Origin of the sequence: Actinopolyspora sp. BKK2 (genome assembly GCF_011291845.1) — a bacterium.
Lineage (GTDB): Bacteria > Actinomycetota > Actinomycetes > Mycobacteriales > Pseudonocardiaceae > Actinopolyspora > Actinopolyspora saharensis.
The window spans coordinates 1-56,059 of the sequence record NZ_JAANTE010000014.1; the positions used below are offsets into that span (position 1 = coordinate 1).

A 56,059-nucleotide genomic window follows, 5' to 3' on the forward strand; every position below is an offset into this window, starting at 1 on the left:
CCTGAAACATCTGCAGACCCTGCTGGCGGTCTGGACCGGCGCTTGCCCCACCTGCCACCAACCCCCGCCAGCCAGCTGGAACTTCCCTGACCAGCAACGATTACCCACTTAACAAAGCCCTACTAGGATGTGGTGCATGGCTGGCACCAATGGAACGCCGAAAGCCAAAGCGCTTGGGGCACGACTCAAGGAAGCCCGCAAGGCGGCTGGATACACCGTGCGAGGGCTTGCGGATCAACTCGGTCTGTCGCACAGCGCGATCTCTCGGTGGGAGACGGGAGCGCGTTCGCCGGAGACTGAAGACGTCGCGTCCGTACTCGCCGTCACCGGAGCCAGCAGCGCCGACCGCTCCGAGTTGCTGGAGATGGCGCGCGGCACCAACGATCCTCAGTGGCTGTCGGTACAGAGCGGCGATCGCGAGCGCCAGATGGCGGCACTGCTCGAGTTCGAGCGCGATTCCAGCCACATCACCGATGTGTCTCCGCTGCTGATTCCCGGACTGCTGCAGACGGCCGACTACGCCCGAGCAATCATGATCGCGGGTGAGGTTCCGCCGTCCGAGGTAGAGACTCGTGTGGCCGTGCGCGTGGGACGTCGAGAAACCTTGACCCGCCGCAACCCGGCGCAGTTGCTCGCCTTGGTCGGTGAAGCGGCGATCAGGCAGCAGATCGGTGGCAGAGAAACCGTGGTCGACCAGCTGAATCATCTGCTGAACGTTGCCGAGATGCCCAACGTCGATCTGCGCGTTGTTCCCGCCTCCGCAGGATGGACCCCTGCTCTCGAGGGGCCCTTCGTGCTGATCGACTTCGACAACGACACCCCGATAGTTCACCTCGAAAACCGCAGAGCAGCCCTGTTCTTCCACGAATCGGCCGATGTGGACGCGTACCGAAGCGCCGTGGATAAGGTGAAGCAGGTTGCGATGACACCAGCGGATTCCACCGCGCTCATCGCCAACGTCATTACTGAGCTGGAGACGACGACATGACCACAGCAGCACCAACCCACTGGCGTAAATCGAGTCGGAGCAGCACGCAGACGAACTGCGTCGAGGTCGGTCGTACTGCCGAGGGTGCGGCCGTGCGGGACACCAAGGATCGTGCGGCTGGGTACTTCGCGGTGTCCGGTCCGCAGTGGCGGGCGTTCGTGGCCGCACTCAAGGCCGACCGGTTCGGCTGAGCGCGGCTCGGCCTAGCGAGTCCACTTGAGGCCTGCTGGACTCACCCGGTGTGGTGATTCCAGTTTTAGGCAAAACTGGCACGATCCACTCTGGAGGGAAAGCCGGGGTGGACCGTGCCGGTTTCGTGCGGGCTTCTCGCGCGAGGTGGCGACGGTCGATCGCGCCCGTTTCGCGAGCTTTTTTTCGATCTCGGCTCAACCCGCTCCGGATCTCGTGCGTCACCGGGGGTGAAATACGGAAAGCGACGAACCGTGCGATCGGTCCCGGGGCTAGCGGAGAGCCGATCGCACGGCCGAAAGGAGCGAACCGCTTTGCGCACCACTCGCACGAGAACCGGCCTGACCGGACTGGTTGGCACCGGAATCGCCGCGGCTGCTCTGGTGGTCGGCGCGCCGTTGGCCGCGGCCGCGCCTGCCCAGGACCAGCCTACCCTCTCGACGGCGGCGGACGAGCAGAACCACGTGGAAGGAACCGCCGGGCCGGACGGGCTGCACGGCACGTCGGGTGAGGACGTGATCAAGGGACGTGGCGGCTACGACGTCATCTTCGGCAAGGCCGCCCACGACAGCCTCTTCGGCAACTCCGGCATGGACGTCATCCGGGGCGGTTCCGGGGACGACTTCCTCCACGGTGGACAGGGCGGCGACTACCTCTACGCCGGCGCCGGCGACGACACCGTGATGTCCGACGAGGTCGGCTCCGACGACGAGGCCGACGTGGTCGACTGCGGCCCCGGCGTCGACCGGTACAACGCCGACCTCGACGACAAGGTCGTCAACTGCGAGATCCCCTACTACGGCAGGGGCTGACGCAGCTCGCAGGCTCGTCGTGCCGTCCCGGAGCGCCGGGGCGGCACGACCCCTCCGGCAGCGCCCTCGACTTCACCGGGACGTCGCGTCTCGGCGAGGTCCGCACGGCGACCGAACCCGGCCGGTCAGTCGAGGTGCTCCGGCAGCACCTTCTCGACGACCGCGTCGAGCACGGCCAGGTCCTCCGCCACCGGCCGGTGCTCGCTCGGCACGCCGCCGTAGGTGTCGAGCAGCACGTGGGTGGCGCCGAGCTCGGCCAGCCCGTCGAGGTCGCGCCGGATCTGATCGAGGGTGCCCTGACCGGCCAGCCTGCTCTCCTCGTCGAGCGGGCTCTCGCTGGTGCGCAGCTGGATGCGCGGGGCGAACTCCGGGACCGGGCGGTGCTGCTCGGCGGCGATCCGGTGCAGCGCGGGAACGCCTTCCGCGCGCAGCCACTCCATCCGCTGGTTGACCGGGTGCCACGCGTCCCCGACCCGCACGGCGCGGCGCAGCGCGGCCTCGCTGTGCCCGCCCACCCAGATCGGTGGCCTGCGCGTCGGCAGCGGGCCGGTGGCCACGTCGGTGAAGGAGACGAACTCGCCCTCGAAGGAGAACTTCTCCTCGGTCCAGGCCCTGCGGATGACGTCCAGGTACTCGTCGGCCATCGCCCCGCGCCGGTGGAAGGGCACTCCGAGCGCGGCGAACTCCTGACGGGGCCAGCTGACCCCGACGCCGAGCACGAGCCTGCCGCCGCTGAAGCGGTCGATGTTGGCCGCGATGCGGGCGGTGTGCAGCGGGTGCCGATACGGCAGGACCGCGACGGTGGTGCCGAGCTCGATCCGTTCGGTGCGGCCCGCCAGCCAGGCCAGGGTGGTGAACGGGTCGTAGAAGGGTGCCGGGTAGTGCTCGGCCACGTCGGGGGTAACGGCCAGGTGGTCGGAGATCATCGCGGAGTGCAGTCCGCGTTCCTCGGCGAATCCGGCCCAGCTCAGCAGGGAATCCGGGTCGGTTTCCGCCCCGAAGTTGAGGATATTCACTCCGAAGCGCATGTGCTCGGCTCCTGTTCGTGTCGGGGTGATCGCGTCCGAGACTACGGGAGCGGCGCGGGCGCGGTGCCCGCTTCGCCCGATCCGCTCCGGAGAGGTGTGACGCTCGTCCGAGGTTCGCCCGGCGACGGCGGGAAGCGCGCTCGAGCGGCAGACTGGTCCTCGTGGAGGCGTCCGGAGGTTCGTCCGGACGCCGGTCGAGTGGTCTGGAGGACGTATGCGGGTTCCGAAGGTCCCCGGTGATTTCGACGCGGGCGAGTTGCGCGGCTGGTTGGACGGCCGCTGGGGCGGGGTTCGACAGCGGGTTCGGAAGGTGCTGGAGGACGAGCCGCTGCCTCCCGGCGAGGGGCTGGACACCGAGTCCCACCGCGCCCGCACCCGCGAGCAGCTGGGCAGACTGGCGGGCAGCGAGATCACCTCGCTCGGTTTCCCCACCTCGCACGGAGGTGGGGGCGATCGCGGCGGTTCCGTGGTGTCGATGGAGATGCTGGCGGGCAACCTCTCGCTGATGGTCAAGGCGGGCGTCCAGTGGGGACTGTTCGGTGGCGCGGTGACCGCGCTGGGCACCGAGCACCACCACGACCGCTACCTGCGGTCCATCATGGACCTGTCGCTGCCCGGTTGCTTCGCGATGACCGAGACCGGTCACGGTTCGGACGTGCAGAACCTGGGCACCACGGCGACCTACGACCCGGAGGCGGGCGAGTTCGTGGTGCACACCCCGGACGAGTCCGCGCGCAAGGACTACATCGGCAACGCGGCCCGGGACGGGCGCGCGGCAGTGGTCTTCGCCCAGCTGCGCACCCCGAACGCGGACGGCTCCGCGGAGGGGCACGGGGTGCACGCGCTGCTGGTGCCGATCCGCGACGAGGACGGCGAGCCGATGCCCGGGGTGAGCATCTCGGACTGCGGGCGCAAGGCCGGGCTCAACGGGGTGGACAACGGGCGGATCGTCTTCGACCGGGTGCGGGTTCCGCGCGAGGCGCTGCTGAACCGCTACGGCGACGTCTCCGCCGACGGCACCTACACCAGCCCGATCGACGGGGTGAACAAGCGCTTCTTCACCATGCTGGGCACGTTGATCACCGGCCGGGTGTCGGTGGCGGGAACGGCCGGCGCGGCCACCAAGCTGGCCCTGGAGATCGCGCTGCGCTACGGCGACGTGCGGCGCCAGTTCGAGAACCCGAGCACCGGCGCGGAAACCCCGGTGCTGGACTACCGCGGGCACCAGCGCAAGCTGCTGCCGGCGCTGGCCACCTCCTACGCGCTGCACTTCGCGCAGGAGGAGCTGGTCAACACGCTGCACGAGCTGCACACCAACCCGGACAGCGACTCGGACGGGCGGGCGCAGCGCGAGCTGGAGTCCCGCGCGGCCGGGTTGAAGGCGGTGACCACCTGGCACGCCACCCGCACCGTCCAGGCGTGCCGCGAGGCCTGCGGCGGGGCCGGGTACCTGGAGGAGAACCAGCTTTCCACGCTGAAGGCGGACACCGACGTGTTCACCACCTTCGAGGGGGACAACACGGTGCTGCTCCAGCTGGTGGCCAAGGGGCTGCTGACGAACTACCGCGACCGGTTCGAGGAGCTGGGCACGTTCGGGATGGCCCGCTACGTGGCGGACCAGTTCGTGGGCACCGTCGTGGAGCGCACCGCGGCGCGGTCGCTGATCCAGCGGCTGGTGGACGCGGCTCCGAACCGGGACGAGGAGGACGTGCTGTTCAACCGGGGCTGGCAGCTGCGGATGTTCGAGGAGCGCGAGCAGCACGTGCTCGACGGGCTGACCCGCAGGATGCGCAGGGCCGGTACCGGCGATGCGGACCCGTTCGAGGTGTTCAACGACGCGCAGGACCACGTGCTGCGGGCCGCGCGGGTGCACATCGACCGGGTGGTGCTGGAGGCCTTCGTCGCGGGGATCGACCGCTGCACCGATCCGGCCTCGGCCGGGGTGCTGGAGCGGCTGTGCGACCTGTACGTGCTGTCCAACATCGAGGAGGACCGGGGCTGGTTCCTGGAGCACGAGCGGATCAGCGCGAGCAGGGCGAAGTCGGTGACCGAGGCGGTCAACGCGCTGTGCGCGCAGCTGCGTCCGCACGCCGTCGAGCTGGTCGAGGCGTTCGGCGTTCCGCGCCAGTGGTTGACCGCGCCCATCGCCACCGGGGAGCAGCCGGGCACGCGGTGAGGTGGTGCCCGGCGCGGTTCCCGCGGGCCGCGCCGGGCACGTTCCGCGCGAAACGTTCGAAAGTGCCCGGGTGCTCTCGCACCGCCACTCGACCATCACTCGACCGCCGCGACAGCCGAGCTTCCGGCGGTCGTTCACCAACCGAGGCGGTGGCGGCCGATGTGTCCGGGTTCCGGGGCGTAGCTGTCCGGGTGGGCGGCGATGCCGAGCAGGGCGGCGAGGTCCTGTTCGGCGAGGCTGGGGACGTGGGGGGACTTCGTGGACCGGCTCAAGGACGGCGGCTGCGACCGCGCGTGAGGAACGCGGCTGTTTGTCCACTGTGCTGCTCGCTGTCGGCTCGTGGCTGAGATCGTGAGCAGTGTGGACGTCGTTCTTCGAAGCCGCCGGAAGGTGATCATGGGGAGCAGCAGTGGGGTGCGGCGTGGCGCCGCTGCCGTGAGTGGCTTGGTGCTGAGCGTCGTGCTGGCGGCGTGCTCCGGAGGTTCCGGGGCTGACTCCGGGGCGCCGTCGAGTCAGAGCCGGTCGGCGGATGCGTCCGGTTCGCAGGGTTCTTCGGGGGTGGACATCGCCAATCCGAAGGAAGCTGCGGCTGTGGATGTTTGCAGCTTGCTCCCCGAGCAAGCTGCTTCTTCTCTCGGACTGCAGAACGAAGGAGAGAAGCAGTCCAATGGTCTTGGTCCAAGCTTGCCAGATTCATGTGAATGGTCTACTGCTGAGAGCATAGGAACTTCTGTATCTCTGAGTGTTGTGGGAGACCGTTCAATTCAGACATACTTCGACAACAAGTCTTCGTACAGCGACTTCGAGGGATTTGAGATATCGGGAAATCCTGCTGTCAGGGCAAACAAGGATGATCCGATGACTGGAGGTAGTTGCGCTGTATTCTTGGCCACCAAGAAGAATCAGGTGGTTAAATCGTTCTCAACTATTCCAGCTAGGGATGTTGGGAAAGTCAATCCTTGTGATTTGTCGAAGAAGGCGTTGAAGCTTTCGGTCTCGTCGTGGCCCGCGGCGGAGTGAGGCTTGAGGGCTCGGGTGAGTTGCGAGGTTTGTCGGGAGGCAATGTAAGTCTTCCGAGGGGGTTGTTCCGCGCAGCTACGGTCGACTCATGACCAGGGAGCTCCTGCCGGATGTGTGGCACGTGTCCAGTTGCAGCGCCAACGACGCGCACTGCGTCGAGGTCGCGTTGACCGCCGAGGCGGTCGGCGTGCGGGACACCAAGGACCGGAGCGGCGGCACGTTGGTGCTGGTGCCGGAAGTGTGATCGTCCTTCGTGGACCGGCTCAGGGAGGGTGGCCACGCCCGTTCGTGAGGGACATGTGCGCGGTGTGCCCAGGGTGAGCTGATGATTGCTCCGTTCGAGTGATCGAAGTGCGGTATGGGCACCACGTTAGGGTGTCGATCGTCATAGTGCTGACGAGCCGATTCCGCTGACGCCGGGTGTGGTGATCGGGCAGGATGTGGCTCGGTTTCGGACCACAACCTTCGTGGGGGAGGTACGGCGTGACCCAGGGCGGGTTCCAGGTCGACAAGGAGGGCCTGAGCAAGGCCATCGAGCAGCTCGAAGACGCTCGCGACAAGGCGCAGCAGCTCGCTCGTGAGGCGAACAATATGGTCCCCGGCGAGCTCACGGCCAAGGACGAGACCACTGGCCAGGCACGTGAGGTATTCAAACAGCGCATTAGCGGACCTGAGGGGTCGCTGTGGTTCGCGGCGAGCGATATAGGGAAAAAGCTTCAGGAGAAGATCGACTCGTACAAAGCGGTCCTGGGGGAGTACGAGAAGGCCGAGGACAACGCGGACGCCGCCACCCGGAACACCGAAAGGCAGAGCTGACCGTCATGACCTTCAGCAGCGGATTCCGTCGCAGTGCCACCGTCGTGGGTGGTGTGGTGTTGAGCGTCGTGCTGGCTGCGTGCTCCGGTGGCTCCGGGGCTGACTCTGGTTCGCCGTCGAGTGGGAGTCGGTCGGCGGACGCGTCCGGTTCGCAGGGCTCTTCGGGGGTGGAGATCGCCAATCCGAAGGATGCTGCTGCTGCGGATGTGTGCAGTCTGTTGCCTGCTGAGGCTGCTTCGCAGCTCGGGCTCAAGACTGAGGGTGAAAAGAAGTCCAGCATGACCAATCCTGAGGCATCTGATGCCTGCTACTGGGAGAGTCCGGACGGTGGTGCGACCAAGAACTCGTTCGCGGTGTCCGACGGGCGGTCGATCCAGCAGTACTACGACAATCCTGATTCCTTCTACGATTTCGAGAAGATGACAATTGCAGGATACCCAGCTGTGCGGGCCAACAAGGGTGATCCGATGAGCGCGGGAAGCTGTGGAATATTCCTGGCGTCCAAACAGGATCAGGTTGTTCAGTCTTTTTCGAGTCTCAATGCCGAGGACACGGGCAAGGTCGACCCGTGCGTTCGGGCGAAGAAGGCGCTGAAGCTGTCGGTGTCGTCGTGGCCGGCGGCGAAGTGAGAGGTGGGGGAAATGTCTTCCGTTCCGCAGATGTGCTACATAAGCCAGGCGCTGCAGCTCCGCGCGAACATGGCCGGTTCTTCCGACGCGGCGAGCCTGCCTTCTCCGCTCAAAAAGGGCGCTGAGCAGGTGCGCAACTCGGCGGGCGTGTTCCGGGACCTGATGGACGAGATCGAAACCGCGCTGAAGAAGGCGGAGGAGTCCCACACCGGCCGGGCCGCCGAGGCCGCCAACGCGTCGATCGCCGAGATCAAGCCGATCGCCGAGAACGCCGCGAAGACGGCTGAGGACGTCAGCGGCAAGCTGACCGAGCAGAACCAGAACCAGCACGAGACCTTCAACTCCCTGCCCGCAAAGGGGAGCAAGCTCTCGGACGGGCGCCCGACGCAGATGGAGCCGCCCGAGAAGAACTGGGCCGAGCGCAACGGCGTGGACAACATCCCCGGCTTCGGCTGGAGCAGCCACTACGAGGAGAAGCAGGCGCGCTTCCAGGCCACCAACGACGAGGCCGAGCAGGCGATGAGCCGCTACAACTCGCAGACCGCCAACACCACTCAGGCGGTTCCCGAGTTCAAACCGCCGGACGACTCCGGCCGCACCGGCAGTGACCAGGGCGACTACGGTCAGGGCGCAGGCGAGATCATGGACGGCACCTCCTACGGCAGCGGCTCCGGCTCGGCCGGAACCAGCTCGGCCTGGGCCTCCGCCCCGAGCGGCGCCGGAGCGGGTGCCGGCGCGGGCGCGGCTGGCTCCTACGCCTCCTCCGGATCGAACGCGGCAGCGAGCCCGGCCGGAACCGGCTCCGCCTGGTCCACCCCGCCGGGAACGGTGCGCGGCCCGGACGGCACCCTCTACCGCCAGGGCCCCGACGGCAGCTGGCAGCGGCAGAACCCCTACAACGGGCGCTGGGCCCCAGCCCCGCAAGGCCCTCCGGGAGGCGCGGCCTCGGGTGGCGGTGCTCGCGGCGGAGGCGCGGCCCCGCGCGGCGGCGCGAGCGCGGGCGGACGCGCGGGCGGCGGCTTCGGCCCCCGCGGCAGCGGTAGCTCGGAACTGGCCCCCGGCGGACGCTCCGGCACCGGCTCCTTCGGCCCCAAGGGCAGCGGCACCACCCCCACCACGGCAGGCGGCGGAGCCTCCGGCGGCGGTCGCGGCAACGGCATGATGCGCGGCGCGGGCGGCGCGGGCGGAGCCCAGCAGGGCGGCGAGGAAGAGGAGCACGAGCGTCCCAGCTGGCTGATGGAAACCGAGGACGTGTTCACCAACGACATGCAACGCGTCGCCCCGCCCGTCATCGGCGAAACCCCCTACGAGCAGGGCAACTGACGTGAGGACGTCGGCTCGGTCCGCGCGGCGGTGCGAGTTGCCGGGGCGGATGCTCCGGCGCCGTCGCGCCGAAGGACTGCTTCGGGCGGCCGGAGCGGACGACACCGGACGAAGCGGTGCCGATCACCGGCACCGCGAGCGGTCGGGCACTCCCCCGCGGCACGGCCGCTCGCCGTCCTCGCGGCGGGGACGACGCGTGGCAGGAACGAGCGGAAAAAGTGGAAAGTGATGGCGCGCAACCAGATCTCGATCAGCCCGGTGGCAGCGGCCTACCTGTGCGAGCGCTACGACATGCGCCCGCACCCGATGCTGCGCATCGGGACACTGCCCGGCGAGCCGGACGAGCAGCAGCGACGCGAAGCCAGTGACCAGGGGCGACGCGAACTCCAACAGCAGGGGATGATCGACACCGACGAGGTGCACCCCTTCCTGGACGACGCCTGGCACCTGCTGGCGCACCCACCGCTGGCGCTCGGGATCGCGGTGCTCGACCGCAGGCGCGAGAACTTCAACGCCGTGCTGGTCGAGCAGGGGCGCAACACCTTCCAGGCCTACCAGGTCGACGGGGAGGACGACGAGACACTGCACGACATCGTGCTCGCCCGGCACGACCAGGGCGGGGTGACCGGCAACGCGGTCAACCTGCTCGGCGAGCTCAAACTCGCCCCCGGCGGCTCGGCCAGCCTGCCCACGGAACTGCTGCAGCACGCGGGCGACCGCATGTCGGCCGACCCGAGCGGCAGCGCGCTGACCGCCCTGTCCGCCGCAGGGGTGCGCAGGGACGACGCCCAGGTGCTCGCCAAGGCGATCAGCGCGGAACGCCGCATGGAAGCCCTGATCACCGTCCGCCTCTTCGACCAGCGGGTCCGCCGGACGCACGCGCTGCCGTTCGGCCTGCAGGTGTTCACCACCGCGGACGGCTCCTACATGACCCAGCGCAAGCCCGGAGGCGACGGCCGCGAGTGGTACACCATGGCCCCCGCGGACGGGCGCAAGATCGCGGCCAAGATCGACGAGATGATCCAGCAGCTGCGCGCCTCCCTGCAGCGGTAGGCACCGCGACCGAGCGAGGCGGGGCGCCGAGCCGCGGAACCGAGCGGTCCCGGTCCGGTGGGGCGTTCACCAGCCGGAGCCACTCAACTGGGATTAAAGGACTTTCATCTCCGTTTCATCCCATCCCCGCCCGCACCGGTCCAGAGTGGTGAAACATGAGATCGACATCGCGGACCGCCCTGCTGGTTGCGGCCCTCGTGCTGCCCGCCGCGGCCGTGCTCGGCGTCTACGCGCTGAGCAGTTCGCCCAGGCAGCCCGAGGTGCCGGAACGGGTCCGCGTCGTCCACACCTCCACGGAAGCACCGTCGTCCCCCCCGAACTCCTCGAAATCCCCGAGCACCCGACCGACCTCGGGACCTGCCTCGCGGCCACCGCCCCCGCCGGAGGACGATGAACGCGGCGACGAGGACGAGCTCGGCCCACCCGTCCCCGACGACGATCGCGACGATGACGAGGAGTGAGTCGACACGCCGCCGCGGCCCCCGCATGCCCGCCCGGGTACGGATCATGGCGTGGCTGCTGCTGGTGCTCGTGGTGGTGCTCGGCACCGTTGTGCTGCTGGTGCGCCAGCACCTGCACAACCGGGCCACCGAACGGGTGACGACCTCCCTGGAGCAGGAGGTCGGCGAGTTCGCCAGGTTCGCCGCTGAGGGCGGCGCCGCGGCGGGCTCGTCTACCGATCCGGAGAAGCTGTTCCGGGCCTATCTGAGCAACCAGTACCCGGACGCCTCGGAAGCGCTGATCGGGGTGTGGCGGGGACAGGACGGTCCGCGAGCGCTTCCTCAGGCCCAGGACGGCGGGATCAAACGCATCGTGGGGGACCCGGCGCTGTTGCGGCGGATCACCACGAGTACCGCGAGCTTCGGAACGGAGCGAACCGAAGCCGGCCCGATGCGCTGGGCACGGGTACGTGCCCTGACCGGTGGACAACAGCGGGCCTGGTTCGTCGTCGCCAGGTTCACCAGCGAGGACACCGCGCAGGTCAACCGGGTAGTCCGGACGCTGGTGCTGGTCAGCGGCATCGGAGTCGTGCTGGCCGCCGTGGCGGCCTGGCTTGTCGCTGGGGCGATCCTCGCCCCGGTGCGCCAGGTGCGTCGACTCGCGGCCGAGCTGGGTGAACGGGACCTGACGCAGCGCATCCCCGTCGAGGGGCGTGACGACATCGCCGCGCTGGCCGAGCAGTTCAACGGGATGCTGGATCGCCTGCAGGAGGCGTTCGCCGCCCAGCGGGAGTTCGTCGACGACGCCAGCCACGAGCTGCGTACCCCGATCACGATTCTGCGCGGCAACCTGGAGCTGCTCGGTCCGGACCCCGAGGAGCGCGAGGAGGTGGTCCGGCTGTGCACCGACGAGCTGGACCGGATGGGTCGACTGGTGGAGGACCTGCTGGTTCTGGCCAAAGTGGACCGCCCCGACTTCGTCACCCCGGAGCGGACCTCAGTGATCGAGCTGATCAGCGACATCGACGCCAAGGTTCGAACTCTGGGCGATCGGCGCTGGATCCTGGAGCACATCGCCGACGGGGAGGTGCTCGTGGACCCGCAGCGGCTGACCCAGGCCGTGGTTCAGCTGGCGCAGAACGCCGTCCAACACACCGAGCAGGGCTCCGCGATACGGCTGGGCTGCGCGCTGAAAGCGGGCAGGCTGACGCTGTGGGTCAGCGACAACGGCCCCGGAATCGAGCGGACACAGCTCGCCCGGATCTTCGAGCGCTTCGCGCACGGCAGCGAGCGCAGCGGTGGTGCCGGACTCGGACTGTCCATAGTGCGCGCCATCGCCGAGGCCCATAACGGGCAGGTGCGCGTCCGTTCGGAGGACGGGGCGATTTTCGAGATCGAGATCCCCGTTACGACCCCGGACGAACGCAGTGAGGAGCCCTGTTCATGAGCAAGATCCTGATCGTCGAGGACGAGGACCGCATCGCGCGGTTCATCGAGAAGGGGCTCTCCGCCAACGGTTTCGCCGCCACGGTGGTCGGCGACGGGCAGAGCGCGCTGCACTACGCGATCACCGGTGACTTCGACCTGGTCGTGCTCGACCTCCGGCTGCCCGACCAGGACGGGTTCGTCGTGCTGCGCAGGATGCGGGACCAGCGCGTCAACATCCCCGTGGTCATCCTGACCGCGAGGGACACGGTGCACGACACCGTCGCGGGGTTGGAAGGTGGAGCCGATGACTACATGACCAAGCCGTTCCGGTTCGAGGAGCTGCTCGCGCGGGTCCGGCTGCGGTTGCGCTCCTCGGACGGCGCCGCCGAGACGACCGCGCTGAGCAACGGGGAACTCTCCCTGGACCTGCGCTCCCGGCGCGCCCGGATCGCGGACACCACGGTGGATCTCACGGCGCGCGAGTTCGCGATGCTGGAGCTGTTTCTGCGGCATCCAGGTCAGGTGCTCTCGCGGGAGCAGATCCTTTCGCACGTGTGGGGGTACGACTTCGATCCCGGATCGAACATCGTGGACGTCTACGTGCGGGCGCTGCGCCGCAAGATCGGGGCCGAGCGCATCGGAACGGTCCGCGGGATGGGCTACCGGCTCGGGAAGTGACCAACCGGGTGAAGACCCTTTCATCCCGGTTTCAGCCCTTCGTCAGGTCCGTGGCGGAGTCTCGTGGTTGTCGGCGCAAGCACGGAAGAGAAGGGGAAGACCTTGCGCAACAAGAAGCGGATTTGGGTCGTGGCCGCGGTGACGAGCGCGTTGGGAATCGGTGGTGCGGGGTTGGCCCTCGCCGCTGAGGGCGCTTCGAACGCACCGCGGCCCTCCGGAGGGCAGAACGGTGCTGTTACCAGGGACGACGACCGGGACGACCGTCGAGACGACCGAGATGACCGAGATGACCGGGACGACCGGGACGACCGGGACGACCGTCGAGACGACCGAGATGACCGAGATGACCGGGACGACCGGGACGACCGGGACGACCGTCGAGACGACCACGATGACCGAGATGACCGGGACGACCGGGACGACCGGGACGACCGTCGAGACGACCACGATGACCGGAATGATCAGGATGACCGTGATGATCGGGATGACCGTGATGACGGCCGCGACGACTGATCCGCTCCGGACCGCTGTCAAGTCGGTGTGACACCGGCCCGTCGGGGCAGGCGTGTACAGCGCCCCGGCGGGCCGACAGCGTCGAAACGTCTCGAGCAGGCCGGCCCGGTCAGGTCAGCCCGAGCAGGTCAGCCCGAGCAGGTCAGCCCGGATTCCCGGGCCAGCTCGACCAGCATCGACTCGAACAGCCTGCCCGCCTGGCTGACGTCGAAGGGGAACTGCTCGAACACCTCCAGCGCCACCTGCCCGTACAGCCGGGCCCACCAGCGCAGCAGCAGGTAGACGGCCTCGGCGCTGAGCGCCTCCCGCGGCATCTCGATGCCCTCGTTGGCGAAGGCCTCGGCCAGGTCCCTCCTGCTGTCGCCCAGCCCGTCCCGCAGCTCCTCGGGGATGTGCGCGGGGGGTGACTCGGCCACCCCCTCGGCCATCAGCGGCCCGGCCACCTTGAGGAAGACGCTGCCCAGCTCGTCGCGGCGGGGCGTCTCCTGCCCGCGGGTCGTGCCGTTCTCGCCGCGCCGTTCGCCGTTCGCCCGCTTGCGCGGTGCCTTGGCCGCGGGGGTGGCGAACACGAGGGCGAACTCGCGCGGGTGGGCCAGCGCCCACCACCGGAACCCCCGGCACACGGCGAGAACCTTGTTCAGGTGGTCCTCCGCCTGGGCGGGCATGCTCGCGGTGAGCTCCGCGGACAGGTCCCCGCAGATGTCCTCGCGGAGCCGGGAGAGCAGCTCCTCGCGGGAGGCGTAGTAGCGGTACAGCGCCGGGGCCGTGATGCCCAGCTCCCGCGCGATGGCGCGCAGGGTCACCGCTTCCTGCCCCTCCCGGACCAGCAGCTCGCGCGCGTGCCTGCGGATGTCTGACTCCGTGGCGGCTCGGGACTGCTCACGCCGAGTGACTTCGTTCATGGGTCACTCCATCGGGTGCTTGTAACGGCTGTCACCGTTACAGTGGTCGAAGTAAACGCCGTTAACTCAGGATCGGTGGCCGTGGCCACTGTACGGCCCGCACCACGTCGCCGGAGGTCCGCGTGTTCTCTTCCTGGGGATCCCTCGCCTACCGACACCGACTTCCCGTGCTGATCACGGTGCTGCTGCTCGTCGTGGCCGGTGGAATCTGGGGGCTCGGAGTGTTCGACCGCCTCGGGCAGGGCGGCTACGAGTCCCCGAACAGCGAAGCGGCTCGCGCCCAGGAGGTCGCCGCGGAAGCCCTCGGCCCCACCGGTGGCGACGTGGTCGTGCTCTACGACGTCGGTGACGGCGCGACCATCGACGACCCGGAGCTGTTCCACCGGATCCGGAGCAAGCTCGCGGAGCTGCCCGACTCCGCGGTCGACGGGATCACCTCGTACTGGTCCACCCCCCAATCGAGCCTGGCGAACGACGACAAAACGGTCGGGCTGGCCACCATAGACCTGTCCGGGGACGAAAGCGGCAAAACTGCCTCCTACGAACGCATCGAGGGGCGGCTCGACGTCGCGGGCGCGGAGACGCACGTGGCCGGGGACGTGCCGATGCAGGCCTCGATGAACCAGCACTCCAAGCAGGACCTGGCCGTGGCCGAGGCGGTCTCGCTGCCCGTGGTGCTGGTGCTGCTGGTGATCATCTTCGGCGGGGTGGTCGCGGCCGCGCTACCGGTGCTGGTCGGCGGAGCCGCCGTGTTCGGATCGCTGGGGCTGCTGCGCCTGATCTCGCTGCTGACCGAGGTCAATACCTTCGCGGTCAACGTCGCCAGCCTGCTCGGGCTCGGACTGGCCATCGACTACGGCCTGTTCCTGGTCGGACGCTTCCGCGAGGAGCTCGCCGCGGGCGCCGGGACCGGGCAAGCGGTCCGGCGCGGCGTCAGCACCGCGGGCCGCACCGTCGCCTTCTCCGCGACCCTGCTGGTGATCGCGCTGGCGAGCCTGCTGCTCTTCCCGCAGAGCTTCCTGCGCTCGCTGGCCTACGGCGGGATGTCCGCGGTGGCGCTGGCCGCGGTGATCTCGCTGACCGTGCTGCCCGCGCTGCTCGGCGTGCTCGGGCACCGCGTGGACAAGCTGGCGGTGCCGTGGCGCGGGAAGCGGCGGGAGAGCGGGAGCGCACCCGCCCGCGGCTGGTACCGCTTCGCCGCGGCCGTCATGAAACGCCCGCTGCTCACGGCGTTGCCGATCATCGCCGTCCTGCTGCTGCTCGGCGCGCCCTTCCTCGGGACCAAGTTCGGCACCCCGGACGAGCGCGTGCTGCCGCAGGACGACCCGGCCCGGCAGGGCATCGAGAAGCTCCGCGCGGAATTCCCCGCGATGAGCGGCGACAACGTCCGGATCGTCGTGGACGGCGGTCGAACCCCGCCCGCTCAACCCGAGCTGGACCGCTACGCGCAGCGGATCTCCGAGGTGCCCGGCATCGGAGAGGTCCGGCCCGCGGGCAGCGGGGAGGGCGTGGTCGTGCTCGAAGCGGGGCTGAACGGCGAACCGTTCGGCGAGCGCGCCAACGACGCGGTGGACGAGATCCGCTCGCTGAGCGCCCCCGCGGACAGCGAGGTGCTCGTCGGGGGGAAGACCGCGCTGAACCTGGACAGCCTGCGCGACACCGTCGACGTGCTGCCCTGGGTGGCGGCCCTGCTGGTCGGGGCCACGCTGGTGCTGATGTTCTTCGCCTTCGGCTCGGTGGTGCTGCCGATCAAGGCCGTCGTGCTCAGCGTGCTGAGCCTTTCGGCAACGTTCGGCGTGCTGACCTGGATATTCGTCGACGGGCACGGGGCGGGACTGCTCAACGTGACCCCGGCCCCGCTGTCGGTGGGCATCGTGGTGCTGATGGCCTCGGTCGTGTTCGGGCTGTCCACCGACTACGAGGTGTTCCTGCTGTCCAGGATGGTCGAGGCGCGCGAGGAGGGCGCCGCGACCCCGGATGCGGTGCGGGACGGGCTGGCCCGCACGGGCAGGATGATCACCGCGGCCGCCCTGCTGCTGATCGTGGTGACGGGTGCCTTCGCGTTCTCCAGCGTGACGATGATGCGGTTCATCGGCGTGGGGATGATCGTGGCCCTGGTGCTGGACGCCACCGTGGTGCGGATGGTCCTCGTCCCGGCGCTGCTGCGGCTGTTCGGCGACGCCTCGTGGTGGGCGCCGAGCTGGCTGCGGTGGAGGCGGCGAGCCGGCGCTTCCGGCGGTGATCCCGGAACCGACTCCGAGCAGCACCGTCCGCGGGTGCCGCGCTGAACCCGGGCGGGGTTTTCCGGGCGCGGAGGTGGCGCGCATGCTCGGGGTGGCGGGACGTGTCGTCCGCCGAACCCGCCGGAGCGGTCCCGCCGAACGAGCACGTTCGCGCGCCTCGGGGACCATCGGGGCTTGCGGACCATCAGGGTGGGTCGTTGTGCGCGCGAGAGATGTCGGAGGTGTCCCCATGGCCGAGGAGCAGCCCAACCGGGAAGGTGCTGCCGAGCAGGAGAACGCGGGCGTGCTGGTCTACAGCCGTCCCGGTTGCCCGTTCTGCACGAGTTTGCGCGCCGGTCTGCGCAAGCACGGCGTGAGTTTCGACGAGGTCAACATCTGGGAGGACGGGCAGGCCGCCGCTACCGTGCGCTCGCTGGCCGCGGGCAACGAGACGGTCCCCACCGTGGTGGTCGGTTCGTGGTCGGGGGTCAATCCCTCCGCCGAGGAGGTGCGCGCGGCCGCAGCCGAGCACGCTCCAGCCGCGCTGCCCGCCAGCGAGCCCGGGCTGGTGGACGGGACGATGCGCGCCCTCGGGCTGCGGCGCGGCGATTCCTGAGCTCCCGACCTCGCGGCGGTGGCCGCAGGGGGAGCGTGAATCCCGTGCGGGCCTTTGCTGCGGCGACCGCGCGGCAGGCGAGTCGTGCGGGAGGCAGGCTCTGGGGCTGGGGCCAGCCGTACGGGGGGCATTACGACCGACCCCAGCGGTTGCGATCGTCGATGGCGCGATATCGACGAGCAGCAACCATCCCAGTGTGACGTGTAAGAACCCGAAAAGGATGCGGTTTTGCTCCGAATGACCCCCGATCGGGGGTGTATTCGGGAAACCACCGCCACGCAACAGGATGATCGTGTGAAAACTTCACCCGATCACGCCCGCGGCGTGCCCGGGCCACTGTGGAATCCACCGGGGGATTCATCGGGGAACCCCCGGGAAGCCCCCCGGGAAGCCCGCTGTGGAGCGCCGCCCCAGCCGAGAGCGGCCAGCGCGGTGCTGCCCGGCGGCACGACCGCGTCGGCGGTCTCGCCCGGGTTCTTCGGGGTGGGGCTTCTTCGCGCGAGTCGGTGCAGGTGCCCGCCTCCGGGATCCGTTCCGGAGGTATCGCGCTGGTGTCGACCGGTTCGCCGAGCACGATCCGCGGGATCGCGGCGCGCGGTTGCTCCGGAGGAGTGCCCTGGGGGGTGCTCACGTTTCGTCGTGTCATGCCTCCACCCTGCTGGTCGGAACAGGGGAGCGGGATCCGTGCGGCTACTCATGAGTTACCTATTGTCGGAGAAGCACTGCTCCGGACGAGTGAAGTAGGAACCCTTCAGTGGGGCGCCTTGTCGTTCGGTTCCGGTGGTGCGACGGTGTTTTCGAAGCGGGCGCTGGCCATCGCGGCGGCTCCGGAACGAAAGGTATGGTCTAGACCATGTTGCGATTGAGTGGTGTCGGCGTCAGCGGCGGGCAGGCCGCCGGGCCCCTCGTGCGGGTGGCCGAACCCCTGCCCGAACCGATCGCCACCCCGGCGGTCGAGAACCACGACGCCGAAGCGGCCCGGATCGGCCCGGCGGCCGAAACCGTGGCCAACGGCCTGTTCACCCGCGCCGCGGGAGTCGAGGGCGACGCGAAAGCGGTACTGGAGACCACGGCGGCCATGGCCATGGACCCGTCGCTGAGCTCCCGCGCCGAACAGCTCGTCCGCCAGAACTCGCTGCCCGCCCCGCGCGCCGTGCTGGAAGCCGCCGAGGAGTTCGCCGAGTCGCTGCGCGCCACCGGCGGCTACCTGGCCGAACGAGTGCGCGACGTGTACGACGTGCGCGACCGGATCATCGCCGAGCTGCTCGGCGTGCAACCCCCCGGCGTTCCGCCCCTGACGGAACCGAGCGTGCTGCTGGCCCGCGACCTCGCCCCCGCCGACACCGCCGACCTCGACCCCGAGATGGTGCTGGCCCTGGTCACCGAGGAAGGCGGCCCCACCAGCCACACGGCCATCCTCGCCCGCTCCCTGGGGATACCGGCCGTGGTCGCCGTGCGCGGGCTGCTGGCCGCGACCTCGGCCGTCGCGACCGAGGTGGACGGCGACGCCGGAACCCTGGAACTGTCCGAGGAGCGGATCGCGGTGCGCGCCCCCGAACGCGGCGGCGGGGAGAACTGGACCGGCACCGGCAGCACCTCGGACGGGCACCGCGTCAAGGTCCTCGCCAACGTCGGCGCGGCCACCGACGCCACCGCCGCCGTGGCCTCCGGTGCCGAGGGCGTGGGGCTGTTCCGCACCGAGTTCTGCTACCTGGCCGTGGCGGACGAGCCGGACGTGGCGACCCAGCGCGCCGCGTACGCGGAGGTCCTCGAACCGTTCGCAGGAAAACCCGTGATCGTGCGCACCCTGGACGCGGGCGCCGACAAACCGCTCGGATTCCTCGACACCGGCAGCGAACCGAACCCGGCGCTCGGAGTCCGCGGGCTGCGGATCGCCTTCGACCGCCCGGAGGTGCTGGACCGCCAGCTGGAGGCCATCGCCGGGGCCGCCAGGGACTCCGGGGCCGAGGTCTCGGTCATGGCCCCCATGGTGGCCACTGCCGAGGAGGCCGCCTGGTTCGCCGAACGGGCCAGAGCCGCCGGAATCGCCCGTGCCGGGGTCATGGTCGAGGTCCCCGCCGTGGCCCTGGCCGCGGAGGAGCTGCTCCGGGAGGTCGACTTCGTCAGCATCGGAACGAACGACCTGGCCCAGTACACCTTCGCGGCCGACCGGCAGCTCGGCGCGCTCGCCGCGTTGAACGACCCCTGGCAGCCCGCCCTGCTCCGACTCATCGGAACGCTCGGAAAGGCGGGGGTCGCGGCGGACAAGCCCGTCGGGGTCTGCGGGGAGGCCGCCGCCGACCCGCTGCTGGGCCGCGTGCTCGTCGGGCTGGGCGCGAGCAGCCTGTCCATGGTCGCCACGGCAGTGCCCTCCGTGGGCTCGGCACTGGCCGGAACGTCGCTGCGGAACTGCGAGCGGGCCGCCGAGGCGGCGCTGGCCGCCCCGGACGCGGGCAGGGCACGAGCCGCCGCCCGCGACGCGCTGGAGTGAACGAGCAGCCCGACGACCCCGCGGAACCGGTCCTCGGGCACCCCGCCGCGGGGTCTCGCGGGGTCCTCGGTGCCGCCGGTGCGTCCGGCGTATCCGACGCCGAGGGCCCCGTTCAGTCCTCCTGCTGGCCCTCCTGGTCGAGTCCGTGCTCGATCGCGTAGCGGGCCAGCTCGACGCGGTTGTGCAGCTGGAGCTTGCGCAGCGTGGACTGCACGTGGTTCTCGACGGTGCGGTGCGAGATCACCAGCTTGTTCGCGATCTGGCGCGCGGTCAGCCCCTTGGCGACCTGGCGCAGCACGTCGGTCTCCCTGTCGGTGAGCTGCGGCGGCTGCGGAGCGGAGTCGTCGGGGCTGACGGCCATCCTGCGGTACTCGCCGAGCACCAGCCCGGCCAGCCCCGCCGTGAACACGGCGTCACCGACCGCGGTGCGCCGCACCGCGTCCACCAGCTCCTCCACCGAAGCCGACTTGACCAGGTAGCCGGAAGCCCCGGCCTTGACCGCCTCCAGCACGTCGGCGTGCTCCCCGCTGGCCGAGAGCACCAGCACCCGGGTGCCCGAGATCTCCTGGGTGATCTGCCTGGTCGCCTCCACCCCGGAGGTGTCGCCGAGGTTGAGGTCCATCAGCACCACGTCGGGACGCACCGTCCGCGCGATCCGCAGCGCCGAGACGGCGTCGCCCGTGGTCGCGCCCACCTCGAAGCCGCGCTCGGTGAGGTCCCGTGCGACACCGTCCCGCCAGATCGGGTGGTCGTCGACCACCATCACCGAAGTCTCCGAGCCAGTCATGCCGTCGCTCCTCCGTGCTGCCCCCGTGCCCGATCCCCGTCGTGCGCGGAATCGCCACGTTTCGTTCCGGAGCGGGGGATGTGGATCTCCCACTCGGTCCCCTCGCCCTCGGCCGTGTCCAAAGTGATCGTCCCACCCAGACTCTCCACGCGGCCACGGATCGACTGGGCCACACCCATCCTGCCCTCGGAGGCGGCCCGCTCCAACCGCCCCTCGGGGATGCCCGGGCCGTCGTCGCGGATGCTGAGCACCACCTCGTCACCGAGGTCCTCCAGCAGCAGCCAGGCCTGGGCCTGCGCCCCGGCGTGCTCCTCGACGTTGTTCAGCGCTTCCCTGGCCGCGGAGAACAGCGCCGAGGCGTCGGCGGCGGGAAGGGCGACCTTCGTGGCGGGAACGGAGACGTTGACCCGGGCGCTGTCGAGCGCCCTCAGCTGCGCTGCCAAGTCCGTGCTCCCGTTCGAGGTCTCGGCCGGACCGGTGGAGACCAGCGCGCGCAGCGCCGTCTCCTGCTCACCCGCCAGCGCGGCGAGCTCGGCGGCCTCCCCGCCCAGCTCGCGCCCGCGTCCGCGCACCCGCGCGAGCACCTGGAGCACGCTGTCGTGGATGTCGCGGGCCAGCCGCTCCCGCTCAGCCGTGGCCGCCTCGGTGCGCAGGGCACGAGCCAGCCGTTCCGTGGAGATCCGCGCCGTGTCCGAGGCCAGTCCGAGCAGCAGCCCTATGGTCACGTGCAGGATCGTGTCCATCCACATGTTGGGGTCGATGTAGCCGCGCATGGCGAAGTTGGCTGCAGCGGCGACGGCACCGCTGAGCAGGCCGCGGAACGTTCCCCACTGCACCGCGGCCACCGTGACCATCGAGGCGTGCCAGATGGTGACCACGGTTGGCCTGCCGCTTTCCAGCTGCTGCTCGGTCAGCACCAGGTAGCACGCCGCGAACAGCGCCATGGTCACGACCTGGTCCACCGCGACGAGGAGGTCGGTCCGGCCGGAGGGTTTGCTGTAGCGCCAGAACGTGAAGCCGGTCCACAGGATCATCCCCGCCATGACCACCACCGCGAGCGCGGGGCGCTCGTAAGCGGGGAACATGATCACGAACCACACGAGCGCGTAGAGCAGCGCTATGACGCGGAGCCCGTTGTGCGCCCTCCACAGCGGGATCCGTCCGTCGGTGACCGTCTCCCCCGCCGCGGAATCCGAGTTCCCGGAAGCGGTCTCCGGGGTGCCGCGTGCCACGATCGTCCGTAACAACCCCGATTCCTCCTTCCGGGACGACTCACCGGTCGGCCCGCCCGTGTCCGTTCGACGACTGCCCACGCTGCCCACCTTCGGAAGTCCTTTCCGGTTGACTCGCCAAGGGCTCGCTCCCTTCGACGGTTGCGCTCAACCGTGCGTTCCACCGGCGCGGGACTCGTGGAGATCCGTGAGACATCCTGCCGCAGTGCCGGAAGGAACCGCGGAGAGCCCGCAACCGTCCACGGAGCAGGACACCTCGTGAAGTCGGTGGGCAACTCCGGCTCGCGGCCGGTGTGGCGCGTCGTGGAGCGGCACTCGGCACGGAAAGCGCTTCCCAAGAGGGGTGGCAGGGTTGGAGTGATTGTGCACACTGTCCCTCCGGGCGGTGTACGGAACTCGGGCCGCGTTCCCGGCCGGTGTTCGTACGAGGATTCCCGCAGAGGAGCAAGGGGAGGAAACCGTGGGGGAATGGCCACTGTGGAGACTTAGGCCGGCGGCCCTGTGGTACGTGCTCGCGGTGCAGCTCACGGCGGTCTTGTCGGTCGCGGTCGTGGTCGCGGTGACCGAACGCCCCACCGCGGAGAAGCTGCACGAATTCGGCCTGCTCGCCGTGACCGGGGGCGTGGTGATCGTGGGGACCTCGCTGTCGATCCACCTGCGGGACGGCATCAGACGCAACCCGTGGACCATCCACATCTGCTACCTCGTCGCCGGTCTGCTGGTCCTGCCCCCGAACCTGCTCGTGCTGCTGCTGCTCGGACCGGCGCTGCACGGGGTGCTCGACGCGCGGGAGGCTCCCCACCGCTGGATGTTCATCAACGCGGCCACCGTGCTGGCCACGTTCGCCGCACGAGCCGTGCTGGGCTGGGAAAGCCCACACTGGTCTCCCTGGGCGCTGCTCGCCGCAGGCGCCACCCTGCTGCTGACGCGCGCCGCGCTCGTCGCGGCCGGTTTACGACTACGCAGCCCGCGGGCCGACAAGTCCGATGTGCTCGGTGACCCCATAGACGTGCTGCTGGGCATCGTCGCGGTCAGCCTCGGGATGCTGATCGCCGTGGCGGTCGAGTTCCGCGCGGCGAGCGCGCTGCTCGCGGCCCCGCCGATGGCGCTGCTCGACCTCGCCGGTCAGCTCCCGCAGTGGCGGCGCTCGGCGCAACGGGACGGAAAGACCGGCCTGGTGAACGCGATGCACTGGGACAAGCTCGCCCGCGCCGAACTGGCCAAGGCGAGCTCGCGCGGCCAGGACGTCACCGTGCTGCTGCTGGACCTGGACCACTTCAAACGCGTCAACGACGAACTCGGGCACCTCGCGGGCGACGCGGCGCTGGCCTCGGTGGCGCTGATGCTGCGCGGCAGCGTGCGCAAGGGCGACCTGGTGGGTCGGTTCGGCGGGGAGGAGTTCGTGGTGCTGCTGCCCGAAGCCGACACCGATGCCGCGGGCGAAGTCGCCCACCGGATCAGGAGAGCCACCGCCTCGCTGTCCGTGCCGGTCAGGGACACGGCAGGTGTGCAGCACCGACTCGACGACCTGACCATCAGCATCGGAGTGGCCGGAACCGCGCGCCTCGGCTACGAACTGGGCGACCTGCTCGTGGCCGCCGACGCGGCGCTGCTGGAGGCCAAGGCGGCAGGCAGGAATGCCGTCACCCTGGCTTAGGAAGTTCTTCGGCGGTGCCAGAGTTGCTGAGGTGGCTGGTTAGCCGGCACGTGAGTCGGCGCCTTGCTGTGTTGGGCCGCTCTTGAGTAGCGACCTACGCGGCGAGCGGCCCGGCCTTGCAATGCATCCGACTCGCGCACCGGAGCTTCTCCTCCTGCCCAGGCTCGCAAGCACTTACCTTGGGCGGCTCCTGCTGCGTGGCGGTGCGGGTGGCGGAACCTCAGTCGGCGCCCGGCTCCGGGTGCCCCGACATCGGGTAGGAACTACACAACGTCGGGGCCGTCCTCGCCGGGCACTCGACTGAGAACCCGCGGCGGTGCCGACTGCTCGGGTGTGTGAGCGGCTGCGCCGCTCGGTGCATCCGACTCACGCACCGGAGCTTCTCCTCCTGGTCAGGCCCGCAAGCACTTACCTCGGGCGGCTCCTGCTGCGTGGCGGTGCGGGTGGCGGAACCTCAGTCGGCGCCTCGGGAGTGTTTGGCCGCTACGGACGCCGGAGCCGGCGTTCGCCAGCTCTCAACACCCCGGCACGGGACGGAACTCGTAGCCCTCGGCGCGCAACTCGGGCAGGGCGGTGCGCAGTGCCTGGATGGTTTTCTCGCGGTTGCCTCCGCCGTCGTGCAGTAGCACCACGGCGCGTGGGGAGGCCGCCTCCACCAAGCGGTCGGCGAGCGCCTCGGCATCCGGGCGCTTCCAGTCCTTCGGGTCGACGTTCCACAGGACCGACCGCAGGTCGTGTTCGGCGAGCGCATCCTGGACGGCATCGTTGGTGGCGCCGTACGGGGGGCGTATGCAGTCGCTGTCCGAGCCGACGGCACGCACCTCGTCCACGGAGCGCCGTAGCTGGCTGTCCAGCTCCGCGGGGCTGAGCTTGGTGAGGTTTCGGTGGTTCCAGGTGTGCGTCGCCACGACGTGTCCCTCGGCCAGCATGCGCTGAGCGAGCTCGTGATTCCCGGCCAGGTTCTCGCCGAGCGTGAAGAACGTCGCCCGGACGTCATTGTCGTTCAGCACGGTCAGGATCTCGTCGGTGTCGTTCGACGGCCCGTCGTCGAAGGTCAGGTACAGCGGTTTGGCATCGCTGTCTGCCTGTGTGGGCGCGACGCATCCGGCGAGCACAACGGCGCACAGGAGCGGGAGCAGTCCGGTAGCGACACGGCGCCACGACGTGGTCTTGGTCATGGAACCGAAGGTCCGCCACGACCTTGGCGATCCGGTCGTCGTGATGTCCCGATCGTGTCGCAATCAGGCCCCGCTCCCGCAAGAACGGTCCGTTTTCCCCGAAAATCGCGGTAATGGCGCAGATCTTGTTGATCGAGGACGATCAGTCCATCCGTACCAGCCTCGCGCTCGCCCTCGGCAGGCACGGGCACGAGACGCGCGAAGCGGGCACCGGAGAGGACGGTCTCCGCATGCTGGCCTCGGCGGAACCGGCTGTCGTGGTGCTGGATCTGATGCTGCCCGGAATGGACGGCTTCGAGGTGTGTCGGCGCATCCGCGCGAAGTCCGCAGTACCCGTCATCATGCTCACCGCGCGCGGTGACGACTTCGACGTGGTCGGCGGCCTCGAGGCCGGTGCGGACGACTACGTGATCAAACCCGTACAACCGAGGGTGCTCGACGCGCGCATTCGTGCGGTGCTGCGCAGGGGGACGTTCGCCGAGCAGACACAGTCCGACCGCTACCGCGACCTGACCATCGACCGCGCCGCGCTCACCGTCACCAAGGGTGATCAGCAGCTCGCGCTGACTCCGACCGAGCTGCGCGTGCTGCTGGAACTGTCCCGCTCGCCCGGTCAGGTGCTCAGTCGCATGCAGCTGCTCGAGCTGGTGTGGGAGTACGACTACCTCGGCGACTCCCGCCTGGTGGACAACTGCGTGCAGCGGTTGCGCGCGAAGATCGAGGACGAGCCCGCGCGGCCGGTGTTCGTGCAGACGGTGCGCGGGTTCGGCTACCGGTTCGGGCCGGTATGAGGAGACGTGCGTCGCGTGATGTGCGTGCGCCGCGGGTGCTGCGCGGGCTGCGCGCCAGACTGATCGCCGCGTGCGTCGCGGTTGCCGTGCTCGCAGCCGCGACGGCGTCCTTGGTGAGTGCGGCCTCGGCCGGCAACTCGCTGCTGCGGTCGACCCAACAGCGGATCGCGGACACCGCTGCGCGGCGGATCACCGACACCGCGCCTGCGCTCGTCTACCCGCCGGACACCGGTGACCTGCGCAAGATCCGGGATGCCCTCGACGGGCCTGTCGTGGTGACGTACGAGTCGCTGCGCGTGCACACCGGTGATACAGCGGCGATCACCGAGCAACTGCGCACCGCCGTACATGGCGGAGATCAACTCGCGCTGCAGCGGGTGGACTCCGCCACCGGGATGAAGCTGCTCATCGGCGTCCCGGTGCTGATCACCGGTGTGGACGGGCAGCAGCGGCCGTCCGGGATCGAGGTGTACCTGGTGCGTGACCTCGGTGACGTGGTGCGGGAGGCGAACGCGCTCACCCGGAACGCGATATGGACGAGCGCGCTCGCGCTGCCGGTCGCCGTGCTGCTGGCCCTGCTGGCGGCGCGCGGCGTGCTGCGGCCGGTGCGCGAGCTCCGCGGAACCGCGCGCAAACTGGCCGCGGGCGACCTCGACGCTCGGTTGCGGCCCAGCGGCGCCGACGAGTTGGCCGAGCTCGCCACCACGTTCAACGACACCGCGGCCTCGCTGCAGTCCTCCATCGGCGAGCTGGCCAGAATGGAAGCCGACTCCCGCCGGTTCGTCGCCGACGTGTCACACGAGCTACGCACGCCACTCACCACCCTGACCTCCGTTGCCGAGATGCTGGAAGAGGATCTGGAGCGGATGCCGTCCGACGCACGGGCCTCCATCGAGCTTGCCATCGCCGAGACCCGGCGGCTGGCGTCGCTCGTCGAGGACCTGATGGAGATCGCCCGGTTCGATGCGGGCGCCGCGCAGCCGCACCTGGAACGGGTGGACATGCCCGGTGTGGTGCGGGAGTGCCTGCGGTCGCGCTCCTGGACCGAGCAGGTGCGGCTGGACTCGCCGGAGGAGCTGGCCGCCGTGCTGGATCGGCGCCGACTGGATGTGATCGTGGCGAACCTCGTCGGCAATGCACTCCGGCACGGGGAACCACCGGTATTGGTGCGGTTGAGCGCGGACGAGCAGGAGGTGCACCTCGAGGTGATCGACAACGGCCCGGGACTGCCGGAGGAGGGCGCGGCGCAGCTGTTCGACCGCTTCTACAAGGCGGACTCCTCGCGCGGCCGGTCCGCGGGCAGCGGTCTCGGGATGGCGATCACCGCGGAGAACGTGTGGCTGCACGGCGGCACCGTCGAGGCGGGCGATGCCGACGGTGCGGGAGCCCGGTTCGCGGTCAGGCTGCCACGCTGGTCGGAGGAAACATGAAACGAACGGCCTCGGCGCTGTGCGTGCTGCTGGTTGTGCTGCTCACCGGATGCACGGTGCGTCCGAGCGAGGTGTTCAACGGGGGAGATGCGGCGACGGGCATCGCGAAGGGCACTCCCGTGTACCTGCTGGACTCCGAGGGGAACCTGGTGCTACGGCGACCGACGAGCAGCCTCGGCACCATCGGACAGGCCCTGCGGCTGCTGCTCACCGGAACGGATCCCGATGCGGGGTCCCTGCACTCCCGCGTGCATCTGGACTCCGTGCCTACTGCGCTGGACATTCCGGTGACCACTTCGGGCGACACGATCACGGTTCGGCTACCGATACCGCGCCGGAGGGTTCACGGGGCCAAAGGTATCGATCAGATCGTGTGCACCGTGCTCGCCGTACACATCCAGCGCGGTGGGGACCCCTCCAGCAAGGTGGTGCTGACGTTCACCACGGACAGGCCGACCGAACCGCGCACCTGTCCAGTACTGGGGCGGTAGCACCCCGCGAACACCCGGTTGCGACAAACCCGCGACATGACGCGGACGGCATCCTGACACGGGCACAGCACAGTGGATGCCATGACGAAGGTCCAACCGAGTACGGCTGCTCAACCGAAGGCGGGCAAGCCGTATCAACCCGCGCTGGACGGGCTGCGCGGCATCGCGATACTGGGTGTGCTGCTGTTTCACACCGACCACCTGCCCGGTGGTTTCCTCGGTGTGGACCTGTTCTTCGCGTTGTCCGGGTATCTCATCACCGAGTTGCTGCTGCGGGAAGTCGAGACAACGGGAACGGTGTCGCTGGTCGCCTTCTGGGGCAGGCGGATCCGCAGGCTGCTGCCCGCGCTCGCGACGGTGCTCGTCGGTGTCACCGTGCTGGTATGGCTGGTGGCAACACCCGGCACGGTGCGCACGACGCTCGCGGACGCCCCGTGGGTGCAGCTGAACCTGATGAACTGGCACCTGCTGGCGGAATCGGCCAGCTACTGGGACAGCTTCGGGCAGGAGCGGGTGTTCGAACACCTGTGGAGCATCGCGGTCGAGGAGCAGTTCTACCTCGTGTGGCCGGCGCTGCTGTTGCTCGTCACTCGGGGAGTCCTGCGGGTGGATCGCCGGGTCGCCGTGGTCGCTGCCGCGTGTTCGGTCATCTCCCTGGTGTTGATGATCGTGCTGGTCAGCCCGGTGGATCCGACGCGCGTCTACACCGGAACCGACACCAGGGCCTTCTCGCTGTTGCTCGGCGCCGTGGTCGCCACCCCGTGGGCGCGTGCCGTGCTGGCCCGCGCGGTCGGCCGTTGGGCGGGTGCCGCGCTGGTGGTGCTGGCGGTCGGAATCGGCGCCATATGGGCGCTTGCCGCCGGTAAGGAGTCGCTGTGGCTGTACAACGGCGGACTCTTCGCGCACTCCCTGGCCGCTGCCTTGCTGATCGGGCTGTGCGCGCGGACACCGCACGCGCTGCTCGCCAAGGTCCTCGCCTGGCAGCCGCTGCGATGGCTGGGGCTGATCTCCTACAGCCTGTACCTGTGGCACTGGCCCGTCATCGTGCTGCTGCCTCCGGAGCGGACCGGGCTCGACGGGTGGGCGCTGACCGCCGTGGTGTGCGCTGTCTCGATCGGCTTGGCCGCGCTCTCGAAGTACCTGATCGAGGACCCGATCCGATTCCGCGCCGAGTGGGCGAGGGGGCGCAAGGGGGTGGTCGCGTTCGTTGCGCTCATGGCCGGGATGGCGTTGCTGTGGCTGACACTGCCCACGCCCGATCCGTCCACGGTCGACGTCAGCAACCTGGACTGACGGGGCCCGGCGTGCCGCCGTCCGGCGGTGCGCCGGCCGCGACAGTCGTGGCGGCACGGACGAATGCTGCGACGGCGTGCGAGCGGGAGTCGCTGGGCCACGCCACGGACAGGGTGCTCGGTTCGAGATCCGTGACAGTTCTGTAGGCGATTCCCGTGCGCGGGTAGCGGTGTGCCAGCGAGGCGGGCGGGAACAGCACCATGTCGCCCAGTTCGACCAGACTGAAGATCTGGGTGAGGTCGAGGTGGTTGGTCCGGGTCCGGTCCTCCGGACCCGCCGACGGACCCTGTTCGGCCGGAGTGCCGTCGGGCAGTGCTCTGCCCGCCAAGTCGGCCAGGCCCAGGGAATCCCTGGCGGCCAGCGGGTCGTCCGCCGGTAATGCCACCAGGCGCGGTTCGGTCAGCAGCGGTTCTGCGTCCAGTCCCCGGTCGTCGAAGGGAGTCAGCAGCAGTGCGACGTCCGCACGGCCGTCGAGCAGCGCCGGTACCTGCTGCCCCAGCCCGCCCATCAGCAGCTCGACCGGCAGCGCCGCGTCGTCCCGTTCGTAGGTGGTGCGAATGCCGGGCAGCAGGCCCGCATCGCAGTCGGCCTTGAACGCGACCCGCAGCGTGGGCGTGTCCCCGCCCGCGTTCCGCGCTCGCCGAGCAGCCGCCGTGACCGCGTCGAGTGCGCTGCGTGCGTCCCGCAGGAATCCCTCCCCCGCTGGGGTCAACGTGACCTGTCGCGTGGTGCGTTCCAGCAGCCGCGCGCCCAGTTGGCGCTCCAGCTCGCGGATCGCCCGCGAGAGGGGCGGTTGTGCGATGCCGAGTCGGCCGGCGGCACGTCCGAAGTGCAGCTCCTCGGCGACGGCCACGAAGTACCGCAGCTGGCGCACATCCGGCTCGCCCATACCGACAGGGTATCAATATCGGCCGGATCGGTCCTTCACGCTGCCGAGCCCGCTGGGTTGACTGGGTGCTGCCGCTCGCGCTGCCAGGACAGCCCGCGAAGTCGGCTCGTCTCGCATGTACGACAACGACACCCAGCTGGAGAGTCTCTTGATCGTTATCACGGCACCCACCAGCCAGATCGGCCGCCAGGTCCTCGACGGGCTGCTCGCGGCGGACGAGAAGCTACGAGTGGTCGCACGCGACCCGTCACGACTACCGGACCGCGCACGGAACCGCGTCGAGATCGTGCAGGGTTCGCACGGTGATCCTGCGGTGGCCGACCGGGCGTTCGCGGGGGCCGACACCGTGTTCTGGCTGGCGCCCCCGAACCCGCGGGCGGACAGCGTCGAGGCGGCCTATCTCGACTTCACGCGGTCCGCGTGCGAGGCGTTCGCCCGCCACGGCGTTCAGCGGGTAGTCGGCATCTCCGCCCTCGGGCGCGGCACGCCGCAGGCCGAACACGCCGGGCTGGTCACCGCGTCGCTGGCCATGGACGACATGATCGCGAGCAGTGGCGTGCACTACCGCGCACTGACCATGCCGTCGTTCATGGACAACATCCTCAATCAGACCGACGTGTTGAACAGCGGTGTGCTCACCTCCCCGATGTCCGGAGAGCGCAGCGCTCCCGTCTGCGCCACGCGGGACATCGCCGGGGCGGCCGCCGCGCTGCTGGGCGACGACTCCTGGACCGGCAACGGCAGCGTTCCGGTTCTCGGGCCGGAGGACCTGTCGTTCCGTGACATGGCAGGGATCATCTCCGAGGTGCTGGCACGCCCGATCGACTTCCAACGGATCAGCGGGGAGGCACTCCGGGAAAACCTCAACGGGCACGGCATGTCCGAGGCAATGGCTCAGGGCATGATCGACATGATGCTGGCCAAGAACGACGGTCTGGACAACGCGGAACCGCGCACTCCGGAATCCACCACACCCACGAGTTTCCGCCAGTGGTGTGAGGAGGTACTGAAGCCCGCCGACACACGCTGAATGCGGCCAGGCATGCCGAAGCAGGAGTCACCCAGTCGTGGGCCGACTCCGCAGGTCGGTGCTGGATATCTTCCGACGATTCCGTCGGCTCCGCATGATTCCTGCTAGAAAACCATGGTGAAGCTGACGCGCGAATTCGGCATGTCGCGCACCGGGAGGTCAGTGCGCGACATGCCGAAAGCGGCACTCAGCAGCCAGTGGACGCGGCGGTCAGGCCCCGGTTTGGCAACCTTCGAACTTGGAATCGCCGGACCAGCCCGCGTTGGCCCAGGACTCGGGATTCGCGGCGGTGATCCCGCCGAACTGCTCGGCGAGCTCCCCCAGCAGCCAGTCGGTGAACTGAGCCGCTCCCTGCGGGCAGGTGTGGATGCCGTCGGACTTGCGGTAAAGTTCGCCGTCGCGCTTCTTCTGGAACTCTTCACCCCACACCTGTGCGCTGTCGAAGACCACGGCCTCGTCGTCCGAGCCCGCGGCCACCTCCTCGACCAATCGGGTGGTGCGCTCGAGCTCGTCCATGTGGTCCTCGTAGAAGTCATCGGGTTTGATCGGGGGCATCGTCACGATCGCGAGCTTCGCGCCGGAGTCCGCGACTGTCCTCAGTAGCTTTTCGTACGCCGCGCGCTGCTCCTTTTCGGTCCCCCAGTCGTACGTGGATACCTGGTAGGTCACCACGTCCGGGTTGTACGAGTCCAGTGCCTCGTTCAGGCGTTGAAATGTTGATTGCGTCAGTTTCTCGCGTCCCGACACGTTGCCGCCGCCCGCGGCGGCGATGGACTTGAACGGTAGTTCACTGGCCTCGGCGGCGGCGGTGAGCGGTTTCGCCAGCTGCGCTGCCACCGAGTCCCCGACCCACAACACCTTGGGCGCCTGCTCGGACGGGGACGTCCCGTCGGCAGCGGACGTGTCGGCTCGGTTGCTCTGCGCACACGCACCGACAGTCGCTAGCAACAGCGCACACGTCGCGGTCAGCAGCTTCGTAGCTTTGCTCATGCAGTCGACGTTCCCGAACCCATGTCCGAATGACATCCATGAAATGTCACCGTCGTGTCGCAGCCGGCAGCCGAGACGGCGACCGCTCGTGACACCAAGTGTCGAGGTCCGCAGCGGCAGCACGACGCGCTCGACTCGGTCCGGGTGCGGGTGTTCGCGGAAGCGATCAGCGGCACCAGCAAGGCCACCGACCGGACCGGCTTGCGTGACGCGTTGGATCACCTCCGCCCCGGCGACCTGCTCACCGTCCAAGAGGTCGACCGACTGGGAGGCAACCTCCTGGACGGGTTGCTGACGCCGTCCGAGCTGTTCCAGCGCGGCATCAGCGTCAAGGTGCTGGACGGCATCGCCGCCGGCGAGCACACCGAACGCTCCCCGACCTTGGAGCTAGCGCTCACGTTGGCCGAGGCTCGCCGTCGCGACATCTCCCGCAAAGCGAAGAACGGGCTGGACGGCGCGGCCAAGTGGCTGCTCGACGGGCGCGCTCCCGCAGCCGGGCGCCGACCGAGGTTCCGCCAAGCGACCGCCTACTCCGGCCGAGCCACCGACTCCTCCGCTTCCTCGTCATCCGCTTCGCCTTCCTCCTCCTCGGAGGAACCGGCCAGGGAACGCACGGCTGAGTTGAGCATCGCCATCACCGGAACGGCCAGCAGCGCCCCGATGATCCCCCCGGCTATGACGCCGACGCTGATCGCCAGCACCACCGCGAGCGGGTGCAGCCGCACCGCGCGCCCGATCAGCAGCGGCTGGAGCACGTTGCCCTCCAGCTGCTGCACCCCGAGCACCACGGCCAGCACCAGCAGCGCCGCGATGGGGCCGTTGGCCACCAGCGCGACGAGGATGGCGACGGCGCCGGAGGCCACCGCTCCGACGATGGGGATGAACGCGGCCAGGAAGACCAGTGCGGCCAGTGGAACGACCAGCGGGACCCCGATGATCGCGAGCCCGATGCCGATGCCGAGCGCGTCACCGACCGCGACCAGACCGGTGGCGCGGATGTAGCCGATCAGGGAATCGAAACCGCGCGAGCCGGCCAGATCGATCCGGGGGCGCACCGATTCCGGCAGCGGGTTTATCAGGAAGAGCCAGATCCTGCGCCCGTCGTGCAGGAAGAAGATCAGCGTGAACAGCATCAGCAGCAGCCCGGTCAGGAAGTTTCCCACCGTGGTCGCCGTGGCCAGCGCCCCGCTGGTCAGCTGCTGCTGGTTGTCCTCCAACCAGGTGCCCATCTGGTCGATGTACCTGTTGATCTGCTCCTGCCCCAGGTGCAGCGGGCCGCTGGACAGCCATTCCCGGATGGTGTTCAGGCTCGCGGTCAGCTGCTGCTGCAGGCGGGGCAGGCCGGCGATGAAGGCGTTGATGACGAAGGTCAGCACGCCGCCGACGGCCGCCAGCCCCCCGACGAGCACCACCGCCGTGGCCAACCCTCTGGGCACGCGCATTCGGGTGAGCAGCGACACCGCCGGAGCGAGCAGGGCGGACAGCAGGAGTGCGATCGCGACGGGGATCAGCACGACGGAAAGCTTGCCCACGATCCACCCGAGGGCGTACAGCATCCCGAAGATGATCAACATGCGCCAGCCGATGGCGGCGGTCAGGCGGATCGCGGGTGGGACCCGGGCGGCCTCGTCGGAATTCGTGACCTTGGTGGCACTCACACCGCAACCGTATCTGCGTTCCGGGGGCGGTTGGTACGACCAGTCGTGTTCGGACGTACTCGGGGCGCGTCCCCGCCCCGTCCGCGGGCCCGGGCGGGCGAGAGGACTCCGGAGTGAATGCTCGGAGTGCTGACCCACTCACACGATGTGAGTAACTCGGCGCGGAGTGGATGCGTTCCCCGGAGTCGTTTTGGAAGAGTGATCCTCGGTAATCCGCTTGGAACACCTCGCTTCCGTGAGGTTCCCACGGTCCGGAGAGAACAGTCCGGAGAAGAGCCGTGCGGAGCACGATCACGGGCCCGGGTGGCCGGACGGCAGCGTCCGGACTCGCTCGGCGGTGTTCCGGCGGGAACGCTCTCCGAAGGAGGCCGCGGAGTCCGATGTCCGTTGACGATCAGTCTTCGGCAGGTAACCGCCAACGGCGGTGGCTGTGCCGTGCGCTGATCGTGGTCGGTGGCACGGTGGCCGGCATATCGGCCGCCTGCTTGTTCGGATCCGCCCAGGCCGCCGCTTCCGGAACGGACTCCGTGGAGGACCGCGGAGCGCTCATTCGACTCGACAGCTCCTCCGTCGCGGAGGAGGAGAACCCCGAAGACGGCCGGCGGACCGATCGTGCCGACGGTCCGTTGCGGAACCTCGCGCGCACGCTGACCGGAAAGGACGGTGGGCAGGACCGTTCCGCCACGCGGGAGTCCTCCGCCCCGGACGGTCGGCAACCTGGTCCCGAGGCCGGCACGGACTCCACCGGCGCTTCCGGCGGGCAGCACCGGCACAGCAGTGACTCGAAGCGGGAGACCTCCCTGGATCCGGTGCTCGAACCCGTTTCCGAAGGAGTGGAGACGGTGCGGAGCGGAGCCGAGCCGGTGCTGCGGCCCGTCGGCCACGTCACCGGCACGGTGCTGTCCGGCGCGACCGGCGAGGAATCGGTGACCGGAGCCGTGGAGTCGGGTCTCGGCAGGGTGAACGACTCGCTGGGGGCGGGTGCGCCGGACAACGTGCCGTCCGCGGACGAGCAAACCCCCGAAGATCGCCCGCACGACGACTCCGAGCGGGCTCCGAGCCCGAACCCGAGCCTGAGCCCGAACCCGAGCCTGAACACCACTGCGGACCCCCGTCCCGACGCCCCCGAGCTCTCCGAGCGGGAACCGAACCTCGCGAAACGTTCGTTCACCGCCACGGCTGAGGACCGCGGTGCCGCCGACGCCGACGAGCGCGGTGGACAGGACCACAACTCCCCCCACCCCGGTGAGCTGCCCCCGTTCCCGTCCGGCGGTTGCGGCTGCGGCCCCGACGCGAGCACGCCGGGCGGCGGCAATTCCCCCGGATTCGGGCTGACCGGGCGGACGCCGGCCCTGCCGACCGACACGCAGGAATTCGACTCGCCGAGGATCGCGGGAGTCAACGCTCCCGTGGAGTCCGACGGCCCCCAACCGGGAACCACCCCCGACTGAACCCCTTCCGGCCGCCGAGGCGACGCGTCCACACGCGGTTCGTCCCCGGACGGGACATCCCGAGCCTTCCGGAGCGACGCACGCGTACGCCCGCGGCACGACCGAAGCCCGGAAAAGTCCGACAGCGGCTCGAGCACCGCGAGTGCTCCCCCAGTTGTTCACGCGATTTCAGCAGCAGACTTGCGTATCAGGACTCATTCCTGACGCGGGAGAAAAGTCCGAAGGAGAGTTTCATGCAGACTTGGGCCAGGCGAGGCGTGCAGGCAGCACTGGTCACCGGCGGAATGCTCGCGGCCGGTACCGGTGTCGCGTCGGCCTCGGGGGAGTGCCCCGATCGTCCGACCTCCCCGTTCGACGAGCCACTGACCCCGGCCGAGGCCTCGGGTGACGGCACCCCCAGCCGAAGTGGACTGTGCTTCGCGGGCGAGTTGTTCCCCGATCAGGAAGAAACGCGGATCCTGCCCGCGCTGGGGAGCGAGCGGGAGTTCGACACCAGAATGTCCGAGGCGGACACCCTGGTCGGCACCATCGCCCCGATCACCGACGAGCCCGTCGAGGCCGACAGCGAGCGGACGCTGCGGATCCCGCACATCACGGAGGAGCGGGCTGCCGACCCCGCGGCCGCGACCGAGCGGCAGTGGATCCCGCCCCAGGACCTTCCGCAGCCGCACCGCCCGCACGAGGCTCCCGCCCCGGGGCCGGCCCCCGCGGCAGCGGACTCCCCCGAGGCGACGTCCGCGCCCCACCTCACCCGCGGGCACGTGTCCACGGGCAAGCAGCCCAGGGAGAGGTCCCGCGGCAGGCACGCGGCGCACTCAAGAGAGCCGAAACCGGCCGAGGGGTTCCACCGCTCGCTGAGCTGGTCGGGTCCCCTCGGAAGCGTCTCCGAGGGCGCGCCCTCCGGCGAGGTGGAGAACGTCGACGGCGCCGAGCAGCGCGGTTCCGCCCTGGTGGTTCCGAGCACCGACCCCGCGAAGTCCCCCGGGCTCGCGGAGAACTCGGGAGGGCTCCTGTCGCTGTGGCGGCAGGCCAACTCGGAGGGGATGCTGGCCACAAGCGCGGTCGACCTGACCAGCGTGGGCTTCGAAACCGGCCCGGACCTGCGCACCGTTCCGGACGAGGTCTTCCGCGCGGCGCTGTCCTCCCGGAGCGACCGGCGGGCCGGTGCGGCCGGGGATTCCGCACCGCTCGAACTGCCCGGCGAGGTGCACCAGCGGGTGGAGGAGGTCCCGGCCGAGGTCGACCCGGAGCTGCTGTTCTCCGAACTCCCCGAGCAGTCCGCTGCCGAACCCGCCGGGGTCCCGGATACCGGGAACACCTTGCCCGGATTCGACGAGCTCAACACCCTGGGAGGAAATTCTGCGGCGGGCGAGCTCTCCAGGGTCGCCAGGGCCCTGAACGTCGAGGCTCCCGCCGACGAGCTGAGCGAGAACGACGCGGGGGAGGAAGTCCGGTTCTCCACCGCTCCCGAGCTCTCCCCGGCGACGGCGCTGCCGGTCGACGAGCTGGCCGCTGCCATGCCGGAGCGCAAACTGGTGGCCTCCAACCCGTTCCGGGAGACCACGACCACGCGGAACTCGGACGAGGACGCGCAGCGGGGTGCGAACGGGGGCATGGCACTTCCCGTGCTGGGGAAGGCGCTGAGCTTCCGAGCCGCCGAGGGCGTGACCATGCCGCTGCCCGCGCTCGATGCCAACGGCACGCCGAAGTTCGGCGCGCCGGACACCGCGGCGGTGCCGCGGGGTGCCTACGTCCGGGCCTGACCACACCGGACGTACGCACCCGCCCCGCGCGGCGGTGACCGTTTCGGCGATTGTCGGTCACCGCTTGCCGCGGGGTGCAGGCCCGGGGAGCAGTTCGCTGCTCCCCGGGCCTTTTTCGTGGCCAGTCCGGTGTGGTTCGTGCGACCGGTGCGAGTTGCTCGGTGGGATGAGCGGTTGGCACCGGTCGATCGGTCGGAGGCCCCGGCAACTTCGGGACGCGGTGGGCACGCCGCGCACGAACCGTCCCCACCGCGTGCCCCCGCTGGTGGTTGCGGTGCGCCGGGCCGGAGCGCTCAGCGACTCAGCCGGGCGAGAGCCGGCTACGAGTTCCGGGCGCTGGCCTGCTCGGTTGAGTCCAGCGGGGATGAATCCAGCGGAGGCGTGTCCGAGAGCCCGCCGGACTTCCGATCCACGAAACCGCGCCAAGCGTGGTACACGAGGAAGCCGAGCCCGAGGTAGACGTAGGAGTTGCCGATCAGGTGTTCGAAGAAGCCCCAGGTGAGCTCCTTGCCCTCGCCCTGCGGCACCGACCAGTGCGGGCCGATCACGTACAGTTCCGCGGCCAGCGCCGTGGCGATCAGCAGCGGCCAGTCCCGCCGCGCGTAGCCCTTGCCGAACAGCAGCACCAGTCCCGGAACGATCCAGACCCAGTGGTGCGACCACGAGATCGGCGAGATCAGCAGGCCGAACACGGCGTTGAGCACGAGCGCCGTGGGAAGGTCCCGCTTCCCCGTCCTGGGGGACAGCGCGGCCAGCATCCCGAAGACGGTCAACGCCGCTGCGAGCAGGATCAGCACGGCCAGCGCACCGGTCTGCCACGGCTCGGGGACGGCGAGCTTGGCAAGCAGGGAACGCAGCGATACGTTGCCCGCGTAGATGGACGCGTCGCCCTCGAACTGGGGGCCGAAGGAAACGTCTCTGCTGCTGAGGACCTCGTGGAGCCAGAACCTGCGCGCATCGTCGAAGGCGAGCAGGAACCCCAGCGCGACCGTTCCGAGAAAGCTCACCAGCGCGGTGACGATCGTGCGGACGTCCCGGCGCAGCAGCGGCAGCAGCAGGAAGACCGCGGGGGTCAGCTTGAGACCCGCGGCGATTCCGATCAGCAGGCCGCGCGGGTAGGGCAGTTTGCGCCGCCCGTCGATGCGCCACAGCGAGTCGATCGCCACCAGCGCCATCAGCACCAGGTTGATCTGCGCGTAGGTCAGTGTCTCGCGGACGGGCTCGAGGATCGTGGCCAGCGGCAGCACCGCCGCGGTGAGCAGCATGGTCCGCTCACGGCGGCGTGCGCTGAACGGCGCCGCCCGCAGCACCACGTAGAGCGTGCTCAGCAGCGCCAGGTGGCTGACGAGCATGATCGCGGTGACGGCCTTCGCCTTGGACACCAGCGCCAGCGGGGTGAACACGATCGCGGCGAACGGCGGGTAGATGAACGGCAGGCTCAGCCCCGACTGCGTGGGGGGAAGGTCCTGGTAGATGGGCATCCCGTCGAGCCAGGCCCGCGCCCCGAGCTGGTACACCTCCCCGTCTATGTGCGCGTGCGGGTTGATCGCCGAGACCATGACCAGGGCGAAGAACTCGCACAGCAGGATCACCGGGATGATCCTGCGGTGTTCGTGGATCAGTCTTGCAAGGGGTCCCCTGCCGGGGGGAGCCTCCGTAGGCCGCACTCTTCCACCGCCCGTAGATTCCGCTCGGGTGCCGACTGCTGTCGAGAACGACACCAGATTAGGAGGTCAGCTCCCCCGGCCAGAGTTCCCCACCGTGTTCACGCACTTGTTGTGGAACCGTTGTCCTGTGGGGCAAAATCGATCATTAGGAGTGCTCTTCCCGGCGTTTTGTTGACGCTACGTAAATAGCACAACGAAAAAACACCATGACGTGTGGTAGTTGGACTCTTGAATTTGGTCCCGCCACCAGGGGAGGCTCAAATTCACTGCTCCATCTGGTGGGGAGGGTAGCTCCGAATGAGTGTTGTCTATGCCACTAGCGCATCCCAGCTCACCGGAGTGTGGGATGAACTCATCATGGGACTGACCGCCGGATTCATGCTCACCGACGAGCGGGGTCAGGTGCTGGCCACCAACGACGCCGCCGCGGACCTGCTGCGGCTGGATCGCACCGAGCTGCTTACCGGGTCACGTCCCGATGGTTGGGCCATGCGGGACAGCGCGGGCGCGCACCTGCCGGACTGGTCGGATCTGACCAGCCAGGTGCTGCGTACCGGCACTCGCATGTCCACTCCGGTGGTCGTTACCGAGCACGACGTGCCGAGCGGGCACGTCTGGATGGATTACCAGCCCGTCCGGATGCACTCGCAACAACGCGTGCTGATGTTCCTGCAACCGGTGGACACCGACGTCTCGCACTCGCGGGGGATGGTGGATCCGCTGACCGGTCTTCCCGGGCGTGTGCTGCTGCTCGACCGGCTGGACCAGGCACTGGCCAGGGCGCGTTGTCGCGGGACGCTGGCGACGCTGGTGCTGGCCGACATCCGCAGGCTCGAGCAGTTCAACGTGGAGCACGGCTTCGCCCAGGGCGACGAGCTGTTGACCGTGCTGGCGGGGCGGCTGCGGCAGAGCCTCAGCGACGAGCACACCGTCGCGCGCTACGGGGGCGACGAGTTCGCCCTGGTGGTGGAACACCCCAGCGGGACGGGATCCGAGATCGCCGAGCGGGCCCGCGGTGCCGTGGCCCGGCCGATGCGGTTGGAGAACAAGCAGATCCGGCCGAGCGTTCGGGTCTCCTGGGTGACCAGCGACGGCAACGCCTCGGTCCATTCGGTGATCAGTCGTGCCGAGCAGCAGTTGGAGAGCTGACCGATGCTTTCCGGTCGGGTTGTCGGTCGGCCCGGTCCCTCTTCGGCGCCGCCCGCGCCGAAACACACCGCCCCGGCGGGCCGGCCGCCCACGACCGGGGAGAACGTCAACGCCGCGCAGCGGGGCCCGCGGCCCCGATTACAACCACCGGGCGTTTTCCTCCGGTGAGGCCAGCAGCCCCCGGACCTCGCCCGGCGCGTCGGGCTTGGCGAAGAACCAGCCCTGACCCGTCTCGCAGCCGATCTCGCTCATCCGCTCCGCCTGAGTCCGGGTCTCCACCCCTTCCGCGGTGACCGTCAACCCCAGGGTGTGCGAGAGGTCCACCAGCGTGCCGACGATCCTGGCGTCCACCGGGTCGATGTTGCCGCCGTCGGCGAGGCCCTCCATGAAGGAGCCGGCGATCTTGAGCTCGTGGACCGGAAGGTGCTTGAGGTAGGCGAGGTTGGAATAGCCGGTGCCGAAGTCGTCTATCGCGATGCGGACCCCCATGCGCGCGAGGGCGCGCAGCTTCTCGAGCGGCTCGTCCGCGGTACTCATGATCGCGCTTTCCGTCAGCTCGAGCTGAAGCATGGCCGGATCCAGCCCGGTCTCCTCGAGGATCCCGGCCACGTCGGAGACGATGTTGGGGTCCCTGGACTGGCGGACAGCCAGGTTGACGCTCATGAACGGGGCGTCCCGCCCGAACTCGTCCTGCCACGCCTTGGCCTGCTTGCAGGCCTCGCGCAGCACCCAGCGGCCGAGCGGGACGATCATCCCGGTCTCCTCGGCGAGGCCGATGAACTTGTCGGGGCCGAGTCTGCCGAGCTCGGGGTGCCACCACCGCACCAGCGCCTCCACGCCCGATACCCGGTACTGCCCGAGACCGACCAGGGGCTGGTACTCGACGTAGAACTCGTTGCGCTCCAGAGCCGCGGGCATGGTGGCCGACAGCCTGAACTGGGCGACCTCGCTGGCGTTGCGCTCGGTGTCGAACAGCGCCCACTGGTTCTTGCCCTCGGCCTTGGCCCAGTAGAGCGTGACGTCGGCGTCGCGCATCAGCTCGGAGGCGGTCTGCCCCGTCACGGGGCGTTCCAGGATGCCGATGCTCGCCGAGACGGACAGCTCCTGGTTGCCCACCCGAATGGTGGGGCTCAGGGTTTCCAGGACCCGGTCGGCCACGTCGATGGCCTGCTGGGTTCCCCGGGAACCCTCTATGAGGATCACGAACTCGTCGCCACCCATGCGCGCGACCATCCGGTCCTCGCCGTTCACGGTCGCCGCCAGCCGCTGCGCGACCGTCACCAGCAGGTCGTCACCGACGTGATGGCCGAGGCTGTCGTTGATGACCTTGAAGCCGTCCAGGTCCAGGTAGCACAGCGCCACGCGCCTGGGTTCCTCGTCCGGCCCCGACTTCTCGCGCAGCGCCTCGTTGATGCGTTCGAGGAACAGCGCGCGGTTCGGCAGCCCGGTGAGCGGGTCGTGCAGCGCCTGGTGCCGCAGCCTGTCCTGCAGCCTCTTGCGGTCGGTGACGTCCTCCATCAGGGCCACCTGGTACAGCGGCAGGCCGTCGTCGCCGCGCACCAGGGACACGATCAGCTCCGTCCAGGACTTGCTCCCGTCGGGGCGGCTGAACTGCTTCTCCACCCGGTACTGCTCCCGCTCGCCGCGGATGAGCTCCTCGTGGGTCCGCCAGATGGAGTCGCTGTCCTCCGGCTCCATGAGGTCGTGGACCATCAGGCCGTTCATCTCCTCGGAGGTGCGTCCGAGGATGCGGCGCAGCGAGTCGTTGGCCTCCAGGATCCGGCCCTCGGTGTCGGCGACGCCGATGCCGAGGGCGGCCTCGGAGAAGATGGCCCTGAACCTGGCCTCGCTGGTCCGCAGGGCCTGCTCGACCGAGTCGCGGGCGTCCAGGACCGCCTGGCGGATCGCCTCCTGCTCGTCCAGGGTGCGCTTCCGCGCGGCATGCATGAAGCCCGCGCTTATCGCCGCCTGCACAGCGGAGACGCGGGAGCGCAGCTCGGGGCTCTCGGGGAGGCCGAACAGCGGAAGCATCCGCTCCCCGACGCACTCCACCGTCCTGGCCAGTGATTCCGCACCGGTGAAGTGCGCCGACACGAGGTCGGAGCCCACTTCGCGAGCGCCTTCGGTGTTCTGCGGTCGGCTGAGCAGCGCTTCGGCCAGCCGGGCGGTGTAGGCCTCCAGCTGTTCCTCCACCTCGGCTCCGGTCATCGGGACGTAGCTGGTCCCGACCAGAGCCCGGGTCCAAGCCGCGGCGAACTCCCGCCTGCGTTCCCCGTCCACATCAGTCACGTCCTGAGCGCTCGATACAGGCGCTGTCCAGCCGGTCATGCCTGCGGCGCCCTCCGCTCGTCGTAGTCGCCCGCGCAAGGTACTCGGGGAGCATACGGCCGATGCCACCCGTCGGTCGAACGCGGAACCTGCTGTCGTCCAGGGTAGCTATCCCCACGGGGTCGGCAGGAGATGCGGACCAAGATCGAAACCGACGTTCATGTCACTCGAACAGGTCGAATTTTGCCGATTGAGCGTTGTCCGTTTTGCCTCGTTGTGGTCAAACGGTAACACGACACCTGGTGGAAGCAGTGAAACGCTCGCTCCGCACGCCACGCAACCGAGACCCGACAACGGCAGTCACCGCAGGACCGCGGATGCAGTAGAGCACCAGCACAGCGCGCAACCCGACCACTCGAGCAAGGTTTTGTGTAAGTTCTAAGGGGAAACGCATGCACCGTTCAGTCAGATCCGGGCGCGCCGGCGCGTTGACCTACGGATTATCAGCGATCTTCAGCGCGGTCCTGCTGCTGAGCACCTCCGCGTACGCGGCGAGCTCCTCGTCCGCGGGGCGGCAGGTCGGTGGCCACTCGATGGGCTCACAGATCCGGAAGCACGAGGAGACCGTCCCCCGGAAGGGGCCGAACACCCTGAAGAACGCCTCCGTGCGTGGCATGGACGTCAGCGGTCACCAGAACAGGGTCGACTGGCAGCACTGGTGGGGCAAGGGGATGCGCTTCACCTACGTGAAGGCGACCGAGGGCACCGGCTACACCAGCCCGGACTTCAACCACCAGTACAACGGCTCGTACCGGGTGGGCATGATCAGGGGCGCCTATCACTTCGCCCTGCCGGACCGCTCCAGCGGAGCCGTTCAGGCGCGGCACTTCGTCCGCAACGGCGGAGGCTGGTCCGCCGACGGCAAAACGCTGCCCGGGGCGCTGGACATCGAGTACAACCCGTACGGGCCCACCTGCTACGGGAAGAGCCGAGGGCAGATGACCGCCTGGATCCGCGACTTCAGCGACACCTACCGGAAGCTCACCGGCAGGTACCCCACCATCTACACGAGCACCCGCTGGTGGAACAAGTGCGTCGACGGCGAGTTCGGCTCGACGAACCCGCTGTGGATCGCGCGGTACAACGACTTCATCGGGGAACTGCCCAAGGGCTGGGGGTTCCACACGTTCTGGCAGTACACGTCCTCACCGCTGGATCAGAACCTGTTCAACGGCACCTACGAGCAGTTGAGGCGGCTGGCGCTCAACAAGTGAGCGACGGCGCCGACCGTGCGCGCACGGCCGGCGCGTCGTGAGCCCCGGACGAATCGTCCGCTCGGAAAGCGGTGCTCGGGGCGGGGTTCGCTTCGGCGCTGCCCGCGCCGAAGCGGTGGCACTGCCCGCCGGAACGTCCGCAGGCGCCGCTGGCACTGAGAACGATCCACTGCACGAGTCGAGTCCCCGGAAAACCCTCCGCACGAGGTGAGCGCTTACGAGCCCGTGCAGGAGGAGAAGCCCCGGTGCGTGAGTCGGATGCACTGCAAGGCCGGAAGGGCACGTGGCGAAGGTCGCTGCTCGAGGTGCCCTCCAACGCTCCCGAAGCACCGACTCACGTGCCCCGGCTACCGCGACCCACCCGCGCAGAGCTCTGCCGCGGGACGTCAGCCGAACAGGGCGGGCAGAGTTCCCTCCCAGGTGCTGCGCAGCTCGGACAGCGGGATGTCGCCGATTCCCTGGATCTCCAGCGACTGGGACTCGGTGTCGACGACCCCGATCTTCGTGCACGGCAGCTCCCTGGCGGAGCAGAGCTCGGTGAAGCGCAGCTCCTCACCGCGCGGCACCGAGACCACGGCCCGCCCGGCGGACTCGGAGAACAGCCACACGAAGGGGTCGGCTCCCTCGGGCAGCACGATCCGCGCCCCAGTCTCGCCGATCAGCGACATCTCCACCAGGGCCTGGGCCAGCCCGCCCTCGGAGAGGTCGTGCGCTGCCGAGACCAGCCCGTCCCGCGCACCGACGGCCAGGATGTCGCCGAGCAGCTTCTCCCCGGCGAGATCCACGGCCGGCGGCGTGCCACCGAGGTGACCGTGAACCACCCCGGCCCACTCGGAGCCGCCGAACTCCTCGCGGGTGTCGCCGAGCAGCAGCAGTGACTCACCGGGAGCCGCGCCGATCCCCGTGGGGATCCGGCGGGTGACGTCGTCGATCACCCCGAGCACTCCGACCACGGGGGTCGGCAGGATCGGGCTGCTGCCCGTCTGGTTGTAGAAGCTCACGTTGCCGCCGGTGACCGGGATGCCCAGCTCGGCCGAGGCATCGGCCAGTCCGCGGACCGCCTGCTGGAACTGCCACATCACCGCGGGGTCCTCGGCCGAGCCGAAGTTGAGGCAGTTCGTCACCGCCACCGGCTTCGAACCGGTCACCGCCACGTTGCGGTAGGCCTCGGCCAGGGCGAGCTGGGCCCCCCGGTAGGGGTCGAGCCTGGTGTAACGGGCGTTGCAGTCGGTCGCCACGGCGATGCCGCGTCCGGTCTCCTCGTCGATCCGCAGCACCCCGCCGTCCGAGGGCTGCGCCAGCACGGTGTTGCCGCGGACGTAGTGGTCGTACTGGCTGGTCACCCAGTCGCGGGAGCACAGGTTGGGGGAGGCCGCCATGCGCAGCAGCGTCTCGCGCAGCTCCTCCGCGGTGGAGGGGCGGGCGAGCGTGTCCGGGTTGTCCGCGGTGATCAGGTCCTGCTCGGCCGGGCGCTGGACCGGGCGCTCGTAGACGGGCCCCTCGTCGGCCACCGTCCGGGGCGGGACGTCGACGACGCGCTGACCCTGCCAGTCGATCTCCAGGTTCTCCCCGTCGGTGACCTCACCGATGACGGTGGCGGTCACGTCCCACTTGCGGCAGACCTCCATGAAGCCTTCCACATCGGAGGGACGCACGATCGCGCACATCCGCTCCTGCGACTCGCTGGACAGGATCTCCGCCGGATTCATCCCCTCCGCGCGCAGCGGCACCTCGTCCAGGTCGATCCACATCCCGCCGTCGCCCGCGGAGGCGAGCTCGGAGGTGGCGCAGGAGAGCCCGGCCCCTCCGAGGTCCTGCACACCGACCACGAGCCCGGAGCGGTACAGCTCCAGGCAGCACTCGATGAGCACCTTCTCGGTGAACGGGTCCCCCACCTGCACGCTGGGGAGCTTCTTGCGTCCGCCGCCGGTCTCGTCCCCGCTGAAGGTCTCCGAGGCGAGCACGGAAACCCCGCCGATGCCGTCCAGACCGGTGCGCGCGCCGAACAGGATCACCTTGTTGCCCGCGCCGCTGGCGTGGGCCAGCTGCACCTCGTCCGACTTGAGCACCCCGACGCACATGGCGTTGACCAGCGGATTGCTCGCGTAGGACTCGTCGAAGACGACCTCGCCGCCGATGTTGGGCAGCCCCAGGCAGTTGCCGTACCCGCCGATGCCCTCGACCACACCGGGCAGCACCCGCGCGGTGTCGGGAGCCTCGGCGGGGCCGAAGCGCAGCGGATCGGCCACCGCGACCGGGCGCGCCCCCATCGCCATGATGTCGCGGACGATGCCGCCGACACCGGTCGCCGCGCCCTGATGCGGCTCGACGTAGGAGGGATGGTTGTGGCTTTCCACCTTGAAGGTGACCGCCCAGCCGTCGCCGACGTCGACGACCCCGGCGTTCTCCCCGATGCCCGCGATCATCTTGGACCGCATCTGCTCGGTGGTGGCCTCGCCGAAGTACTTCAGGTGGACCTTGGAGGACTTGTAGGAGCAGTGCTCGCTCCACATGACCGAGTACATCGCGAGCTCGGCCTCGGTGGGGCGGCGCCCGAGTATCCCGCGGATGCGCTCGTACTCGTCGTCGGCCAGTCCGAGCTCGCGGTAGGGCTGCGCGGCCTCGGGGGTCCGCGCGGCGTGCTCGGTGCTGTCCACGCGCTCGGAGTCGCCGTCGGCTCGTGCGGCGGGTTCGTGGGTGGTTTCGGTCATGCTGGCACCAGGGTGTCGAGAGCGGACAGGAACATGCCGAGGCCGTCGTCGGTGGGCCCGGTGAGCGGGTCGATCGCGTGCTCGGGGTGGGGCATCAGCCCCGCGACCCTGCCGCGCGCGTCGGTGATCCCCGCGATGTCGCGCCGTGAGCCGTTCGGGTTTCCGTCCACGTAGCGGAAGAGGACCCGGCCCTCGCCCTCGAGCTCGTCGAGCGTGGACTCGTCGGCCACGTAGCAGCCCTCACCGTGCTTGACGGGGATCAGCAGATCGGCGCCGGGCTCGTAGCGGGTGGTCCAGGTGCTCGTGGTGTTCTCCGCGCGCAGCCACTGGTCGCGGCAGACGTAGTGCAACCCCTCGTTGCGGGTCAGCACCCCGGGAAGCAGTCCGGCCTCGCAGAGCACCTGGAAGCCGTTGCACACCCCGAGCACCGGCATCCCCCGCTCGGCCGCGCGCACGACCTCGGTCATGACCGGTGCGAACTTGGCGATCGCCCCGCAGCGCAGGTAGTCGCCGTAGCTGAACCCGCCGGGGACGATCACGGCGTCCACGCCGTGCAGGTCGGCGTCGGCGTGCCACAGCGACACCGCGGAGGCCCCGGACCGGCGCACCGCGCGACGGGCGTCCCCGTCGTCCAGCGAGCCGGGGAAGGTGATCACGCCTATCCTGGCCCCCGCCGCGCTCATGATTCCACCCGGCGCACGGCCCAGTCCTCGATCACGGGGTTAGCGAGGAAACTCTCGGCGATCTTGGCGAGCGTGTCGTCGTCGACGTCGTCGGCGACCTCCAGCTCGAACCGCTTTCCCTGGCGAACTTGCGAAATGCCTTCGAAACCCTGGCGGGGCAGCGCGTTGGCCACCGCCTGACCCTGCGGGTCGAGGATCTCCTGCTTCGGCATGACGTCGACAACGACTCGGGCCACGGGCGTCGCTCCCGGAACTTGTGCGGATCCGCCTCCGCAGTACGGCGACGGATGGTCGGCGTTACGAGTAAAGCGTAACTGAGCTGCGAGTTCCCTCCGCGCAGCCGGGGAGGCAGTGGGGTGGGGTGGGTCACGCTCGCGGCCGTGGAGCGCCCGGTCCGCTCGGGTGGCGCACCGCCCCCTCGCCGGGATCGTCCTCGGGACAGGACCGTTACCGGGCCGCGCCCGCCACGGATACCGGAAAACCGGCCGGTCAGGACCGGTGAGTCACCCGACTCCGGGACGGGCCAACCGGCAGTGCGGCGGGACGGCCCCGCGGGGCGTAGGGTGGGAAGTGGTCGTTGTTCCGAGATCGTGTTTCAACATGCTCGCAGGATTCCGATGCGGGCGAGCTTCCGTCTTTAGTTCAGCTGGAGTAGGTGCCGTCTGAGATCCACGACCCGGGCTTCCACGAGGTGTGGTCGTTCGTTATTCCGGCTCCGAAACAGGAGGTAGAACATGGCACAGGGAACCGTGAAGTGGTTCAACTCGGAAAAGGGCTTCGGCTTCATCGCCCCGGACGAGGGCGGTCCTGACGTTTTCGTGCACTACTCGGCGATCGACGCCGACGGCTTCCGCAGCCTGGACGAGGACCAGCAGGTGACCTACGAGGTCACCCAGGGGCCCAAGGGTCCGCAGGCGGACATGGTGCGCGGACTGTAACTTCCGCGTTTCGCGTGACGGTGGCTGCCGGCTCGCTCCGGCAGCCACCGTTCGCCCGGTGAGCGGAGCTCCGCTCACCGCCACGGGCGGGCACTCGCCCGCTCCGCGGCGCTGTCGAAGGAACGCCACGGGCCTTTCGACCAGGCCCGGGCGGAGGAAGGAAATTTATCTCCACAACGAAATCACCGTTCTCCGGTGAGCAGCTGCGTCGTGACGAGTCGGCGGAGACCCGCCGACCGGTGTCCCCCGAGCAGTCGCACGGGGTCGACCGACGTGGCGCCCGGCGGAAGCAGTTCCCCCGCCGACACGATTCCGTGAGCCCGGTCCGGTTCATCGAGCCGGAACCGCTCGAGGGTTTCGAACCGGAATCCGAGGCCGTCGATTACCGGCAGGCCGCGAAGAGCGGACTCAACAACCCCTTCGAACAACCCACCTCCTGAGAGCCGCCACCCGCTCACGCGGTGGCGCGGGTGGCGGAATCTCCCGCGGGCTCGAGCTCCGGGCCCCGACATCGAGCAGCACCCCACGTCACATCGAGGCGTCCTCGTGAGAGCAACGCGAGGACCCCGTGGCGGTGCGAGTTACCGGGGCCGCTTCGGCGTGGCAACGTCGGCCTCGAAACGCTCCGGCGCTCGGCTCGGGGTGCCGGAGCAGCGATCTATGCGGCCTCTCCCGCCTCGTTCCGGTGCAGCCGCCCCCGCAGATGGGTCCTGCCCGCGGTCGAGTGCAGCGCGAAGGACTTCTCCGCCGAGTCCGGGGCCGTCCGCTCGGTGAACTCCACCCGCGAGGGCAGCAGCACCGGCTTGGCGAACTCGACGTCCACGGTGCAGGCCGTGGGCAGCCGCCCCTCGAAGGCCGCCAGGCAGCGCGCCGCGGACCACATGCCGTGAGCGATCGTCCGGGGAAAGCCGAACGCCTTCGCCGTGAGCGGATGCAGGTGTATGGGATTGCGATCCCCGGACACCGCGGCGTAGCGCCTGCCCAGATCCCCGGGCAGTTTCCACACCGCGGTGGGCTGCCCCGCCTCGATCTCGGCGATGTCCTCCTGCCGGGGGGCTGACTCGTTCCTGGCCCCCCGGTGCAGGTAGGTGCTGGTCTCGGTCCACACGGTCCGTCCGCCGACACCGGTCTCGGTGACCACGTCGAACTGGATCCCCTTCGGGTGCGGACGCGGACCGGCCAGGCGCACCCGCTGGGTCAGCGTGTCGGTCACCAGCAGCGGCTCGTGCCTGGTGATGCTGTTGGCCACGTGGACCAGACCGACCAGCGGGAACGGGAAGTCCCGGTCGGTCATCAGGCGCACCGCGAGCGGGAACGAAGTGATGTGCGGATAGGTGAGCGGCAGCTCGTCCCTGGTGCCGAACCCGCAGATCCGGTTGTACTCGGCCAGGTGCTCGCGGTCGACGGGGACGTCGGAGCGCACGTACTCGGTGCCCGGCAGGTCCTCCTCCGCCGAAGCTCCCCGGCGCAGCGGGGCCGTGGCCGCGGCCTTCAGGTACAGCGGGCCGAGTTTCGGGGACTCGGTGAGTTCTGCTGTCGACATCGCCGGTTTCCACCTTTCCGTTGGGGAGTGCGCGGTTTGATTCGCTCGGGTGGTTCCGCGGGGGAACCCGCGGCGGTGCCGGTGGGCGGGGTGATGCTTCGGCGCTGCCCCGCGCCAACAACACCGGTCGGACAGCGCATCGCCGTCACGTCGAGAGCTGGCGAGCACCACCGGAGGAGTTGCGTCCCTCCCCCTGGCGCCGCGGGTCAGCCGCCCAGCATGCTCTGCCCGCACACCCGGATCACGTTGCCGTTGACCCCGTCGGATCCGGGATCGGCGTAGAAGGCGACCGTCTCGGCCACGTCGATCGGCAACCCGCCCTGCGCGAGGCTGTTCATCCGCCTGCCCGCCTCGCGGATCACCAGCGGGACGGCCGCCGTCATCGCGGTCTCGATGAAACCGGGCGCCACGGCGTTGATCGTCACGCCGCGTTCGGCCGCGCGCTCCGCGAGCGCTTGCACGTGGCCGATCACCCCGGCTTTCGAGGTGGCGTAGTTCGCCTGACCGACGTTGCCCGCTATACCGCTTATCGAGGCCACCCCGATGAGCCTTCCTCCCCTGCGCAGCGGTGAGGAGTCCGCGAGCAGCGCGGCGTTGAGGCGTTCCTGCGCCGCCAGGTTGACCGCGAGCACCGGCTCCCACCTCTCCGCGCTCATGCGCCCGATGGTCTTGTCCCGGGTGATACCCGCGTTGTGCACCACGACGTCGAGACCCTCGTGGCGCTCGGTGAAGTGCTCGACGACGCGCTGCGGGGCGTCCTGCGCGGTGATGTCGAGCTGCAGCGCCGAACCACCGATCCGGTTGGCCACCTTCGCCAGGTCCTCGCCCTGGGCCGGGACGTCCAGGCACACCACGTGGGCCCCGTCGCGGGCGAGGGTCTCGGCGATCGAAGCCCCTATGCCGCGGGAAGCGCCGGTGACCAGCGCGACCTTCCCGCGCAGTGGTTGCTGCCCGTCGGCCTCCCCGGTCCGCCGCGCCCCGACGCGGATCACCTGCCCGGAGACGAAGGCGGACTTGGCCGACAGCAGGAACCGCAGTGTGGAGTCGACGGCCTCCTCCCCGCCGCGCGAGACGTGGACGAGCTGGGCGGTCGCACCGCCCTTGAGTTCCTTGCCCGCGGTCCGCACGAAGCCCTCCAGCGCGCGTTGCGCGGTCCGCTCCGCCGGGTCCTCGATCTCCTCCGGTGGGGTTCCGAGCACGATCAGCCTTCCGCAGCGGGCCGTCCGGCGGATCACCGGGGAGAAGAAGTCGCGCAGCTGCCCCAGCCGGGTGCTGTCCGTGATTCCGGTGGCGTCGAAGACCAGTCCGGCGTAGCGCTCGTCCTCGGCCGGGGTCTCGTGGACCTCCGCGCGCACCGCCTCGAGGGTCCGCGTGAGCGAGGGGCCGAGCCGGGATCCCTCGGCCGCGCCGAGCAGCACCGGTCCGGAGACGACGGGGTCGCCGGGGCGGTACCTGCGCAGCGGGGTCGGGGCTGGCAGCCCGAGACGTCCGGCCAAGCGCCGTCCGAACTGCGCGGAGACGAGCTTGCTGTACGGGTCGGCCATGACTGAGACTCCTCAACGACGCGCGTGGTCCAGCACTCGACGCATAAGCTACCCGTCGGTAGGTTAAGTTGCCAGCAGGCCGGGAACCTTCCTGGTGCCGGTATTCGTTGATCAGCTTCCGCGAAGGAGTCGGGCATGTCCACAACTCGCCGTGTCGCCGTCGTCGGAGGGAACCGGATCCCGTTCGCGCGAGCGGGCGGCCCGTACGCGCACGCGTCCAACCAGGACATGCTCACGGCCGCCCTCGACGGGCTGCTGGCACGCCACGGGCTGTCCGGGCAACGGGTCGGGGAGTTCGCGGCCGGGGCCGTGCTCAAGCACAGCCGCGACTTCAACCTGGCCCGCGAGGTCGTGCTCGGCTCGGGCCTCGACCCGCGCACCCCCGCGCACGACGTCCAGATGGCCTGCGCGACCGGTCTGGAAACCGTCGTCTCGATCGCCAACAAGATCGCGCTCGGCCAGCTCGAGTCGGGGATCGCCGGAGGAGTGGACTCGGCCAGCGACGCACCGATAGAGCTCAACGACGAGCTGCGCCGGGTGCTGCTGCGCGCCAACCACGCCAAGGGACCGGGTGGAAAGCTGCGCGCGCTGAGCGGGGTGCGACCCCAGCACGTCGTCCCGGGGATCCCGCGCAACGCGGAACCGCGCACCGGGCTCTCCATGGGCGAGCACGCCGCCAGGACGGCAGCCGCCTGGCAGGTGGGGCGGGCCGAGCAGGACGAGCTCGCCGCGCGCAGCCACCAGCGCCTCGCGGACGCCTACGAACGGGGCTTCTTCGACGACCTGATCACGCCCTTCCAAGGGCTGTCCCGCGACCAGAACCTGCGCCCGGACTCCTCGGAGGAGAAGCTGGCCAAGCTCGAACCGGTGTTCGGGCGCGGCGAGCAGGCCACCATGACCGCGGGCAACTCCACCCCGCTCTCCGACGGCGCGTCCACGGTGCTGCTGGCCAGCGAGGAGTGGGCGAATCACCACCGACTGCCCGTGCTCGCCTACCTCGAGGACTTCGTCTCCGGGGCCGTGGACTACGTCAGCGGTGACGAGGGCCTGCTGATGGCCCCCGCCTACGCGGTTCCCGAGCTGCTGGACCGCGCGGGCAACACGCTCGACCAGTTCGACTTCTACGAGATGCACGAGGCCTTCGCCTCGCAGGTGCTGTGCACGCTGAAGGCCTGGCAGGACCGGGAGTTCTGCTCCCGGCGTCTCGGCCGGAGCGAGCCGCTGGGCGAGATCGACACCGACCGGTTGAACGTGAACGGATCCTCGCTGGCCGCGGGCCACCCCTTCGCGGCCACGGGCGGGCGGATCGTCGCCACGCTGGCCAAGCTGCTGGCCGAGAGCGGTTCCGGGCGCGGGTTGATCTCGATCTGCGCGGCTGGTGGGCAGGGGATTACCGCGATCGTCGAACGATGAGTGTGGGTCGGCGGCTCCTTTTGCTTGGTGGGTCGCTTGGCGGAACCTCAGTCGGCGCCCGGCTGCGGGATCCTCGACATCGGGTAGCGACCTACACAACGTCGAGGCTGTCCTCGCCGGGCACTCGACTGAGAACCCGCGGTCGGTCGGGCTGCGTAGGCTCAAAGCGCTCGCGTTGGGGTGAGGCCCTGGTCGGGAGTTCCCGTCCGGGTTTCGTGGCGGCCCGGTTGCCCCGCGGCGGTGCCGGTTGCTCGGGATCGGAAGTGCTCGCGGTGGTGGACCTGATCGGAGGTTCCCGGTCGGATCTCGGCTGTTCGGTCCGCGCTGCGGCACCGCTTGCCGACAGCCGGCGGTCGGGGAGGGGATGATCGCCGAACAGCGACTTCACCGATCAGTCCACTGTGTCCCGCCCTCGGCGCGCGGCGGGGCGAATCGTCACGGTTCACCCCTTTCGTCCTCTCCGGGAATGCGCGCTCGCCCCCGCCTCGTTGGTTCCGAGCAGTGGTGAGAGCCCGAGTGGCGGGGTTTCGTGATCGGCCGTTCCGACTCGGCGGACATGGTCGAACACGTTCCGTGCCAGTCGTTCGGAGTGCTCGTCGCGGCGTTGCACGCACGATCAATAATGTGTCTTAGATCACATCATGTCGATGGTGTAACGCTTTGATGTACAGGCACGATGAACGGGGTGACTCCGTGATGCTGTCGGACCCCCGACCTGGCAGCATCACGGGGTCGCCACACCCCCTTGCTCATTCTTCGGTCCACGGTGGATGAGCATTTCGAAACTTCCTCGCCCAACGGGTGGTTTCCACGCCGCCGGACGAGGTGTCTCTTCGTCGCGCGAGCGACGAGTCCGATAACTGACATTTCCCTGCCCCGCAGGGCGATGCCGCAGCCCAAGTATTACTACCGTGGGTGATCAAAGGATCACGTGCGGTCTCGGACAGCCCTAAGGAGAGGCACCATGAACACCGCGATTGTGATGATGGGGGCGCTGCTGCCCATCTTGGCGGCCAGCGTGTTCTATGTGAGCGATCGCCGAGTGTCCCCCCAGGTCAGCAGTTCTTCCTCGATGAAGGGCGGGGCGAGCGCGGAAGGGGTTTCCGGCTCCGGTGAACCCGTCCTGGAGACAGCGGGCGAGTCGACAGCACCGGGGGAGACCGCCGGAGCCGAGCGATACTGAAGCGATGCGGCCGTTCGGCGGCCCGAGTCGGACGAAGAACGACTCGGAACGGTTTTCGCGAATCGGGGCCTGCCGTGCTCCGCGCTGCGGGAGCACGGTAGCGCCCGGACGAATTAATTTTCGCTGAGAATCAGTTTCGGAATTTCTTGGAATTTCCTGAAATCTTGCTCGCATCGGGCCGGTGCGGGCGAGCCGCCCGGGCCGGTGGGCTCCGCGGATCAGGAGCCGCTCCGCACCGGGAGGTTCAACCTCACCCCGAGCTCTGCTGCTCGGACTCCTCGTGCGGAACCAGCGCGAGGAACACGCAGCGGACGGTTATGACCACGGGCACGGCCAGCAGCGCCCCGATCACCCCGGTCACGAGCCCGCCCGCGGTCACGGCCAGCACGACGACCAGCGGGTGAACCCGGGCGGCGTCCCCGACCAGCCACGGTTGCAGCACGTTGCCCTCCAACTGCTGCACCACCACCACGATCGCCAACACGATGACCGCCGTGACCAGACCCTTGGTCACCAGGGTGATCAGCACCGCGATGACCCCGGACACCAGCGCCCCGAGCACGGGCAGGAATCCCCCGAGGAAGACCAGCGCGGTGAGCGGCCCGGCCAACGGGACGCCGAGGGCGAACAGCCCGATCCCGATCCCGATGGCGTCGGCGATCGCGACCACGGTCGTGGCGCGGGTGTAGGCGGTCAGCGAGCGGAACACGTCCCGACCCGCCCCTGCGACGCGCTCCCGGTGGCGCTCCGGCAGCACCCCGCAGGTCCTGCGCCACAGGCGCTCACCCTCGTACAGGAAGAACACGAGGGAGAACACCACGAGCAGCGCGCTCGTGAGCAGCGAACCGAGGGTGAAAACGGTCGACATCACCCCCTGGGTCAGCTGCTGCTGGTTTTGCTGCAGCCAGCCGAGCGCCTCCTGCTGCAGCCAGCCGATCCGCTCCGGGGCCAGTCCGAGCGGACCGTGCACGGCCCACTCGTGCAGGGAACGCACCACCGTGGTCAGCTGGCGGAGCAGATCGGGCAGTCCGGCCAGAAAGGACATCACGACGAAACCGACCACGCCGCCCACCAGCGCCAGCCCACCCAGCAGCACCGTCACCGCGGCCAGCCAACGCGGCCAACCCCAACCGCGCAGCTGCCGCACCACGGGCCCGAGCAGGGCGGCCAGCAGGATCGCGATGGCCACGGGCACGAGAATTCCCGTGACGGGCCTGCCGGCTTGGAACAGCGCCCAGAGCGCGAGCGCGATCAGCAGCCAGCGCATCGACCACGTGGCGAGCAGGGCGAAGCCGCGCTCCGCCCCGGTCCGGTCGTCGTCTCCCGCGGAACCGGTCATCTGGTGCGGAGTACCCACGTCCCGCGCAGCGGAAACGGGTCGGGAAGTCACCGGCTCGGTGGTCACCTGACCCGGCGGGCAGGAGGGCCACCAACCGGCGCGGACCGCACGTGACCCGGTCCGCGCGCCGTTCCCCGGAGCACCTGCCGCCCGGTGGGCGAACTCCTCGTGCTCCTGCCGGTCGGCCTGCGCCCTGACGGAATCGGCCAGCGAGTCGAACTTGGAGTCGAAGTCCGCGTGGTCCACGCCCAGTTTGTGGAGCTCGCTCAGTACGTGCTTGGTCTCGTCCTCCTCGTTCAGCCGGTCGTCGACCACCTGCTCACCGGATTCGATGTTGCGCCGTGCCGCGGGGTGTGCGGCCTCGCCTCCTGCGCATGTCCCAGGATCCGGGGCCGAGACCAGCAACAACCGGGCGCTGCCGCGTCGCGGGTCCTGCGAACCCTCCACGGGAGAGAAGTGCCCCGCGCGGCTCCGGCCACACGCCGAACCCGTCCGGGCCGGTCACCCGGGGTTCTCGGTCGCCCGGCGACCCGGTTCCGCGGTGCGCTCGTCGACGACACCGGGAACGGGCCGAGTGCCGGTGAACTGCCCTGCCATCTCGTCCACCCCGCGCTGTGGATGTGCCATCGGCAGCAGGCTCCGCCGGTGCGCGGCCCTGGACGCCGTGTCGAGACGCATGGCCCGGTCCCGGTGCCGGGACAGCTCCGGGCTGCACTCGCCCTCCCGGTTGAACGACCACATCAGCTTCGGCTCGTCCACTGGAAGCGCCGCTGCCGGCTCGCCGTCGTGACGTCCCGTGTGCCAGGTGTGCCACGTCTTGCCGTAGGAGTTCATCAGCAGCCTCATGAGCTCCTTCTCCGCGATCCGCGGCAGGCCGGGCGCGATCAGCTGTCCGGAGAGAACCTCGAAGTTGTGCGGGTGCCAGTAGGGCCTCTCCCGTTCCGGCAGGGTTCCGAACAGGTGAGCCGAGACGATGTACTCGACGCCGACCAGGTTGGCGTCCCCGGTGTTGCCGTCGAACAGCACGCACTGGAGCAGGTCGTCGTTGACGACCTTGCAGTAGTGGTGGGCCTCCATCTGGGAGCCGGGTTCGCCCTTGGCGCAGTGGAACCCGACCACGTAGACGTCGAACCCCCGCAGCGGATCGCTGCTCTGCAGCAGGCGGGCTCCGGTCGCGAGCACCGAGCGCAGCGCGCTCGTGGGGCCGCCCGCGGCGGTGACGGGCGGACGTCGTTTTCGGGCGAACGGTTTCACCATCGGCAGCGGCCTCCTGCTCACGTGGTGGGGCCCACCGGACGGAGCGCTCGGCTCCCCGCTCCGGTGCGGGGCAGCTTCCGCACCGGAAGGGTCGTCCGGCTCCGGTCACCGGCCCCGCCGGGACGCGCCTCGGGCCGGGGGCACGTCGCTGCGGATCTCACGGCGCGGCGGAACGCAGCGCGGGCAGCAGCTCGTTGCTCGCGAACGCGAAGAACCCGGCCGGGTCCTTGTCGACGCCCACCTGAACCAGCGCCACGTCGGTGAAGCCCGCCTGCCAGAAGGCGGACACCGACTTCACGATCGGTTCCACGTCCGGACCGCACGGGATCGCTGCGGCCACGTCCTCCGGGCGCACGTACTGCGTGGCCGCGGCGAAGGACTGAGGGCTCGGTAGCTCGGAGTTGACCTTCCACCCGCCCGCGAACCAGCTGAACTGCTCGTGGGCGCGTTCCGTGGCCGCGGCGCGGTCAGGGTCCCAGCAGATGGGCAGTTGGCCGATCTTGCGGTCGCCCGATCCGCCGGATGACTGGTCCCACTCGCGGCAGAACGATTCCTGGGGCTCCACCGCGATCATCGCGTCGGCGGCCGGTGCGAACCGCCGAACCGACTGCGAGCCCGAGACCGCGGTGCCGATGGGAACCCGCCTGTCCGGCAGGTCCCACAGCTTCGCGGAGTCCACCCGGTAGTGCCTGCCGAGGTAGTCGAGGCTGCCGCCGTCGAACAACCCGGAGATGATCTCCAGTGCCTCCGAGAGCATCTCGTGGCGCACGTTCACCGGCGGCCACCCCCGTCCGAGGAGGTGCTCGTTGAGGTTCTCGCCCGCACCCAGACCGAGCAGGAACCGGTCCCTGGACAACAGCCCCACGGTGGCGGCCTTCTGGGCCACCACGGCCGGGTGGTACCGCATGGTCGGAGCCGTCACGTAGGTCATCAACTCGACGTCGCTGGTCACCTGGGCGACCGCGCCCAGGACGCTCCAGGCGTAGGGCGAGTGTCCCTGCGGCGTCAGCCAGGGGAAGGTGTGATCACTGATCACCTCGAAGTCGAACCCCGCCCGTTCCGCCGACGCCGAGTGCTCCACCAGCGAGCGCGGACCGGACTGCTCCGTCAGCAGCGTGTAGCCGAT

Annotated in this window: 50 protein-coding genes and 1 pseudogene (1 of these 51 cut by a window edge); 32 read left to right on the forward strand and 19 right to left on the reverse strand. The window is 69.5% G+C overall.

Annotated features, from left to right (window positions below; genetic code table 11):
- Positions 1-136: 136 nt before the first annotated feature.
- The 3 genes from G9Q41_RS20670 to G9Q41_RS20680 all read left to right on the forward strand — a co-directional run bounded on the left by G9Q41_RS20670 (position 137) and on the right by G9Q41_RS20680 (position 1,989).
- Positions 137-988, forward strand: coding sequence for a helix-turn-helix transcriptional regulator (locus tag G9Q41_RS20670; protein WP_165633067.1), 852 nt, complete (start codon positions 137-139; stop codon positions 986-988).
- Positions 985-1,179, forward strand: a complete 195-nt coding sequence (locus G9Q41_RS20675; RefSeq protein WP_092525121.1) for a DUF397 domain-containing protein — start codon at positions 985-987, stop codon at positions 1,177-1,179. The genes G9Q41_RS20670 and G9Q41_RS20675 overlap by 4 nt, the downstream gene beginning before the upstream one ends.
- A gap of 312 nt (positions 1,180-1,491) precedes the next feature.
- Positions 1,492-1,989: a hypothetical protein gene (locus G9Q41_RS20680; RefSeq protein WP_165633068.1), complete on the forward strand. Its 498-nt coding sequence runs from the start codon at positions 1,492-1,494 to the stop codon at positions 1,987-1,989.
- A 125-nt stretch (positions 1,990-2,114) separates the two neighbouring features.
- Here G9Q41_RS20680 and G9Q41_RS20685 read toward each other — a convergent pair whose 3' ends face one another.
- A complete protein-coding gene (locus G9Q41_RS20685) occupies positions 2,115-3,017 on the reverse strand; it encodes a TIGR03619 family F420-dependent LLM class oxidoreductase (protein ID WP_165633069.1) in 903 nt (300 codons plus the stop codon).
- Between the two features lie 214 nt (positions 3,018-3,231).
- Here G9Q41_RS20685 and G9Q41_RS20690 point away from each other — a divergent pair, with 214 nt between their 5' ends.
- Positions 3,232-5,193, forward strand: a complete 1,962-nt coding sequence (locus G9Q41_RS20690) for an acyl-CoA dehydrogenase (protein ID WP_165633070.1) — start codon at positions 3,232-3,234, stop codon at positions 5,191-5,193.
- Positions 5,194-5,327: 134 nt separating this feature from the next.
- Here the strand turns inward: G9Q41_RS20690 and G9Q41_RS20695 are convergent, their stop codons facing one another.
- Positions 5,328-5,465, reverse strand: coding sequence for a hypothetical protein (locus tag G9Q41_RS20695; protein WP_165633071.1), 138 nt, complete (start codon positions 5,463-5,465; stop codon positions 5,328-5,330).
- Positions 5,466-5,589: 124 nt separating this feature from the next.
- Here G9Q41_RS20695 and G9Q41_RS20700 point away from each other — a divergent pair, with 124 nt between their 5' ends.
- The 10 genes from G9Q41_RS20700 (at position 5,590) to G9Q41_RS20745 (ending at position 13,124) form a co-directional block, all read left to right on the forward strand.
- Complete coding sequence (locus tag G9Q41_RS20700) at positions 5,590-6,213, forward strand: DUF3558 domain-containing protein (protein WP_242687730.1); 624 nt, start codon at positions 5,590-5,592, stop codon at positions 6,211-6,213.
- 88 nt (positions 6,214-6,301) lie between these two features.
- Positions 6,302-6,457 (forward strand): DUF397 domain-containing protein, encoded by a 156-nt coding sequence (locus tag G9Q41_RS20705; RefSeq protein WP_165633073.1) that lies wholly within the window; start codon positions 6,302-6,304, stop codon positions 6,455-6,457.
- Between the two features lie 239 nt (positions 6,458-6,696).
- Positions 6,697-7,029 (forward strand): hypothetical protein, encoded by a 333-nt coding sequence (locus G9Q41_RS20710; protein WP_165633074.1) that lies wholly within the window; start codon positions 6,697-6,699, stop codon positions 7,027-7,029.
- A gap of 5 nt (positions 7,030-7,034) precedes the next feature.
- Positions 7,035-7,658, forward strand: coding sequence for a DUF3558 domain-containing protein (locus G9Q41_RS20715; protein WP_165633075.1), 624 nt, complete (start codon positions 7,035-7,037; stop codon positions 7,656-7,658).
- Between the two features lie 12 nt (positions 7,659-7,670).
- The gene (locus tag G9Q41_RS20720; protein ID WP_242687728.1) at positions 7,671-8,981 is read left to right on the forward strand and encodes a hypothetical protein; all 1,311 of its coding nucleotides are present in this window, start codon (positions 7,671-7,673) and stop codon (positions 8,979-8,981) included.
- 228 nt (positions 8,982-9,209) lie between these two features.
- The gene (locus G9Q41_RS20725; RefSeq protein WP_165633076.1) at positions 9,210-10,034 is read left to right on the forward strand and encodes an ESX secretion-associated protein EspG; all 825 of its coding nucleotides are present in this window, start codon (positions 9,210-9,212) and stop codon (positions 10,032-10,034) included.
- Positions 10,035-10,189: 155 nt separating this feature from the next.
- On the forward strand, positions 10,190-10,495 hold the full coding sequence (locus G9Q41_RS20730) for a hypothetical protein (protein WP_092525139.1): 306 nt from the start codon (positions 10,190-10,192) through the stop codon (positions 10,493-10,495).
- On the forward strand, positions 10,482-11,921 hold the full coding sequence (locus tag G9Q41_RS20735) for a HAMP domain-containing sensor histidine kinase (protein ID WP_165633077.1): 1,440 nt from the start codon (positions 10,482-10,484) through the stop codon (positions 11,919-11,921). The genes G9Q41_RS20730 and G9Q41_RS20735 overlap by 14 nt, the downstream gene beginning before the upstream one ends.
- A complete protein-coding gene (locus G9Q41_RS20740) occupies positions 11,918-12,580 on the forward strand; it encodes a response regulator transcription factor (protein ID WP_092525143.1) in 663 nt (220 codons plus the stop codon). Before G9Q41_RS20735 ends, G9Q41_RS20740 begins: the two co-directional genes overlap by 4 nt.
- 229 nt (positions 12,581-12,809) lie before the next feature.
- The gene (locus tag G9Q41_RS20745) at positions 12,810-13,124 is read left to right on the forward strand and encodes a hypothetical protein (protein WP_165633078.1); all 315 of its coding nucleotides are present in this window, start codon (positions 12,810-12,812) and stop codon (positions 13,122-13,124) included.
- Between the two features lie 97 nt (positions 13,125-13,221).
- Here G9Q41_RS20745 and G9Q41_RS20750 read toward each other — a convergent pair whose 3' ends face one another.
- Entirely contained in the window at positions 13,222-13,995 is a 774-nt protein-coding gene (locus G9Q41_RS20750) for a TetR/AcrR family transcriptional regulator (RefSeq protein ID WP_165633079.1), read from the reverse strand.
- A 122-nt stretch (positions 13,996-14,117) separates the two neighbouring features.
- On the opposite strand from G9Q41_RS20750, the gene G9Q41_RS20755 reads away from it, so the two are divergent.
- From G9Q41_RS20755 to ptsP, 3 genes are all read left to right on the forward strand, one after another.
- Entirely contained in the window at positions 14,118-16,283 is a 2,166-nt protein-coding gene (locus G9Q41_RS20755; RefSeq protein WP_347567563.1) for an MMPL family transporter, read from the forward strand.
- A gap of 184 nt (positions 16,284-16,467) precedes the next feature.
- The gene (locus tag G9Q41_RS20760) at positions 16,468-16,833 is read left to right on the forward strand and encodes a glutaredoxin domain-containing protein (protein ID WP_092525147.1); all 366 of its coding nucleotides are present in this window, start codon (positions 16,468-16,470) and stop codon (positions 16,831-16,833) included.
- Positions 16,834-17,686: 853 nt separating this feature from the next.
- The gene (ptsP, locus tag G9Q41_RS20765; protein WP_165633080.1) at positions 17,687-19,324 is read left to right on the forward strand and encodes a phosphoenolpyruvate--protein phosphotransferase; all 1,638 of its coding nucleotides are present in this window, start codon (positions 17,687-17,689) and stop codon (positions 19,322-19,324) included.
- 112 nt (positions 19,325-19,436) lie between these two features.
- Here the strand turns inward: ptsP and G9Q41_RS20770 are convergent, their stop codons facing one another.
- A complete protein-coding gene (locus G9Q41_RS20770) occupies positions 19,437-20,111 on the reverse strand; it encodes a response regulator transcription factor (protein ID WP_092525151.1) in 675 nt (224 codons plus the stop codon).
- Positions 20,108-21,424, reverse strand: coding sequence for a DUF5931 domain-containing protein (locus G9Q41_RS20775; RefSeq protein WP_347567564.1), 1,317 nt, complete (start codon positions 21,422-21,424; stop codon positions 20,108-20,110). Before G9Q41_RS20775 ends, G9Q41_RS20770 begins: the two co-directional genes overlap by 4 nt.
- 379 nt (positions 21,425-21,803) lie before the next feature.
- Between G9Q41_RS20775 and G9Q41_RS20780 the strand changes: the two genes are divergently transcribed.
- Positions 21,804-23,000 carry a GGDEF domain-containing protein gene (locus tag G9Q41_RS20780; protein WP_165633081.1) on the forward strand — a complete coding sequence of 399 codons (1,197 nt, stop codon included), beginning with the start codon at positions 21,804-21,806 and terminating at the stop codon, positions 22,998-23,000.
- A gap of 515 nt (positions 23,001-23,515) precedes the next feature.
- Here the strand turns inward: G9Q41_RS20780 and G9Q41_RS20785 are convergent.
- Positions 23,516-24,178: a polysaccharide deacetylase family protein gene (locus G9Q41_RS20785; protein ID WP_165633082.1), complete on the reverse strand. Its 663-nt coding sequence runs from the start codon at positions 24,176-24,178 to the stop codon at positions 23,516-23,518.
- Positions 24,179-24,291: 113 nt separating this feature from the next.
- On the opposite strand from G9Q41_RS20785, the gene G9Q41_RS20790 reads away from it, so the two are divergent.
- The 4 genes from G9Q41_RS20790 to G9Q41_RS20805 all read left to right on the forward strand — a co-directional run bounded on the left by G9Q41_RS20790 (position 24,292) and on the right by G9Q41_RS20805 (position 28,183).
- Positions 24,292-24,969: a response regulator transcription factor gene (locus G9Q41_RS20790; RefSeq protein ID WP_165633083.1), complete on the forward strand. Its 678-nt coding sequence runs from the start codon at positions 24,292-24,294 to the stop codon at positions 24,967-24,969.
- 20 nt (positions 24,970-24,989) lie between these two features.
- A complete protein-coding gene (locus G9Q41_RS20795; RefSeq protein WP_347567565.1) occupies positions 24,990-26,399 on the forward strand; it encodes a HAMP domain-containing sensor histidine kinase in 1,410 nt (469 codons plus the stop codon).
- Positions 26,396-26,890: a hypothetical protein gene (locus G9Q41_RS20800; RefSeq protein ID WP_092525163.1), complete on the forward strand. Its 495-nt coding sequence runs from the start codon at positions 26,396-26,398 to the stop codon at positions 26,888-26,890. The genes G9Q41_RS20795 and G9Q41_RS20800 overlap by 4 nt, the downstream gene beginning before the upstream one ends.
- An 81-nt stretch (positions 26,891-26,971) precedes the next feature.
- Complete coding sequence (locus tag G9Q41_RS20805; protein WP_165633085.1) at positions 26,972-28,183, forward strand: acyltransferase; 1,212 nt, start codon at positions 26,972-26,974, stop codon at positions 28,181-28,183.
- Here G9Q41_RS20805 and G9Q41_RS20810 read toward each other — a convergent pair.
- The gene (locus G9Q41_RS20810) at positions 28,167-29,072 is read right to left on the reverse strand and encodes a LysR family transcriptional regulator (RefSeq protein ID WP_165633086.1); all 906 of its coding nucleotides are present in this window, start codon (positions 29,070-29,072) and stop codon (positions 28,167-28,169) included. The two genes, G9Q41_RS20805 and G9Q41_RS20810, sit on opposite strands and share 17 nt — an antisense overlap.
- A 148-nt stretch (positions 29,073-29,220) precedes the next feature.
- Between G9Q41_RS20810 and G9Q41_RS20815 the strand changes: the two genes are divergently transcribed.
- Positions 29,221-30,102 (forward strand): NAD(P)H-binding protein, encoded by an 882-nt coding sequence (locus tag G9Q41_RS20815; RefSeq protein ID WP_165633141.1) that lies wholly within the window; start codon positions 29,221-29,223, stop codon positions 30,100-30,102.
- A gap of 210 nt (positions 30,103-30,312) precedes the next feature.
- Here the strand turns inward: G9Q41_RS20815 and G9Q41_RS20820 are convergent, their stop codons facing one another.
- Positions 30,313-31,128, reverse strand: coding sequence for an SGNH/GDSL hydrolase family protein (locus G9Q41_RS20820; protein ID WP_165633142.1), 816 nt, complete (start codon positions 31,126-31,128; stop codon positions 30,313-30,315).
- A 114-nt stretch (positions 31,129-31,242) separates the two neighbouring features.
- Here G9Q41_RS20820 and G9Q41_RS20825 point away from each other — a divergent pair.
- Positions 31,243-31,497: pseudogene (locus G9Q41_RS20825) on the forward strand (recombinase family protein); the annotation flags it as partial.
- Positions 31,498-31,619: 122 nt separating this feature from the next.
- Here the strand turns inward: G9Q41_RS20825 and G9Q41_RS20830 are convergent.
- Positions 31,620-32,750, reverse strand: a complete 1,131-nt coding sequence (locus tag G9Q41_RS20830) for an AI-2E family transporter (protein ID WP_092525172.1) — start codon at positions 32,748-32,750, stop codon at positions 31,620-31,622.
- A 380-nt stretch (positions 32,751-33,130) separates the two neighbouring features.
- On the opposite strand from G9Q41_RS20830, the gene G9Q41_RS20835 reads away from it, so the two are divergent.
- Together G9Q41_RS20835 and G9Q41_RS20840 are read left to right on the forward strand one after the other, a co-directional pair.
- Complete coding sequence (locus G9Q41_RS20835; RefSeq protein ID WP_092525175.1) at positions 33,131-34,201, forward strand: hypothetical protein; 1,071 nt, start codon at positions 33,131-33,133, stop codon at positions 34,199-34,201.
- A gap of 233 nt (positions 34,202-34,434) precedes the next feature.
- On the forward strand, positions 34,435-35,964 hold the full coding sequence (locus G9Q41_RS20840) for a hypothetical protein (protein WP_165633087.1): 1,530 nt from the start codon (positions 34,435-34,437) through the stop codon (positions 35,962-35,964).
- Positions 35,965-36,284: 320 nt separating this feature from the next.
- On the opposite strand, the gene G9Q41_RS20845 is transcribed toward G9Q41_RS20840, so the two are convergent.
- Positions 36,285-37,556 (reverse strand): glycosyltransferase 87 family protein, encoded by a 1,272-nt coding sequence (locus tag G9Q41_RS20845; RefSeq protein WP_092525181.1) that lies wholly within the window; start codon positions 37,554-37,556, stop codon positions 36,285-36,287.
- Positions 37,557-37,928: 372 nt separating this feature from the next.
- On the opposite strand from G9Q41_RS20845, the gene G9Q41_RS20850 reads away from it, so the two are divergent.
- Positions 37,929-38,780, forward strand: a complete 852-nt coding sequence (locus G9Q41_RS20850) for a GGDEF domain-containing protein (protein ID WP_092525183.1) — start codon at positions 37,929-37,931, stop codon at positions 38,778-38,780.
- Positions 38,781-38,918: 138 nt separating this feature from the next.
- Here G9Q41_RS20850 and G9Q41_RS20855 read toward each other — a convergent pair whose 3' ends face one another.
- Complete coding sequence (locus tag G9Q41_RS20855) at positions 38,919-41,108, reverse strand: EAL domain-containing protein (RefSeq protein WP_207631140.1); 2,190 nt, start codon at positions 41,106-41,108, stop codon at positions 38,919-38,921.
- 392 nt (positions 41,109-41,500) lie between these two features.
- On the opposite strand from G9Q41_RS20855, the gene G9Q41_RS20860 reads away from it, so the two are divergent.
- Positions 41,501-42,322, forward strand: a complete 822-nt coding sequence (locus G9Q41_RS20860) for a lysozyme (RefSeq protein ID WP_165633089.1) — start codon at positions 41,501-41,503, stop codon at positions 42,320-42,322.
- 386 nt (positions 42,323-42,708) lie between these two features.
- Here the strand turns inward: G9Q41_RS20860 and purL are convergent, their stop codons facing one another.
- Genes purL through purS form a run of 3 tightly spaced genes read right to left on the reverse strand, consistent with a single transcriptional unit; the run spans position 42,709 to position 45,952 of the window.
- Positions 42,709-45,033 (reverse strand): phosphoribosylformylglycinamidine synthase subunit PurL, encoded by a 2,325-nt coding sequence (purL, locus tag G9Q41_RS20865; RefSeq protein ID WP_165633090.1) that lies wholly within the window; start codon positions 45,031-45,033, stop codon positions 42,709-42,711.
- On the reverse strand, positions 45,030-45,716 hold the full coding sequence (purQ, locus tag G9Q41_RS20870; RefSeq protein WP_092525187.1) for a phosphoribosylformylglycinamidine synthase subunit PurQ: 687 nt from the start codon (positions 45,714-45,716) through the stop codon (positions 45,030-45,032). Before purQ ends, purL begins: the two co-directional genes overlap by 4 nt.
- Positions 45,713-45,952: a phosphoribosylformylglycinamidine synthase subunit PurS gene (gene purS / locus G9Q41_RS20875; RefSeq protein WP_092525189.1), complete on the reverse strand. Its 240-nt coding sequence runs from the start codon at positions 45,950-45,952 to the stop codon at positions 45,713-45,715. The genes purQ and purS overlap by 4 nt, the downstream gene beginning before the upstream one ends.
- Positions 45,953-46,450: 498 nt before the next feature.
- On the opposite strand from purS, the gene G9Q41_RS20880 reads away from it, so the two are divergent.
- Both G9Q41_RS20880 and G9Q41_RS22490 read left to right on the forward strand, forming a co-directional pair.
- Positions 46,451-46,654, forward strand: coding sequence for a cold-shock protein (locus G9Q41_RS20880; protein WP_017972566.1), 204 nt, complete (start codon positions 46,451-46,453; stop codon positions 46,652-46,654).
- 314 nt (positions 46,655-46,968) lie between these two features.
- Positions 46,969-47,094: a hypothetical protein gene (locus G9Q41_RS22490; protein WP_278250948.1), complete on the forward strand. Its 126-nt coding sequence runs from the start codon at positions 46,969-46,971 to the stop codon at positions 47,092-47,094.
- A 218-nt stretch (positions 47,095-47,312) separates the two neighbouring features.
- On the opposite strand, the gene G9Q41_RS20885 is transcribed toward G9Q41_RS22490, so the two are convergent.
- Together G9Q41_RS20885 and G9Q41_RS20890 are read right to left on the reverse strand one after the other, a co-directional pair.
- Entirely contained in the window at positions 47,313-48,197 is an 885-nt protein-coding gene (locus G9Q41_RS20885) for a MaoC/PaaZ C-terminal domain-containing protein (protein ID WP_165633091.1), read from the reverse strand.
- A gap of 206 nt (positions 48,198-48,403) precedes the next feature.
- Complete coding sequence (locus tag G9Q41_RS20890; protein WP_165633092.1) at positions 48,404-49,741, reverse strand: 3-oxoacyl-ACP reductase; 1,338 nt, start codon at positions 49,739-49,741, stop codon at positions 48,404-48,406.
- A 135-nt stretch (positions 49,742-49,876) separates the two neighbouring features.
- Between G9Q41_RS20890 and G9Q41_RS20895 the strand changes: the two genes are divergently transcribed.
- Both G9Q41_RS20895 and G9Q41_RS20900 read left to right on the forward strand, forming a co-directional pair.
- Positions 49,877-51,154, forward strand: a complete 1,278-nt coding sequence (locus G9Q41_RS20895) for an acetyl-CoA C-acetyltransferase (RefSeq protein ID WP_165633093.1) — start codon at positions 49,877-49,879, stop codon at positions 51,152-51,154.
- Positions 51,155-52,118: 964 nt separating this feature from the next.
- The gene (locus tag G9Q41_RS20900) at positions 52,119-52,337 is read left to right on the forward strand and encodes a hypothetical protein (protein WP_092525197.1); all 219 of its coding nucleotides are present in this window, start codon (positions 52,119-52,121) and stop codon (positions 52,335-52,337) included.
- 250 nt (positions 52,338-52,587) lie between these two features.
- On the opposite strand, the gene G9Q41_RS20905 is transcribed toward G9Q41_RS20900, so the two are convergent.
- The 3 genes from G9Q41_RS20905 to G9Q41_RS20915 all read right to left on the reverse strand — a co-directional run.
- A complete protein-coding gene (locus G9Q41_RS20905) occupies positions 52,588-54,123 on the reverse strand; it encodes an AI-2E family transporter (protein WP_165633094.1) in 1,536 nt (511 codons plus the stop codon).
- Positions 54,124-54,177: 54 nt separating this feature from the next.
- The gene (locus G9Q41_RS20910) at positions 54,178-54,933 is read right to left on the reverse strand and encodes an OBAP family protein (protein WP_092525203.1); all 756 of its coding nucleotides are present in this window, start codon (positions 54,931-54,933) and stop codon (positions 54,178-54,180) included.
- Positions 54,934-55,090: 157 nt separating this feature from the next.
- Positions 55,091-56,059, reverse strand: partial view of a TIGR03557 family F420-dependent LLM class oxidoreductase gene (locus G9Q41_RS20915; RefSeq protein ID WP_165633095.1) — the 3' portion only. 9 nt of this gene lie beyond the right edge of the window; only the last 969 of its 978 coding nucleotides appear in the window; its start codon lies off the right edge, out of view; its stop codon occupies positions 55,091-55,093.

Bases quoted from the DNA above. Each gene is read 5' to 3' on its own strand.
- G9Q41_RS20740 (WP_092525143.1), top strand. From the start codon at position 11,918: ATGAGCAAGATCCTGATCGTCGAGGACGAGGACCGCATCGCGCGGTTC.
- G9Q41_RS20700 (WP_242687730.1), top strand. From the start codon at position 5,590: ATGGGGAGCAGCAGTGGGGTGCGGCGTGGCGCCGCTGCCGTGAGTGGC.
- G9Q41_RS20860 (WP_165633089.1), top strand. From the start codon at position 41,501: ATGCACCGTTCAGTCAGATCCGGGCGCGCCGGCGCGTTGACCTACGGA.
- G9Q41_RS20805 (WP_165633085.1), top strand. From the start codon at position 26,972: ATGACGAAGGTCCAACCGAGTACGGCTGCTCAACCGAAGGCGGGCAAG.
- G9Q41_RS20855 (WP_207631140.1), bottom strand. From the start codon at position 41,108: ATGACCGGCTGGACAGCGCCTGTATCGAGCGCTCAGGACGTGACTGAT.
- G9Q41_RS20790 (WP_165633083.1), top strand. From the start codon at position 24,292: ATGGCGCAGATCTTGTTGATCGAGGACGATCAGTCCATCCGTACCAGC.
- G9Q41_RS20720 (WP_242687728.1), top strand. From the start codon at position 7,671: ATGTCTTCCGTTCCGCAGATGTGCTACATAAGCCAGGCGCTGCAGCTC.
- G9Q41_RS20690 (WP_165633070.1), top strand. From the start codon at position 3,232: ATGCGGGTTCCGAAGGTCCCCGGTGATTTCGACGCGGGCGAGTTGCGC.
- G9Q41_RS20800 (WP_092525163.1), top strand. From the start codon at position 26,396: ATGAAACGAACGGCCTCGGCGCTGTGCGTGCTGCTGGTTGTGCTGCTC.
- G9Q41_RS20670 (WP_165633067.1), top strand. From the start codon at position 137: ATGGCTGGCACCAATGGAACGCCGAAAGCCAAAGCGCTTGGGGCACGA.
- G9Q41_RS20885 (WP_165633091.1), bottom strand. From the start codon at position 48,197: ATGTCGACAGCAGAACTCACCGAGTCCCCGAAACTCGGCCCGCTGTAC.
- G9Q41_RS20900 (WP_092525197.1), top strand. From the start codon at position 52,119: ATGAACACCGCGATTGTGATGATGGGGGCGCTGCTGCCCATCTTGGCG.
- G9Q41_RS20850 (WP_092525183.1), top strand. From the start codon at position 37,929: ATGAGTGTTGTCTATGCCACTAGCGCATCCCAGCTCACCGGAGTGTGG.
- G9Q41_RS20725 (WP_165633076.1), top strand. From the start codon at position 9,210: ATGGCGCGCAACCAGATCTCGATCAGCCCGGTGGCAGCGGCCTACCTG.
- G9Q41_RS20715 (WP_165633075.1), top strand. From the start codon at position 7,035: ATGACCTTCAGCAGCGGATTCCGTCGCAGTGCCACCGTCGTGGGTGGT.
- G9Q41_RS20880 (WP_017972566.1), top strand. From the start codon at position 46,451: ATGGCACAGGGAACCGTGAAGTGGTTCAACTCGGAAAAGGGCTTCGGC.
- G9Q41_RS20730 (WP_092525139.1), top strand. From the start codon at position 10,190: ATGAGATCGACATCGCGGACCGCCCTGCTGGTTGCGGCCCTCGTGCTG.
- G9Q41_RS20685 (WP_165633069.1), bottom strand. From the start codon at position 3,017: ATGCGCTTCGGAGTGAATATCCTCAACTTCGGGGCGGAAACCGACCCG.
- G9Q41_RS20890 (WP_165633092.1), bottom strand. From the start codon at position 49,741: ATGGCCGACCCGTACAGCAAGCTCGTCTCCGCGCAGTTCGGACGGCGC.
- G9Q41_RS20750 (WP_165633079.1), bottom strand. From the start codon at position 13,995: ATGAACGAAGTCACTCGGCGTGAGCAGTCCCGAGCCGCCACGGAGTCA.
- G9Q41_RS20705 (WP_165633073.1), top strand. From the start codon at position 6,302: ATGACCAGGGAGCTCCTGCCGGATGTGTGGCACGTGTCCAGTTGCAGC.
- purL (WP_165633090.1), bottom strand. From the start codon at position 45,033: ATGACCGAAACCACCCACGAACCCGCCGCACGAGCCGACGGCGACTCC.
- G9Q41_RS20835 (WP_092525175.1), top strand. From the start codon at position 33,131: ATGTCCGTTGACGATCAGTCTTCGGCAGGTAACCGCCAACGGCGGTGG.
- G9Q41_RS20675 (WP_092525121.1), top strand. From the start codon at position 985: ATGACCACAGCAGCACCAACCCACTGGCGTAAATCGAGTCGGAGCAGC.
- G9Q41_RS20910 (WP_092525203.1), bottom strand. From the start codon at position 54,933: ATGGTGAAACCGTTCGCCCGAAAACGACGTCCGCCCGTCACCGCCGCG.
- G9Q41_RS20820 (WP_165633142.1), bottom strand. From the start codon at position 31,128: ATGTCATTCGGACATGGGTTCGGGAACGTCGACTGCATGAGCAAAGCT.
- G9Q41_RS20895 (WP_165633093.1), top strand. From the start codon at position 49,877: ATGTCCACAACTCGCCGTGTCGCCGTCGTCGGAGGGAACCGGATCCCG.
- G9Q41_RS20785 (WP_165633082.1), bottom strand. From the start codon at position 24,178: ATGACCAAGACCACGTCGTGGCGCCGTGTCGCTACCGGACTGCTCCCG.
- purQ (WP_092525187.1), bottom strand. From the start codon at position 45,716: ATGAGCGCGGCGGGGGCCAGGATAGGCGTGATCACCTTCCCCGGCTCG.
- G9Q41_RS20810 (WP_165633086.1), bottom strand. From the start codon at position 29,072: ATGGGCGAGCCGGATGTGCGCCAGCTGCGGTACTTCGTGGCCGTCGCC.
- G9Q41_RS20770 (WP_092525151.1), bottom strand. From the start codon at position 20,111: ATGACTGGCTCGGAGACTTCGGTGATGGTGGTCGACGACCACCCGATC.
- ptsP (WP_165633080.1), top strand. From the start codon at position 17,687: ATGTTGCGATTGAGTGGTGTCGGCGTCAGCGGCGGGCAGGCCGCCGGG.
- G9Q41_RS20840 (WP_165633087.1), top strand. From the start codon at position 34,435: ATGCAGACTTGGGCCAGGCGAGGCGTGCAGGCAGCACTGGTCACCGGC.
- G9Q41_RS20760 (WP_092525147.1), top strand. From the start codon at position 16,468: ATGGCCGAGGAGCAGCCCAACCGGGAAGGTGCTGCCGAGCAGGAGAAC.
- G9Q41_RS20735 (WP_165633077.1), top strand. From the start codon at position 10,482: ATGACGAGGAGTGAGTCGACACGCCGCCGCGGCCCCCGCATGCCCGCC.